32 protein-coding genes and 1 pseudogene are annotated in these 42,326 nt (G+C 35.9%); 21 read left to right on the top strand and 12 right to left on the bottom strand.

Annotated elements, in window-relative coordinates; genetic code table 11:
* Positions 1–546 precede the first annotated feature (546 nt).
* Positions 547–3,306 (top strand): peptidoglycan-binding protein, encoded by a 2,760-nt coding sequence (locus tag ACJMML_RS08440; RefSeq protein WP_405306884.1) that lies wholly within the window; start codon positions 547–549, stop codon positions 3,304–3,306.
* Between the two features lie 127 nt (positions 3,307–3,433).
* On the opposite strand, the gene ACJMML_RS08435 is transcribed toward ACJMML_RS08440, so the two are convergent.
* Positions 3,434–3,670 carry a hypothetical protein gene (locus ACJMML_RS08435; RefSeq protein WP_405306883.1) on the bottom strand — a complete coding sequence of 79 codons (237 nt, stop codon included), beginning with the start codon at positions 3,668–3,670 and terminating at the stop codon, positions 3,434–3,436.
* Positions 3,671–3,859: 189 nt separating this feature from the next.
* Between ACJMML_RS08435 and ACJMML_RS08430 the strand changes: the two genes are divergently transcribed.
* Both ACJMML_RS08430 and ACJMML_RS08425 read left to right on the top strand, forming a co-directional pair.
* Entirely contained in the window at positions 3,860–6,910 is a 3,051-nt protein-coding gene (locus ACJMML_RS08430; RefSeq protein WP_405306882.1) for a peptidoglycan-binding protein, read from the top strand.
* A 317-nt stretch (positions 6,911–7,227) separates the two neighbouring features.
* Positions 7,228–7,869, top strand: coding sequence for a DUF447 domain-containing protein (locus ACJMML_RS08425; protein WP_405306881.1), 642 nt, complete (start codon positions 7,228–7,230; stop codon positions 7,867–7,869).
* 73 nt (positions 7,870–7,942) lie between these two features.
* Here ACJMML_RS08425 and ACJMML_RS08420 read toward each other — a convergent pair whose 3' ends face one another.
* Entirely contained in the window at positions 7,943–8,080 is a 138-nt protein-coding gene (locus ACJMML_RS08420) for a hypothetical protein (RefSeq protein ID WP_405306880.1), read from the bottom strand.
* A gap of 134 nt (positions 8,081–8,214) precedes the next feature.
* Between ACJMML_RS08420 and ACJMML_RS08415 the strand changes: the two genes are divergently transcribed.
* Positions 8,215–8,439 (top strand): hypothetical protein, encoded by a 225-nt coding sequence (locus ACJMML_RS08415; RefSeq protein ID WP_405306879.1) that lies wholly within the window; start codon positions 8,215–8,217, stop codon positions 8,437–8,439.
* Positions 8,440–8,467: 28 nt separating this feature from the next.
* On the opposite strand, the gene ACJMML_RS08410 is transcribed toward ACJMML_RS08415, so the two are convergent.
* The gene (locus tag ACJMML_RS08410; protein ID WP_405306878.1) at positions 8,468–9,367 is read right to left on the bottom strand and encodes an ROK family protein; all 900 of its coding nucleotides are present in this window, start codon (positions 9,365–9,367) and stop codon (positions 8,468–8,470) included.
* 307 nt (positions 9,368–9,674) lie between these two features.
* Here ACJMML_RS08410 and ACJMML_RS08405 point away from each other — a divergent pair, with 307 nt between their 5' ends.
* Positions 9,675–13,535 (top strand): right-handed parallel beta-helix repeat-containing protein, encoded by a 3,861-nt coding sequence (locus tag ACJMML_RS08405; protein WP_405306877.1) that lies wholly within the window; start codon positions 9,675–9,677, stop codon positions 13,533–13,535.
* A 237-nt stretch (positions 13,536–13,772) separates the two neighbouring features.
* Here ACJMML_RS08405 and ACJMML_RS08400 read toward each other — a convergent pair whose 3' ends face one another.
* The 4 genes and pseudogenes from ACJMML_RS08400 to ACJMML_RS08385 form a co-directional block, all read right to left on the bottom strand.
* Complete coding sequence (locus tag ACJMML_RS08400) at positions 13,773–14,576, bottom strand: alpha/beta fold hydrolase (protein WP_405306876.1); 804 nt, start codon at positions 14,574–14,576, stop codon at positions 13,773–13,775.
* 104 nt (positions 14,577–14,680) lie between these two features.
* A complete protein-coding gene (locus ACJMML_RS08395) occupies positions 14,681–15,427 on the bottom strand; it encodes a hypothetical protein (protein ID WP_405306875.1) in 747 nt (248 codons plus the stop codon).
* Between the two features lie 181 nt (positions 15,428–15,608).
* Positions 15,609–15,735, bottom strand: a pseudogene (locus ACJMML_RS08390) (dTDP-4-dehydrorhamnose 3,5-epimerase family protein); the annotation flags it as partial.
* A 63-nt stretch (positions 15,736–15,798) separates the two neighbouring features.
* Positions 15,799–17,229, bottom strand: coding sequence for a flippase (locus ACJMML_RS08385; protein WP_405306874.1), 1,431 nt, complete (start codon positions 17,227–17,229; stop codon positions 15,799–15,801).
* 267 nt (positions 17,230–17,496) lie between these two features.
* Between ACJMML_RS08385 and ACJMML_RS08380 the strand changes: the two genes are divergently transcribed.
* A complete protein-coding gene (locus tag ACJMML_RS08380; RefSeq protein ID WP_405306873.1) occupies positions 17,497–18,564 on the top strand; it encodes a glycosyltransferase family 2 protein in 1,068 nt (355 codons plus the stop codon).
* A gap of 53 nt (positions 18,565–18,617) precedes the next feature.
* Here the strand turns inward: ACJMML_RS08380 and ACJMML_RS08375 are convergent, their stop codons facing one another.
* Together ACJMML_RS08375 and ACJMML_RS08370 are read right to left on the bottom strand one after the other, a co-directional pair.
* Positions 18,618–19,520, bottom strand: coding sequence for an FkbM family methyltransferase (locus ACJMML_RS08375; protein WP_405306872.1), 903 nt, complete (start codon positions 19,518–19,520; stop codon positions 18,618–18,620).
* 39 nt (positions 19,521–19,559) lie between these two features.
* Positions 19,560–20,576, bottom strand: coding sequence for a glycosyltransferase family 2 protein (locus ACJMML_RS08370; RefSeq protein WP_405306871.1), 1,017 nt, complete (start codon positions 20,574–20,576; stop codon positions 19,560–19,562).
* A gap of 173 nt (positions 20,577–20,749) precedes the next feature.
* On the opposite strand from ACJMML_RS08370, the gene ACJMML_RS08365 reads away from it, so the two are divergent.
* Positions 20,750–21,460, top strand: a complete 711-nt coding sequence (locus ACJMML_RS08365; protein WP_405306870.1) for an IspD/TarI family cytidylyltransferase — start codon at positions 20,750–20,752, stop codon at positions 21,458–21,460.
* A gap of 27 nt (positions 21,461–21,487) precedes the next feature.
* The gene (locus ACJMML_RS08360; RefSeq protein ID WP_405306869.1) at positions 21,488–22,789 is read left to right on the top strand and encodes a class II D-tagatose-bisphosphate aldolase non-catalytic subunit; all 1,302 of its coding nucleotides are present in this window, start codon (positions 21,488–21,490) and stop codon (positions 22,787–22,789) included.
* Between the two features lie 4 nt (positions 22,790–22,793).
* Here ACJMML_RS08360 and ACJMML_RS08355 read toward each other — a convergent pair whose 3' ends face one another.
* Both ACJMML_RS08355 and ACJMML_RS08350 read right to left on the bottom strand, forming a co-directional pair.
* The gene (locus tag ACJMML_RS08355; protein WP_405306868.1) at positions 22,794–23,837 is read right to left on the bottom strand and encodes an NAD-dependent epimerase/dehydratase family protein; all 1,044 of its coding nucleotides are present in this window, start codon (positions 23,835–23,837) and stop codon (positions 22,794–22,796) included.
* Positions 23,838–23,849: 12 nt separating this feature from the next.
* Entirely contained in the window at positions 23,850–24,683 is an 834-nt protein-coding gene (locus tag ACJMML_RS08350; protein ID WP_405306867.1) for a phosphorylcholine transferase LicD, read from the bottom strand.
* A gap of 123 nt (positions 24,684–24,806) precedes the next feature.
* Between ACJMML_RS08350 and aepX the strand changes: the two genes are divergently transcribed.
* The 13 genes from aepX to ACJMML_RS08285 all read left to right on the top strand — a co-directional run bounded on the left by aepX (position 24,807) and on the right by ACJMML_RS08285 (position 42,133).
* Positions 24,807–26,114, top strand: a complete 1,308-nt coding sequence (aepX, locus tag ACJMML_RS08345) for a phosphoenolpyruvate mutase (protein ID WP_405306866.1) — start codon at positions 24,807–24,809, stop codon at positions 26,112–26,114.
* 5 nt (positions 26,115–26,119) lie between these two features.
* Positions 26,120–26,845 carry a metallophosphoesterase family protein gene (locus tag ACJMML_RS08340; protein WP_405306865.1) on the top strand — a complete coding sequence of 242 codons (726 nt, stop codon included), beginning with the start codon at positions 26,120–26,122 and terminating at the stop codon, positions 26,843–26,845.
* Entirely contained in the window at positions 26,846–27,853 is a 1,008-nt protein-coding gene (locus tag ACJMML_RS08335) for an NAD-dependent epimerase/dehydratase family protein (protein ID WP_405306864.1), read from the top strand.
* Position 27,854: 1 nt separating this feature from the next.
* A complete protein-coding gene (locus ACJMML_RS08330) occupies positions 27,855–28,628 on the top strand; it encodes a DUF6564 domain-containing protein (protein ID WP_405306863.1) in 774 nt (257 codons plus the stop codon).
* Entirely contained in the window at positions 28,625–29,806 is a 1,182-nt protein-coding gene (locus ACJMML_RS08325) for a saccharopine dehydrogenase NADP-binding domain-containing protein (RefSeq protein ID WP_405306862.1), read from the top strand. The genes ACJMML_RS08330 and ACJMML_RS08325 overlap by 4 nt, the downstream gene beginning before the upstream one ends.
* Before the next feature lies 1 nt (position 29,807).
* Positions 29,808–30,926, top strand: a complete 1,119-nt coding sequence (gene aepY / locus ACJMML_RS08320) for a phosphonopyruvate decarboxylase (protein ID WP_405306861.1) — start codon at positions 29,808–29,810, stop codon at positions 30,924–30,926.
* Positions 30,927–30,934: 8 nt separating this feature from the next.
* Positions 30,935–31,783: a phosphorylcholine transferase LicD gene (locus ACJMML_RS08315; RefSeq protein ID WP_405306860.1), complete on the top strand. Its 849-nt coding sequence runs from the start codon at positions 30,935–30,937 to the stop codon at positions 31,781–31,783.
* Positions 31,784–31,811: 28 nt separating this feature from the next.
* Positions 31,812–32,768 (top strand): class I SAM-dependent methyltransferase, encoded by a 957-nt coding sequence (locus tag ACJMML_RS08310; protein WP_405306859.1) that lies wholly within the window; start codon positions 31,812–31,814, stop codon positions 32,766–32,768.
* Between the two features lie 261 nt (positions 32,769–33,029).
* Positions 33,030–35,186, top strand: coding sequence for a DNA topoisomerase I (gene topA, locus ACJMML_RS08305; protein ID WP_405306858.1), 2,157 nt, complete (start codon positions 33,030–33,032; stop codon positions 35,184–35,186).
* 156 nt (positions 35,187–35,342) lie between these two features.
* A complete protein-coding gene (locus ACJMML_RS08300; RefSeq protein WP_405306857.1) occupies positions 35,343–38,030 on the top strand; it encodes an STT3 domain-containing protein in 2,688 nt (895 codons plus the stop codon).
* A 91-nt stretch (positions 38,031–38,121) separates the two neighbouring features.
* The gene (locus tag ACJMML_RS08295; RefSeq protein ID WP_405306856.1) at positions 38,122–38,880 is read left to right on the top strand and encodes a Cna B-type domain-containing protein; all 759 of its coding nucleotides are present in this window, start codon (positions 38,122–38,124) and stop codon (positions 38,878–38,880) included.
* A 109-nt stretch (positions 38,881–38,989) separates the two neighbouring features.
* Positions 38,990–39,994 (top strand): hypothetical protein, encoded by a 1,005-nt coding sequence (locus ACJMML_RS08290; RefSeq protein WP_405306855.1) that lies wholly within the window; start codon positions 38,990–38,992, stop codon positions 39,992–39,994.
* A 345-nt stretch (positions 39,995–40,339) separates the two neighbouring features.
* On the top strand, positions 40,340–42,133 hold the full coding sequence (locus ACJMML_RS08285) for a hypothetical protein (RefSeq protein WP_405306854.1): 1,794 nt from the start codon (positions 40,340–40,342) through the stop codon (positions 42,131–42,133).
* Positions 42,134–42,177: 44 nt separating this feature from the next.
* Here ACJMML_RS08285 and ACJMML_RS08280 read toward each other — a convergent pair.
* The coding region (locus ACJMML_RS08280; RefSeq protein WP_405306885.1) for a 4Fe-4S binding protein at positions 42,178–42,326 on the bottom strand (149 nt) is incomplete at its 5' end.

The following is a 42,326-nucleotide window of genomic DNA, read 5'->3' as shown; positions in this document are numbered from 1 at the left end:
ATTAATTAAAAAAGACAGTACACCCAATAGTGCAATTCATCCACAACTTGCAGAAGTTGTGGTATTCTTGCATTTTAAAGATAAAGGGAGAAATGATAAAAGCATGATATTCATGCTTCTATCGAAAATGGTGTTTTTTCTCACCACCACAAAATAAATTATTGAGTTAAATGAATTCAAACTCTATCTAATACTTTAAATTCGCCCATATATAAAGTTTTTCGAGTGCAAGTGCTTGCTTACATCTTATAATTCAATAAAAACAATTGCAAAACATTTTTTGATTTGTTTATGCCGTCGGGAAAATTCATATCCTGAAAACGAATATGTTAATGCTTGAATCGGTTATCAGTCCTTTTTTTTAAAAGTGCGGGACATTTTTCATCCATTACTGTCCATTAATGGATAGGTTTATAAATACTAGTTTATAGACTCCATATTGAGGATTGAATATTTTAAACCTGAAAATAGCATTAAAAATTCTTTGTTTAGAATAAAACAAAATTCTTGAAAAATATTTATCATGATTAAAGGGGGAACGGAGCCATGAAATACAAGAAAAGCATAATCATGCTGGTGCTGGTCATCTTCATATTCGGTGCGGCCAGCGTATGCGCAAGTGATGTGAACGATATGGTGGCCAGTGAGAATACTGGGCAAATGGAATTGTCATCAAACAAGGAAATGGCGGAGGATAATCTGCAAATAGGTGAAGATAACTCTGAGTTGACATTAGATGCTGATGATGAAGGTGTGAGCACGCAAAGTAATATGGATATATTAAATGTTGATTCAGCAGCCAAATATTCAAATCTATCTTCTGAAATCAGCAAATCCGGAAACATTAAATTAAAATATAAGAATTATGTTTATGATGGCGGTGCTGCTATTGAAATCAAAGAGGCCGATAAGGTCATTGATGGTAACGGTGCAGTAATTGACATGGCAGGATCAAATATTCGGGCATTTTCGGTAAAGGCCTCTGGGGTAACAATTAAAAATCTAACCATCAAAAACGTTAAAAATACTGATTTGGGTGGTGCTATTTACTGGATGAGTACTGGAGGCACTGTTTCAGACTGCACTTTCATAAACAACACTGCTCTTAATGGTGGTGCTATTTACTGGAATTTTGCGACAGGCACCGTTTCCGACTGCACTTTCATAGGCAACACTGCTGTTCTTAGTGGCGGAGCTATTTGGTGGAACGGTTGGGGAGGCAGTGTTTCAGGGTGCACTTTCATAGGTAACACTGCTAATAATGGTGAAGGTGGCGCCATTTACTGGAATGAAAACGGAGGCAGCGTTTCCGACTGCGCCTTCATAAACAACAAAGGGAGAAATGTCCAGGCCATTTATTCCGGTAATGCATTGTCTGTTGATTACTGCTGGTTTGGAAATAACGCAACAAACTACGATGGTCAGCTGCCAATAAATCAATTCTGCAATTATAGCTTGTTTTTAAATGCTACCGCTAATCCGGATTCACTATCCGTTTCAGACACATCCAGCATCATATTCAAATTATATCTGTATAATTCATCATCAGGAAACATTACAGAATACGATAATGCCCCATTCAAAAATCTTAATTTCACAATCACAGCAACCAATGGTTTTGCTGATAAGAATAGTGTTAAATTAGGGGAGAATGTCACATTCACTGCTACCGATATAGGAATATGTACCCTAACAGCATCAATAGAAAATGCCCAATGCACAATCGAACTGGACAACAGGGCTGATTCAATGTTATCTGTGCCGTCACAAGAGGCTTATTTCACACAGAATGCAACAATTGCCTTGAATTACAATTCAACTGCGACAGGAAAGGTCAACATTACCTTAAAAGGCAAGAACGGCAACAACTATACGTTCACAGATCTTGACCTGAACGCTACACTTTCACTTGGAGCAATCAATGTCGATGAGTATGATGTCAATGTCACCTATTCCGGTGATGATAATTTTGTCAACGCCACTGCTGAGGGAACATTGAAGGTGATTAAGGCCAACTCAACATTAACTGTCAATGACATAACATTTGACTATAACGGCACAGGATTCACAGAGATTTCATTCACCGGTGCCGTTGGTGTGGATGCCAGTGTAATTGGCCATGATGAAGCTGTTGTAACTGTAACTGACAGTTCAATAACAGTGTCAGGTTTGGATGCGGGCAATTACACATTGACAGTGACCACAATACCTGACGCTAACCATAATCCGGTAACTAAAACGGTCAACGTCACCGTTAATAAAATCGATTCCACATTAGCTGTTGACAATATCACATTTGATTATAATGGTTCAGGTTCCGGCAATGTGTCTTTCACCGGTGCCATCGGGGTCAATGCTTCAGTGTTTAACCAATCTGAAGCTGCCGTTAATGTCACAGGCAATACAATAACCGTATACGGTTTGGATGCGGGCAATTACACATTGGCAGTGACCACAATGCCTGATGCTAACCATAATCCTGTAACTGTAAATGCCACAATAACTGTCAACAGGCTTAAAACAGATTTGACTGCAAGTGAAATCACAACAACCTACAACATCAACAAGGATCTGGTAATCACATTAAAGGATGCTAACGGCAATACTTTAGCAGGCTTCAACGTGACTGTTGACTTGAACGGTGTCAAAACATACACCACCGACAGTAAAGGTCAGGTCAAGGTGTCCACCAAAGGATTGGCTCCAAATACCTACACTGTCAAGATAAGCTTCAATGGTGATGCCAACCACGTTAATTCAGCCGCTGATGTCAAAGTCACAGTCAACAAGGCAACCCCTAAACTGACTGCCAAGGCAAAGACCTTCAAGTCTTCCGTCAAAACCAAGAAATACACTATTACTTTAAAGGACAATACCGGAAAGGCAATCAAGAAGGCCAAAGTCACCCTGAAAGTCAAAGGAAAAACATACAAGGCAACAACCAATTCCAAAGGTAAGGCAACCTTCAAAATAACAAAACTTACCAAGAAGGGAAATTACAAGGCAACAATAACCTTCAAGGGAGACAAGTACTATAAGAAAGCAACTAAAAAATCCAAAATCAAGGTTATCGTAACCTTCAAGACAGTCTCCAAGGGAAGCAAGGACAAAGCAACCGTCAAGGAGATCCAGCAGGCCTTAAAGGACAATGGATACTACCTCACATACAAGGGACACTACCTTAAAATCGACGGAATATATAAGGGCTGCACTGAAAGGTCAGTCAAGCAGTTCCAAAAGGCCAAACACCTGAAAGTGACCGGTAAGGTTGACGAGAAGACAGCCAAAAAACTTGGTATAATCTAAAATCAAAATCAAGTAGGTGCGCAATGCATCTACACATTTTCTTATTTTTTAACCCCTAAAATGCTTTTATTCCGCTTCAATAATTCACTGCTTTTTCCATTTCAAAGGCAATCTGACGGATGACATTTCAATTATTTTCAACCATGATATAATAATCGCCGCAGTCATTCGGCTCCATGCACACATTGGAATGGTGTTGGGAGAGATTTGGGATAAAGTTGGGTGAGGTTCGCCAGAATGTTGGAGGGATATTGGGAGATTGTTGGGATGCTTTTGGAAGGGATTCGGTATGGTGTCGGAAGAGCATTTGAATAACTTTGGAATGATGTTGGAAAGGGAACTGGAAGGCAGTCTTGTTCTGCATTGTTTCCGAATGATTCAAATTCCCTATGGGTGGGGGGCGTTTTTTTTCCCTCTCCATGGATATCTATTTATATTCTTTTTGATAGAACTTTAATCATCTGTTGAATGTTTTGGGCAATGCAATAATTTTAAGGATTGTTTGTTTAGAATGAAACATTTATGGCTAAATATTTTTCAGAGGTTTAGGAAGATGAGATACAAGAGATACATGATTATATTGGTGCTTGCCGTTTTCGCATTAAGCGTTGCCGGCGTGTGCGCCATTGATGCGGATGATGCGACAACTGCCTTGGAATCATCCGCCGATGACAGCGTAATTGAGGTTGATGACAGTCAGGCAATAGGAGAAAATGAAAATGAGGAAATAGTAAGTGAAGGAAATGCGGGAACATTCTCCGATTTAAGACAGAAGATTCAAGAAGCCGGAAATAATAATGTTATAACATTGGACAGGGACTATGAAGACGATGGAACAGGACGTATCGATTTTAATAATTTCAATTTTACTATTGATGGTCAAGGACATAAAATCGACGCCAAAAAACAGACAGGAATCTTCCACATCCGGGCAAATGATGTAACAATAAAGAACATAACATTCATAAACAGCAGGGATATTGCGTCCCAGGGTGGTGCTATCATCTGGAATGGTAATTATGGTAATGTTTCTGGTTGTTCGTTTGTAAACAACACTGCTGGTTCTGGTGGCGCTATCAGCTTCTTTAGTGAATCTTCTAGTGTTTCTGGTTGTTCATTTGTAGGTAACTTTGCTGCTAATGAGGGTGGTGCTATCTGCTTGGGTATTTATAATAGTGTTTCTGGTTGTTCTTTTGTAGGCAACACTGCTAATTATGGTTATGGTGGTGCTATCTTTATGGAAACTTCATTTGATAGTGTTTCTGGTTGTTCTTTTGTAGGCAACACTGCTCGTTATGGGGGTGGTGCTATCTACTATAGGGGTGCTAAGTGTAGTGTTTCTGGTTGTTTGTTTTTAAACAACACCGCTATTGAGGAGGGCTGTGATGCTGTTGATGGAACCAAATATTTGCCGGGTGAGTATTGCTGGTTTGGTAATGATGCAGGCAACTACAAGGATTCCTTACCAACAGGAGGATCATTTTCCTGTGATTTAAGACTATTTTTAAACGCTACTATGAATCCGAACACTCTTCCGGACTTGACCACTTCAGAAGTCGTCTTCAAGCTGTATCTTTACAATTCCAGTTCAGATAAAGTGTCTGAGTATGATAATGCTCCTTTCGATTACCTTAATTTCACAATAACTGCAACCAACGGTTTTGCCGATAAGAATAGCTCCAAACTGGGGGAAAAAGTCACATACACTGCAACCGATATGGGAACAGGTACCGTAACAGCATCAATAGGTGATGCAAGGTACACAATCGAACTAGAAAATACCATTTTAAACCCTATGTTGTCTGTACAGTCCAAAGAGGCTTATTTCACTCCGAATACAACAATTGCATTGAATTACAATTCAGGTGCAACAGGAAAGGTCAACATTACCCTTAAGGGCAGGAACGGCAACAACTATACGTTCACAGACCTTGACTTGAACGCTACAGTTTCTCTTGGAGCAATCAATGCCGATGAATACGATGTCACAGTCAAGTATTCAGGAGATGACAATTTTGCCAATGCCTCTGCTGTGGGAACATTGAAGGTGGTTAAGGCCAACTCAACATTGACCGTCAATGACATAACATTTGACTATAACGGCACAGGAGTCAGTGAAATATCATCCACCGGTGCCTATGATGTTGTTGCTAATGTTGTTGATCATCCTGAGGCAATTGTGAAAGTTGAGGGCAATACAATAACCGTTTCCAATTTGGCTGCAGGAAACTACACCCTAAATGTCACAACAATAACTACTGAGAATTACAATCCCGTAACTAAAACCGCAAACATTACAGTAAACAAGTTATCCACTGAAATCATTCTATTCAATGAAACACTTGATTTGAAAGTAAAAGATATGGGTTACAGTTTAGCGAATCTGACTCCGGCCGGTGCAGGCAATCTGACATATGTCTCCAGTAATGAAAGTGTTGTCGTGGTAGTTGATGGTGCCTACCTCGCTTGTGGTAAAGGCACTGCCATTATAACTGTTTCATTTGCAGGCAATGAAAATTACACCGCCGCTGAAAAAACAATAACCGTTACTGTCACATTAAATGATGCAAGCGTAAGCGTTGAAAATGCGACCTTGGACTTGAAGGTGGGTGACAGGTTTGACCTTAATGCCACATCCGTTCCTGATTACCTGACTATTGAATATGTATCCAGCAATTCCTCTGTTGTCAGCGTCACTGATTACGGCATTGTTACTGCAGTGGGAGAAGGCACAGCCGTCATCACACTGACTGTCGGAGACAATGAAACCTATGCTTTCAACTCTACCAATGTCACAGTAACAGTAAGCAGAATAGCTAGTGAAATTGCCTCTTCAGCAATCACAACAGTTTACAATGTCAATAAGGACCTAACAGTAACTCTTAAAGATGAAAAAGGAAATCCAATTAGTGACGCTAGCATAACTGTTGACTTGAACGGTGCCAAAACCTACATCACTGATGAGAAAGGTCAGGTCAAGGTGTCCACCAAAGGATTGGCTCCTAAAGCATACACTGTTAAAATAACATTCAATGGTGATGATAAATATCTTAATTCAACCAAAGATGTTAAAGTCACAGTCAAGAAGGCCACTCCTAAACTGACTGCCAAAAAGAAAACATTCAAAACCAGTGTTAAAACCAAAAAATACTCTGTTATCTTGAAGGACAATACTGGAAAGGCAATCAAGAAGGCCAAGGTCACATTGAAGGTCAAAGGAAAAACATACAAGGCAACCACAAACAGTAAAGGAAAGGCAACCTTCAAAATCAAAAACCTAAAGAAAAAAGGCAAATACACTGCGGTCATAAAATTCAAGGGAGACAAGTTCTACAAGAAAGTCTCCAAAAAGGCTAAAATAAAAGTCATCATAACTTTCAAAACCGTTTCCAAAGGCAGCAAGGACAAATCCACAGTCAAGCAAATCCAACAGGCCTTAAAAGACAACGGATACTACCTTTCATACAAAGGCCACTACCTTATGGTTGACGGAAAATTCGAAAGCTGCACAGAAAGATCAGTAAAAGAGTTCCAAAAAGACAGGGGTTTGAAAGTGACAGGAAAAGTCGATGAAAAGACCGCCAAGAAACTTGGAATAATTTAAATCAATGCAGGTGCATCCGCATCTGCAACTCTCTTTTTTTTAAAGCGCCGAATCTACATGTTCCTGCAATTCCATGATATAAGGTTCACTTGATTTAAACGGACTTTACTTCTAACTTGCTATTGCTCGAGTCTTTTAAGCATTTGGGGGCAATTTTTGTCCGCTTTTTGATGTTTTGTTTGCAAACAGAATTAACATGTGTGCATATTATGCGTTACATGGCTGCGAGGATATCTGGATATCGGCTGAGTGTATACCTTATTAACTTTTAACAATAAATATCAATATTGAAAATGTAAATTAGTACGGATGATAAAATGGCTATCGATTTGACAGATATTGGAATTGAAGAAGGACAGAAATATGAAGGGATTTACACTACCATGAGCAAGGACGGCGTAAAAAATGCGGCTCCAATAGGAATTGTGTGCAAAGGCAAAGATAAACTCGGATGCAGGTTATTTGTCGGCACCCAAACTCTGAAAAACATTATGGAAACACGCAGATATGTTGTAAACATTACTTTTGACCCTATAAATTTTGTCAATTCAACCATCGGAAACCTGGATATTGAAGAGTTTACGGATGATGAGGACATTGCAATACTGAAAAATGCAGAGGCATATGTCATTTGTAATGTCACAGACATTAGAAAAATGGATCCGATCAAAGACCATGTAACATCAAATGGGGAGGCTTATATCATAAGCAGTGATGTTGCAGAAATCGTCAAGAACAATCCATGTGCAAAGGCTTTAAACCGGGGAGTATTTGCGCTTCTGGAATGCCTTACTAACTATACCCGGCTTGACCTTGTAAGCGAGGAACAGCAGGATTATTTCATCGGAAGGTTTAATGAAAACAACCGTATGATTAAAAGGGTTTCAGGGCCTGATACGATAAAGGCCATGGAGATTCTTAAAAACAGCATGATCGAAAAGGGTTTTGATGTTGAATAGGCCAAGAATTTAACTTTAATTTTATTTGAGCGCATTGGCTGGTGATGAAAACAAAAATCATTTCAAAAAGGGCTTAATTAGATGATTCGCTCCAGTCATCACACTCATCATCCATTTTAACCAATTTTTCATGGAATCTGCAGTAATATTGGGTGCAAAGACCAATATCAAATTCCACATGTTTGCAGTTGTAGCATTCTTTTTCATCCATGATTTTTCCCCAATTTCATCCTTTTAAAATAGGCAGGATATCGTCTATGTATTTTTTAGTCATGTTATATTTTAATATCTCTTATCAAATTCTTCGCTCCTGTCTGTTTCGGTGTCTATCTGATACATGACAACATGTCGGTTGACTGGTACTTCCTGAGCGGTAAATTCGAATTTCTGGCACATATGGATCCGGTTTCCATGGTCATCGGCGTTATTCTTTGTGGCGCGGGAATTTTTGTTGCATGTTCCTTAATAGACTGGATACGGGAACTGCTGTTCAGAAAATTGAAAGTCAAATCCCGACTTGCTCGTCTGGAAGAGAAAATCTCTTTGAAATTTGATAACTATTTGAATTGAATAGTTATCTTTTTTTTCATTGATTTTCTTATAAAATCTTTTCCATAGTCAAAAAATTGTATATTGCTCCGACACAGCCGGACGCATTTTTAAAGCGGCACCTTTCAACTTCCGGTTCGTTTATCGTCTCTGAGGATTTCGCTTCAAAGAATTCATGCACGCTATCTTTTATTTCAGCTATCAAGACGTCCTGTGCGGAAATTCCTCCGCCGATGCAGAACTTTTCAACATCAAGCACAGCCTGTATGGTCACGATTCCTGCCGCAATTGTTCTTGAATAATTTCTGATTAGTTCCCTTGCCGTTTCATCCCCTTTTCTGTACCTTTCAAAGAGCTCATAGCTGTCAATGTCGCCAATGCCTTTCCTGTCATCATATGCACCGGTTAGATTTTTGTGGCCTGCAATCTTGCCGAACCTTGTTTTGGTATCGAGATTTCTGAAATCTGTGAGAAGGCTTGAAATCTCTCCCGCAGATTCATTGCTTCCCCGGTAAAGCTTTCCGTTGAGAATTATTCCTCCGGCTATTTCAGTTCCAAGCCCGATAAACATGCCGTTTTCTATGCCGGACAGGTTTCCTTTCCAGTATTCGGCCAGTGCTGCACATTTCCCGTCATTTTCAATCCACACCGGCACGCCGTATTTCTCTTCCAGCATGGATTTTAAGGGCATGTCGCAAATCCAGGGAAATGTTGCTATTATATTGACTATTCCCTTTTCAACATTTATTTTTCCGGGAAATGACATTGCAATGCCTGAAATCTGGTTCAGGTGTGGAGAGATTATTTCATCCAGCGATTCGAATAATTTTCCGGGCTCCCTTCTGGTTTTGATTTCATTAATTTCGGTTATTTCCGCATTTCTGTCGGTCACGGTGTATTTAATTGATGTTCCGCCTACATCTATTGCCAGGTATTTTTCATTGTGCATAAATCAGGATCACTCCTTCAGGAATTATCTTTTTGAAGTATGTTGAATAATAGTATGTTTTTGAAACATAAAAATTATCGCAGTTTTTTTTAATATCCGGTTAGACTTGGCCGCCAGAAAAGCTGTTAATAAGCCCAAGCAAGTTGTGTTTAAAAAAATCTTTCGCATACAGAATAGTTATATATTTATATATTTGTGGATAGACTTTTAGTCATGTCTTATATTTTTAACAAAAGTGAAGTATTTTTGATATTGTTCGAATAATATAAAACATATTTTAACATACACTTTCAGGGGTTCAGGTAAAATGAAATACAAGAAAATAATGTTTATGCTGGTGCTGGCCGTTTTCATATTCGGTGCCGCCGGCGTCTGTGCCAGTGACGTGAACGATACGGTGATTGCCGGTGAAGATAATTCAACAATTGAATTGTCACAGGCATATTCTGACGAAATGATGTCTTCTGAAGAAGATGAACTAATAGAACAAACAGAAAATGATGAACTCATAAATGAAGGAAATAGCGGAACATTTGCTGAGCTGCAAGCCAGTATTAATGCAACAACACAGGGTTCAACATTAACATTAAATAAGAATTACGAATGCGAGAACGGTTTTGACAGTGAAGGGATACTTATTGACAAATCCATAACAATTGATGGACAAGGGTATAAAATCGACGCACAAGAAAAATCAAGAATATTCAGAATAACAGCAGACAATGTAATACTGAAAAACATAATTTTCACAAATGGTAAAACAACAGGAAAAGGGGGAGCAATTCACTTCTCAAGTAATGGTGCTGTGATAAATTGTGATTTTGCTAACAACACCGCAGTTGATGGGGGTGCTGTTTATTTTGCTGATGGAACCGCTGGTGAGACTATAAACTGTAATTTCACAGATAACATTGCAACATCTAGTGGTGGAGCAGTGGTATTTTTGGGTAATGGTGCCGTGACAGACTGTAACTTTATTAATAACGCCGGACAGTCAGGCAGTGGTGGTGCTATTTACTTTATTAATGGTACTGTGTCAGATTGTAATTTTGCCGATAACGCCGCAGTTTATGGTGGTGCCGTTTACTTTAGAATTAATGGTACTGTTACAGATTGCTGTTTCGCTGTTAACTCCGCAACTTATGGTGGTGCGGTTTATTTTGATGGAGGATCTTATGGCGAGACTGTAAATTGTATTTATGCAGACAACTCTGCTAGTCACTGTGGAGCTATTTATAGCATGGAAGCATTGAATGTTGTTGCTGATGCATGTATTTTCAAATCTAGTTCCGATACAACTGATACTGCACGCATTATTCCACCTATACTGACTGTTGATAATTTCACAACACTTTATGATTTCGGTGAGAAAGTGGTATTTGACTTGAAAACAAGCAGTGGAATACTTATAAATGGAAATATCTCAATAAGCATATATAATAATGGTGAATGGATTGGAAACTTCAGCTGCCTAAGCAATGACGGCTGGACAGTGGACTTGCCTGTTGGGGAATATTATGCAATTTACAATACTGAATATTATGGATTCTCACCAGTCAACAGGACAATAACAGTGGAGTCCTACAAAACATTTTGTGATTTGAATGATGCAATCAATGGCAATGACAATCCTGTAATTAATTTATTCGATGATTTTTATTTTGATCCTGCTTATGATTCTTGTTTTGTAGATGGTGTCGTGATTGGCCGGCCGGTTACAATTAACGGTAATGGAATTACAATTGACGCCAGAGGAAATGGAAAAATATTTCATAGCTCTGCAGAAATAACAATTAAAAATCTAACGATTAAAAATGGTAATTATGACGGTAATGGGGCTGCAATTTCCTTTAGTCAAGTGAGTACTTTGACAGATTGTAATTTTACTAATATCCATGCAAATGGAAATCATTTTGGAGGAGCTATTGCCTTCAATGGATATGGTATTGTGAAAAATTGTAATTTCGTTCAATGCTCTGCAAATAAGGGCGGTGTTATCTACATGAGTTCAGGTAGTGTTGAAAATTGTAGTTTTGTGCATAACTCTGCAGGGTATGGTGGGGTTATCTACATGAGTTCAGGTAGTGTTGAAAATTGTAGTTTTGAAGATAACTCTGCGGATTATGGTGGTGCGGTTTACTTTATTGATTCAGGTGTTGTGTCAGATTCTAATTTTGATGATAACACTGCAAAGCATGGTGGTGCAGTTTACTTTAACAATTTTGGTTCTGTGTTAAATTGTAATTTTACTGATAACGAAGTAAATTCCAAATTTGGTCATGGAGGTGCGGTTTGTTTTACTGGTGCCGGTTCGGTGTCAAATTGTAATTTTACTAATAATAACGGCCCAGCAAGTGGTAGTGATGGTGGTGCGGTTTACTTTAGGAGTACTGGTTCTGTGTCAAATTGTAGTTTTGTGAGTAACTCTGTTTATCATTTTGGTGGTGCGGTTTACTTTATGGATACTGGTTCTGTGTCAAATTGTAGTTTTGTGGATAACTCTGATTCTTATTCTGGTGGTGCGGTTTACTTTAGTGGTACTGGTTCTGTGTCAAATTGTAATTTTACTAATAACTATGCACCTAAAGGAGGTGCAGTTTTCTTCTTAAATAATGGTACTGTGTCAAATTGTAATTTTACTGATAACTCTGCACCTCAGGCGGGTGCAGTTTGGTTTGAAAGTAATGGTAATGTGACATATTGTAATTTTATTAATAACTCCGCCACATATTACGGTGGTGCTATCTTGATGCCTTCTGGTAGTGTTGAAAATTGTAATTTTATTGCTAACACTGCAGAGAATGGTGGTGCAGTTTACTTTAGCGGCAATTGTAATTTGACAAATTGTAATTTTATTGCTAACACTGCAGAGAATGGTGGTGCAGTTTACTTTAGCAGTGATGGAAATATGATATATTGTAATTTCACTGAGAACCATGCTAATAATAGAGGGGGAGCAGTTCACATTAACGGTAAGGGTTTTGTGATAAATTGTAATTTTATTGCTAACACTGCTAATGATGGCGGTGCTATCAGATGTTCTGGTGAGGGTACTGTAATAAATTGTAATTTTACTGATAACTCTGCAAGTGTGGGAGGTGCAGTTTGGTTTGTAAGTAATGGTAATGTGACATATTGTAATTTTATTGATAACCATGCAGATTTGGCCGGTGCAGTTTGTTTTGAAGGTAAAGGTAATGTGACAAATTGTTATTTTATTAATAACTCTGCATCTAATGGAGGAGCCATTTTAAGTATGCCGTGGCGGACTGTTACTGTTGATACTTGTATTTTCAAAACAGATTCGGATACAACTTTCAATACCTATGATATTCCACCTATACTGACTGTTGATAATTTCACAACAGATTATAATTCCGGTGAGAAATTGGTATTTGATTTGAAAACAAACAGCGGCATACCTGTCAACAATGCAAATATCTCAATGAGCCTATACTTTAAAAACAATGATAGTTTGGTTGGTAATTATAGTTTTTTAAGTGGGGATAAATGGACTGTGGATTTGCCTGTCGGTTATTATTATGCTATTTTCAACACTGAATACGCTGAATTCCAACCGATTAACATAACAGTCCATATCAATCCTCTCGAGGCGGAATTGACTGCAAATGCAATCACTTCAATCTATAACGTTAACAAAGCTTTGGTCATTACATTAAAAGATATGCAAGGCAATCCTTGTGCAGGTGCTAGCGTAACTGTCGATTTGAACGGTGTCAAAACATACACTACAGACAGCAATGGCCAGATCAAGGTTTCCACAAAAGGATTGGCTCCTAAGTCATACACTGCCAAAGTGACATTCAATGGTGATGCTATTTATGCTAAATCAGTCAAGGATGTCAGGGTCACAATCAAGAAGGCAACCCCTAAATTGACTGCCAAAAAGAAAACCTTTAAAAAATCAGTCAAAAGCAAAAAATACAGTGTAACCCTAAAGACCAATGCAAACAAGGCAATGAAAAAGGTCAAGGTCACTTTAAAGGTCAACAAGAAAACCTACACTGCAAAAACCAATGCCAAAGGTAAGGCAACCTTCAAAATCAAAAAATTAACTAAAAAGGGAACCTACAAGGCAACAGTAACATACAAGGGCAATGCCTACTATAACAAAGTGACTAAAAAAGTTAAAATCAAAATCAGGTAGATGCGATGCGCATCTACACATATTATTTTTTTCTGTATGTTCTCGCATAAATTCCCTGAAATGATCTGCACATTCCATAATATTTAATCATAGCTTGATTTAAACGGACTTTTTTTATCACTCGCCAATTTGCTTGGGTCTTTTTTTAAGCATTGTCATGGTGATTTTTCTTCGCCCTTTCGATATCATGTTAACAAACACAATTAACTTGTGTGCAGATTGTGTATTGTTTTCCGGCTAACCTTTCAGGAAGTCTGCAGTGATTCTTTGGAATTCCTCGGGCTGTTCCAGAATGACCAGGTGGCCGGAATTCTCGATGAATTCGAACTCGGCATTTTCAATGCCTTCGGCAACTTCGCGTCCCAGTTCAGCTGGATTGATGCCGTCGTATTCGCACCCGATGACCAGTGTAGGACAGGTGACCTTGTCGTAATCCTTTGAATTGTCAAATCCGGCAAGTGAAGCGTCCTCTGCAGCCTTTTCCTCTGCATTCAGCTCAAGGCTTGCATCGCCTTTTATAAGCTCTTCAGGGTTCAGTTCCCCGCTCACTATCCTTTCAAATGTCTCGGGGGCAACGGTGGCCTTCATTATCACACCCATCATTTCCTCCTGTGACACCTGGGTGATGTCGAGGCCGGCCTCCTTCAGGAGCCTTGCAACGGAGGAGGTCTTTCCGTTCGGCTTGGTGCACACAAGGACAAGGCGGTCGATGTCATCGCATTTGAGCTCGGCTGAGCGAAGGGCGATGTATGATCCCATGGAATATCCGAGGACATGGGCCTTTTCAAGCTCAAGCTCGTCGATGATTCCGTGGATGTCCCTTGCATGGTCGTCGATTGTGTAGCTTTCAGGGCGTGTGGACTCTCCGTGGCCTCTTGTGTCTACTGTTATCACGCGGTAATCATCCCTGAACATGTCCCTTATAGGATACATGCTTGTCTTGTTTGCGGTAAGACCGTGGATTAGAATCAGTGCTTCTTCTCCCTTTTCGGTGTCGTCTATGCAGATTTCGATGTCGTTGATGTTAAGGAATTTCTTCATGTTCAATCTCCGGTTCTTTAATGCAAATCATTCATTCTTAATAAACATATGCAATTACTTTATCATAATTTGGTGTTTTCTTTACTGGTTACTGCTGTGATGCATTAATAACTCCAGTCATCTACTTCAACAGTCTTATAAACAGGTTTTTTATATTTGCAGTACAATCTAACTTTTATTTTATACTTAGCTATTTTGCCTCCGGCTTGAGCGCTATATTTTTTCTTTGATATTCGTTTCACTTTTTTAAGCTTCCACTTATACGCATCATTGTTATACCACCAAGCCCTAACTAACTTAGTTACAGAGGACCTGCAACATTCATCACCGCCCTCATGAGACATTCTCCATTTTAACGCTTTTTTAATGCCTTTAATAGATTTGCCATCAAGTATTGCTTTGTAAGTTTTAGTATATTTGACTGTTTTATAATGATCTATAACTCTTTTGGTAACGGTGGATTTAATAACAGGCACATTTTTTGTAATTTCTTTAGTTATAGGTTTTTGCACTTCCATGCTTTTTAAATAAATATTGGCACTATTGCTTATGATTGAACTGCCTGAAACGTTATCTAATCCATCATCTACTTCATAATAACTGTCATTGTCTGCCATCATCTTTTTAACAACTGATTTTCCATTGTCATTATAATAGTCTGTTCCTTCACTTGAAACGGAATCCTGTGAATCAACTTCACATAAATCTTGCTCGCTGTCAACTTCAACCATATTATAATCACCAGTAGTGTTTACAATATCATCAGATTGAATGTTTTCTGCGGATACAAATCCACAAAATAGGATAGCAAGCAACATGCCCACACCAATCAATAAGAATTTATTGTTCATTTTATTTTCTCCCTGTATTTTTTCATGATTATAATCATTAGTTATAATCCTTGATATTAATATATGCGTATCCTGGAAGTTATATGTTGCTATTATTAGATTATAAAAAGAAGTATGATTTGTAAATGTTTTGAATATCTGTTTCGCAACATACAATGTCTGTGATTTTTTTGGAAAACTTTATGATGTCATTTTCATCCTCGCCATGATAGGATTCTGTCTCATCAGACAGCACCAGAAATCCGTGTGCGAATTCCGGAGGAATGTATAACTGTTTTTTTGTCTTCAGATAATATTTCACCGTTCCATGCACTGATGCTATATCTAATGTTTGGCTTGGAAAGATTAATTTCTTTTTAAATCTTTAAAAATTAGTTTTTGCCTAAAATCTCTTTAATGACATACTTGTCGTCATCGTCAAATACTCTTAAAAGATAAATGACTGTAAAGTAAATAATAATTCCAACTGGGAGTGCTACCCACATGTTTAGGTGTAGGAAGTAGAGCGCAATTCCTAGGATTACTGATCCGGTTATGATTTTGATCAAATCAGAGTATAATTTCCTGTTAGGTCTGTGGCCAAGCTTGTAGATTACATAGGATTGTATTACTACAATTAAAACGTCACTTAAAACGGTAGTGATTGCAGCACCGTTGTATGATAAAAATGGAATCATATAGAAGTTTAAACCAATGTTGAAAACTGCAGCTATTGCATATATTTTTGTAACGGTAACTTCCTTGTGGGATGCATTTAAAAGACTATTGGCGGCACCGCTAATGAACAATAAACATACAGTCCATATTAAGATTGATAAAACTGATGCCGCTTCATCATATGCATGGCCGTAAATTAGCTGGATAATGTCTAGTGAGTAGAGTACGGTTGCAACAGCTACTGGAATGATTATCATCATCAGGTATTTGATTGATTTTTCAAAGCTTATTAAAAGTAAAGATTCATCATTTTTATAAAATCTACTCATGACAGGAAAGATTACTGCGGTGTAAACTGTATAAAATAGGGTCAAAACCAGCATCAATTTTGTTGCGGCATTGTAAATTCCTGATGCGTAGTTTCCAACAATATTTGTAAGCATTACAATATCTATTGAATAGTATATGGTGTACAATAGTCCGGTTATTGCAAATGGAATGGAAACTAATGTGATTTTTTTACAAAATTCATTATCCAATTCGAATTTTGGTTTAAAGACATTTTTTGTTAGAACATAGTATTCATAGATTAATGCAATTAGATTCGCTAAAATGTATGAAATGGCTATTCCATAAATTCCCAAATCGGTGAAAATTGTTATTAAAATAAAAATTAATAAAATTACATGTAATATTGTGTTTCCGATTCCTTGATATTTTCCTTCTTCAAAAGCTTGAAAAGATCCGTTGAATAAGTTGATATAGGATTTGATGATTATCTCAATTGTGAAAAGTAATGTAACGGTTATCACGATTTCATCTGCTTTCATAACTAGCAATATTATTAGGGATATGAGCATGCATCCGATAGAAAAAATGATTTTCAAGGGAATCGCATTTCCCAAATATTTTGGAGCGGAGTCATAATCTGTTGAAATATGTCTGACGATGTGGGTGCTGATTCCCAAATCCACAGTGATTGCTAAGATTGCTGTAAATGATGTGGCAAATCCAAAAATACCATAGTCGGTTACCCCCAGGTATCTTGCCATTAAAATGGTCCATATAAAACCACAAATGCTTGCAACAATCTGTGAAATTAATAGCCAGCTCATATTTTTGAATATTGTTTGAATTTGACTCATGAAATCATCTAAAATAACTCTTTTCATTAATTTTTATATATCTTATATTTTTTTGTTTTAGTCATATAAATAATTTAATTGTTAATTTATGGCTATTATTTAATGTTTTATATTTTATTTGAATTAATTTAATTTAATAATTCAGGATTAGGATATTAAATGCGTTTATATTTGTAAATGTTATTTTTAACAATAAAATTATATATCATGTTAAATATACGATTAGTAGTATTCAATTAAATTTCATATTTTCGGATTATTGATAAAATGAGTTATAAAATTAGTGTAGTAATTCCGGTTTATAATGCTGAAAAAACTTTAGAAAAAGCTATCAATTCTTTACTTACTCAAAATTGGAATGGAAATTTCGAAGAGGATATTGAAATAATATTGGTGGATGATAATTCTTCTGATAATAGTTTAAACGTTATTGAGGAGTTTTCTGATAAATATTCTAATATTCATTATTTTTCATTTGATGATAATTCCGGTTTTGGAGGAAGGGGAAGAAATAAAGGCATTTCAATGTCCCAAGGCGATTATATTGTGTTAATGGATAATGACGATATTTATCTGCAGGATGCATTGCAGCTTTTTTATGACACTATCACTCAGACCGGTTCCGAAATTGTCCTTGCCAATTACCAGACAGATTTCCTGCCTGAAAGATTATACTGCCCAAAAGAATATAATAAGAACTGGACAATAAATCCCACAAAAGATCAAAAGGTCTTCGATAAGGTATCTACCGCATGTTCTATGGCTCCATGGGCTAAAATTTATAGTAAAAGGTTCCTACAAGAGAATAATATTAAATTTAGGGAAGATTCACAATTTGATGATGCTGATTTTTTCATGAAATGTATGGTATCAAGCAAACAAATCACAATCCTTCCGAATGATTATGTTTACCTTTATTATACTTATGAGGATTCTCAAGTGAGAATTCACGATAAGGAACATTTTGATACAAGGATTAAGACAATGAGGAATATTGATGAAATAGTTAAAAGTAAGGGTCTTACTTGCGAAATATTCACTAAAAATAATCTGATGGAGCTATTTTTAATGATAGCTAATTCCAAAGAATCAAAAGAAGACACTTTCCTGATGTTTGAGGAATTGCGCGAATATCAAAGTGATTTTGATGATATTCATTATCACAGGCCTGAATTGAATTTTTTAAATATATTTGTAATGTCTAAACATTATGGTATTGCATATTACATTTCTAAGTTTTATGCATTTTTATATGGAAATTCTTTTATTAGACAAATATATCGTTCTAAAAATAATGCTGCTAAAAGCTTTGATAAGAGATATTATGGCGATTAAAATTAATTTTTAATCGTGTTCATATTTGACTCATATTTTTAAAATAAAATTATTTATTTAAATGCATGGATAATTCCAATATCATCAAAATCTTGTTTACTGGCAGCAACAGGATAAGTATTTATTTTAAATCCTTCTTTTTTTAATTTTTCAATCAATGGCTTATAATCTTTCCCCGCAATTTTAGAGTGATGTTCGAAAATAATTTCATTAAACATAGTTAAATCTTCATTAAGGATTATTTCAAACTCACAACCTTCACAATCCATCTTTAACACATCTGCTGGGAAAGCATAATCGTTTAAAATATCTTGAACTGTTATAACATCAATCTCATAATGATCTGTAGAGTTAATATAAGCGTCTGTTGAAACAGTTTCAATGTTTAATTTTCCTTTTTTACCGCCCACTGCTTTATTAATAAATTTGATTTTATCTTTTAAATCTGGATTTAAAGAGATATTCTCAAGTCCTAATTCATATAAATGTTTTACAGGTTCAAATGCAATAACATTAGCACCATTTTTTGCGAAATGCAGTGCAGTATCTCCAACATTTGCGCCGATGTCGATTATATCTCTATTATTTAAAGTTAACATGTCCCATTCATCATCACTAAAAAATTCTTCTATACATATTTCATAATTTACGGGATGTTTTTCTTTAAAATCCGTATTATGGACATTAATATAATTTATATCATTTATAATGACAATTTTTTCATTAGTGTCTAATTCTTTAATATATTCTAATAATTGGGCATGTTTTTCCGATTTTGCGATTGTTAATAGGTACATTAATCTATTTAATGAAGCAATCTCTCTTAATTTAACCATTTCATTTGATTTTTTAAGTTTAATTTCACATTCTTTTTTAAAACCAAATTTAAATATTAAAGCAGAAATTGGATTCTTTAAATATTTAAAATAATCTTTAACATATTTTATTTTTTTCATTTTTAATTTCCTATTTTTTTTATGAATACAATCTTTTATTTAATTAACATTACGATATAATTTTCTAAGGATGCTTGAATCATACACCTTTTCAACAAGCTTCAGATAATAATAGCAAAGACTGAATTTCTTTTTTAGCAATAGTTTATTTGCCATGTCCTGAATGCTTGTGTCTAATGTTCCGTCAAAAGAAATTTCTTTTTCAAAATCATATAAATGTTTTAAATAAGTAATAACTTCGCTTTTGTCTTTTAACAAATGCAGGGAATATAATTTATATAGTAAGATTCCGATTTCTTTTTTATATAATCTGGAGAAATCAATATTCTTATTGTCAGATATTTTTGAATAAATCATCTGATCCACGCCGATTATCGTAGTCAAATCTTTCAAATCCCATGTTCTAGAAATTGAATCTTCCTGGACATGGCGTATATATCCGTTATAATCCGGAACATCAATTAATGAATTGCATTGCTGTAAATATAAGATTGTGAAGTATAAGTCTTCAGCATATTTTCCTTCAGGGAATAATATGTCATTTTCTATTAGAATTGAGCGTTTGTATATCTTGTTCCAAATGAACCTGTCTTCGAAGTAGATTATGTCTTCTTTGTTGATATTAATTCTTTTTTTCCCATCGGGACTAGTTGGAGTGTATTCTGAAGTAATATTGTCCAAATTGAATTTTCCGCATGAAATCAAATCGGCATTTGTGTTTTTAAGTTCATTATAGAAAAATTCACAAACATTTAAATCATATTCATCGTCATTATCCATAAACATGATGTAATCTGCAGTGGCAATCTCTATTCCCTTGTTTCGGCCACGAACTGGAAATCCACTATTCTTTGTTGAATAGATGGGGACAATATTGTCATATTGTTTAGCGTAATATTCTATCATTGTTTTTGTTGAATCAGTTGAGGCATCATCATAGAGTATCAATTCGATATTTTCAAACCCAAAGGTCTGATTAATTACGGAGTCTATACATCTTTTTAGGGTTGATTCAGCATTATAACATGGAATAATTACGCTAATTTTATAATTCATATAATCTAATTATATTAAATTTGATATATAAAATTGTAGTAAAATATATTCCATAAGATTTTAAAATCATTGATATAAAAAATTTTATAATATTGATATCATATACTATTTAATAATTATTAAAGTAACTTAAAAAATTGAATTATATTATATTCTTTCTAAAAAGTGATAAAATGAAATATTTATTGTTAATGATGGGTGGAAGTGGAACACGTTTAGGTGCTGATAGGCCTAAACAGTATATCGAAATTGATGAAATACCTATTTTCTTTTATATATTGCGTTCATACAATAAACTAGAGTGTATTGATGAAATTGTAATCGTATCAAATGAAATGTGGATTGATTATGTTCAAAAATGGATTGATAGTTTGGAGATTATAAAACCGATTTCTATTGTGGCCGGTGGGGAAACACGTTCCCATTCTGTTTATAATGGGTTGAAATCCATTTCTGATAAAGCTCAAGATGATGATATTGTGCTTTTGCATGATGCAACACATCCTTATGTGGATGAGCAGGGCACAATTGAGGTCATTAATGCCATTAAGGAATATGGTGGAGCAACTTTAGGAGCATTCCAATATGATACAGTATATAAAATGAATGATGAGGGATTCATCACCGATGTCATTCCTAGACAGGAATTAGTTGCAGGAGCTTCGCCGGAGGGATTTAAATTTGGTGAGATATTCCCAATATATGACCAATCAACTGATGAGGAACTTGAACGCATGACATCCGGAGGGGCTTTAGCTCTGGAAAATGGAATTAAAATGAAAACAATTGAAGCCAATGTTATTAATTTAAAAATAACATATCCTCATGATTTGCAAATATTTAAAAAGACAATTCATAGTTATTTCTTTGAATCACAAAAATAATTTAATTCATTGATTTATGGTGTATTTATGGAACATCCTATAAAAATAATCATTTCAAAAAGACAAATGGGAATTAACTCAGGCATACCATCATTCTGTACTGCAAACAGGATAGTTCTTGAAACCATTCTTGAGCATGCTAAAAACTATAATGATTATGTGCTGATTGAAGCCACTGCTAACCAAGTAAATCAGTTTGGAGGATATACAAATATGACTCCTTATGATTTTGTCGGCTATCTTGAGGGAATTGCTGAAGAAGTGGGATTTCCTAAAGATAAAATCATATTGGGTGCGGACCATTTTGGACCGCTTGCATGGGCTGATAAATCAGAAGAAGAGGCAATGGATAATGCAAAGGAATTAGTTCGACAAGCGGTATTGGCAGGATATACAAAAATTCATTTGGATACAAGCATGCGATTGGGAAGCGATGATGTAAATAAGAAGTTATCTGATGAGATTATTGCTAAAAGGGGTGTTGAATTATATAAAGTCTGTGAAGAAGCATTCAACGAGAGAATCGAGAAATTCCCTAACTCTATTCATCCTGTTTATGTAATTGGCAGTGAAGTGCCAATACCTGGAGGGGAGTTTGATGAAGTGGATACTTTACAAATCACTTCTCCTAATGATTTTAAAAACACCATTGAATCATATGAAAAAGAATTTAAAAAGGAAGGATTTGATGATGCATGGGATAACATTATTGCAGTTGTAGTTCAACCCGGTGTTGAATTCAGCAATGTCGATGTTCATCTTTACGATAAATCTAAAGCTAAATTACTATCTGATGTCTTGAATGACTATCCGAATTTGGTATTCGAAGGTCATTCTACAGATTACCAGCCTCGAAATAAATTGAAAGAGATGGTTAATGATGGTGTAGCTATTCTTAAAGTCGGTCCCGCTTGCACTTTTGCATTAAGAGAGGGTTTATTTGCACTCAGCATGATTGAAAAAGAATTCCTTGATGAATCTCAAGACAGCATTGATTTTATTGAAGTTCTAGATAAGATAATGGTTGATAATCCTAAAGATTGGGAGAAATATTATTTAGGCAGCGAACATGAAAAGCAACTTTCAAGAAAATACAGTTTTTCTGATAGATCCAGATATTATATGTCTAGAGAGGATATTGAATTGATTATTGAAGATTTATTTTTACAAATTGATTCATTCAATGTACCATTAGGTTTGATTAAACAATTCTTCCCTAATGCGTTTAATAAAATACTGACTGAGAATTATCCTTCAGATTCAAAAAGTCTTGTCAAATCCAATATTATTGATGTAATTGATGATTATTTTTATGCAACAAAAAATTAAAAGCTTACATTTTTAGGAATTCTAATGTCCTTTTAAATCCATCAAAAACGGAATATTTTGCATTCCAACCTAACTCATTTCTAATTTTTTCAGATGATAAAAGACCAAATTTAAAAGGAGCATATCCGGCATCCTTATCTTCATCTTTAATATCAAAGACTAATTTCAATTCCTTCTCTGGCAAGATTTTAACCATTGTTTCGGCGAGTTCTCTTATTGAAACTTCATTTCTTTCATCAGATACATTATAAACCATATCTTCACTTTTCAATATTATCTTAAACATCGCACTGACGGCATCGCTGACATATGTATAAGTTCTAATGGATGATCCGTCACTTTTCAGCACAATATCCTCTTCGTTCAGCAAATTTTTTAAAAAATCTGCTTGAACTCTACCGTCGTCAACGCTCATTCCTGGCCCATAGGTATGTGCTAGCCTAACAATTTTAGTATCTAATCCGTATTCAGTTTTAAATCCAACACACATATTTTCAGCAGCTTTTTTACCTTCTGCATATGCATTTCGTGGAATTAATTGGTCAATGAATCCGAAACTGTCCTCTTTAAAGTATTCCTCATTTTCTATAGGTGCTCCATAGATTTCCCTTGAGGAGATAAATAAGTATTTTTTAGAATTATGCTCTTTTGCAAACATTAAAGTGTTTGCTGTTCCTATTGTGTTAGCAAAATTAGTTTCAACAGGTTTTTCTTTCATTATTTTGGGGCTGGCTGGGCTGGCTGCATGTATTATGTAGTCAACATCACCGTCGTATTCTATTTTTTCAGTAACATCTTGAACAATAGGTTGAACATAACTTTTTGAAAGAATTTCTTCATTTATTTTGTTCAAATTTCTCACTAATGGAATTATTTTAATATTGGCATCATAATTTTCATTTAATTTCATTAATGTGTAAACAAAATAGCTTCCAATCATGCCGGTGGCACCGGTAATCATTACTGATGAGTTGAATAATTCTGTCAGCCCTTCGTTTTCATTAATAATCTGTTGTGCATCTTCATCAATTATTCTATTAATTATCATAATATCACGCAATTAATACTCTCCAAAATCAATGTTTTCAGGGGCAGGCCTAAATCTTTTATCTTCAGGAGGCAATTTCATGTAATCCCCATATATTATAGTCAATATTGCATCAGGATTGTTTGGCACGTTAACTTCAATATCTTCAAATTTTGCTTTTTTTGGAGGAAGCCAATCGTTTCTTTTATAAATAGGGAGCAATACTAAAGCTGGGAAATCACATAATTCATCAGAATCGTAATTTTCATATTTCCTGTATGTTTTAATGCATCTCTTTTTAATTGTCATCGGAGATATTGGCAAAATCTTTAAAAGGTAATATGCCACTTGCTGAATGTACTGTTTCAATTTGGATTCATTTTCAAATTTTACCAATGAATATTGCACTATCTGATTAAGTGCAAAACATCTCCATTTGTAAATGAATCTTTTAATCTTGTTTTCGGGGAGGTTGTCTAAAATAAAAATATCTATAAAAATATTTGGATCATAGTCAACTTGTTTCGCCCACCACTCTTCGAGGAGAGTGTTTTTAAGGTTAAATCTGTTCCAGGTATAATGATAGGTCTCTTCATTTAAAACATTGCACAAGGAGTATTTGTCATTAGGGTTTTCACTCATAATCCTGTTTAATTTTTCAAAATCTTTTCTAAACATCATCAGATCAATGTCATCATCCCAGGGGATAAATCCTCCATGTCTAATGGTTCCAAGTAAACTTCCGCCATTCATGAAGTAAAGAATGTCATTATCTTCACAAATCTTAATGAAGTCCTTCAACATCATCAATTGAACTTTCTGCAAATGTTTTAATGTTTCATCATCATATCTCTTTGATTTAAACATGTTTTTTACCATTAATATTTTTCAATTTTTGTTTAATTATTTGTGTTGGAAATTTTTAAATATTTCTTTTTTTAAATATAATATATTAATAATATAAATTTTTACAAAATTAAGGTAATTGCTATGAAATCTGATAACCCTATTGTTTACACTTGTTTTTGCACTGATGTAATCCATGACGGTCATTTAAATCTAATCAACGAAGCTAAAAAATATGGTGACCTTGTAATAGGTGTTCTTTGTGATTCTGAAATGGTTAAATATAATAGATTCCCATTAAAATCCACTGAAGAACGTGTTGAATTAGTTAAATCCCTCCCTGATGTTAAGAATGTCATAATTCAAGATAATGTAATGTATGATACGGTAGTAAATGAACTTCGTCCTGATTACATTATTCATGGAGATAACTGGTCTGAAGACTCCATGAAGGTCATAAAGAAAAATATCTTGGATGTATTGGACAAATATGGGGGAGAATTGATTGAAGTTCCATATACCTTCAATCCAAATGTCCAAAAAATTGACAGACAAATGAGGGAAAAGTTAGCAATGCCTGAACTTAGAAGAGCAAGACTTAAAAAACTTCTAAATATGGTTCCAATAGTTAAGACAATTGAAGTTCACAGTGGATTAACTGGATTAATTGCAGAAAAGACAGTAATTGCCGAAGACAATCACATAGATCAATTTGAAGCAATGTGGATTTCAAGCTTATGCGACAGTACGGAAAAGGGAAAACCGGACATAGAACTTGTTGACATGACTTCCAGATTCAGAACAATCAACGATATCATGGAAGTTACCACCAAACCAATCATTTTCGATGGGGACACTGGAGGTATTGCTGAGCATTTCGTTTACACTGTGAGGTCTTTAGAAAGAATGGGTGTTTCAGCGGTCATCATTGAAGACAAAATAGGCTTGAAGAAAAATTCACTGTTCGGAACTGAAGTCGAGCAGACCCAAGATGATATTGAACATTTCTGTGAAAAGATTAAAGCAGGTAAAAATGCCCAATTATCTGATGAATTCATGATTATTGCCAGAATCGAAAGCCTAATCCTTGAGCGAGGAATGGATGATGCACTTAAAAGAGCATTTGCATTTAGGGATGCTGGAGCTGATGGAATAATGATTCATAGTAGAAAAAAGGAACCTGATGAAATATTAGAGTTCTGTGATAAATTCAGAGCCAAAGACAAAGAAACTCCAATAGTTGTTGTTCCTTCATCATACAACACCATAACTGAAGATGAATTAATTAAACATGGCGTCAACATTGTCATTTACGCTAATCAATTGTTAAGGGCAGCTTTTCCAGCAATGCAGAATGCGGCAAAAAGCATTTTAAAATATCACAGGGCCCATGAAATTGATGAGGATTTACTGTCCATTAAAGATATTATAACATTAATCGATGAGTTATGAATAGCATGTCAAGAATTGCAATTTTATCAGATATCCATGGGAACTTATTTGCCTTAGAAAAAGTTATTGATGATTTTAAAGATATTGAATCAATCATACTTTTGGGTGACTTGATAGATTATGGAATGCAGTCTAATGAAGTCATTGAATTCATTAAGGATAAGTTATCTTCAGAAATAATCTGCAATATTTGGGGGAATCATGAAAAAGCAATTTTGACCGAAGATTTCAATCACTTTTCAAGCCAGAGAGGAGTGGATTCAGCCAAATTTACACTTTCACAATTAACCGCAGAATCAAAAGATTACTTGAATAATGAATTGACTCATGAAGGTAAACTTGAATTTGAAATAAGCCAAAAGAAAGTACTGGCAATACATGGGTCTTTAAATGATTATTACTGGAAATCTATTTTCCCTGATAATCTAAATGGTGAATATTCAAATTATGATATTGTCCTATCTGGACATTCTCATTATCCGCATGTATTTCAAAAGTTTTATGAAGCTGATAATCCGGAATTAAGAAATAAGAAATCTGTTTTATTTATTAATCCCGGTTCTGTCGGCCAGCCTAGGAATCACAATCCAAATGCCCAATACGCAGTGTTGGACACGGAAAATATGGAAATAGAATTGAGATCAGTCGAATATCCAAAGGATAAGGCAATGAGTTTATATGATGATAGCGTTGATGATTTTTACAGGAAAAGACTAGAAAGGGGAATTTAAATGAAAATTTTATATGTTATTAGTGGTGTAACAGGAATGACAGGCAACGAGTTGGTACGGCAGCTCCTAAACCAAAACCAGGATCAAGTGGAAATAATTGGATTTGATAACTTTTATGCTTCTTCAATTGACACAGTAAAGGACTGTTTGGATGATGATGGATTTTCATTCTTGGAATATGATTTGAATGACAAAGAGCAGATGGATGAAATAGAATATTTGGTGAATATGTCCAAATCAGAATTTGATGAGGTAATATACATCAATTGTGCAGCTGTTGTACACACAGAACACTTCTATAATGTTTATGAAACATACCAGACTAACGTTGTTGGTATGAATGATTTTCTTTCACAGGCAATCCGTGTTGGTGCTGACAAATACATCAACTGCTCCACATCAGAAGTATACTCGATGAACTCATGGAACGAGGATGGTGGAGTTAGGGAATCTGATTACATTACTATGGCAGATGCGGAACACAGTCAGAGGACAAGTTATGCAACAGGTAAGCTTTTAACAGAATTCTTCATGAAGGATGCAGTGGATACTGGCAAAATCAAAGGTTGTTCAATCCGTTTTGCAAACGTATACAGCAGGGATGAAAAATACCCGAAACACATTATTCCTCATATAATTGACAGTTTTAAAAATACTGGTGAAGTGGTGTTGTTAGAAAATTCAAAAAAGAACTGCAGAACATTTTTAAATAATTATGACAGTTGCAGTGCTGTACTGGCACTTGCAAAAACTGATTCCGCGCTTGACGGTTCAATTTATAATGTTGCAACCGATGAAGAAATATCAATCATTGATTTGACAAAACTGATTGCGAATAAAATGGGAATCGAAAACCCAACAATCAAATTTGAAGGTTTTAGAGAATCTGATCCAGAAAGAAGATTATTGTCTACTGAAAAAATTAGAACCAGAACAGATTGGAAACCTATTATCGATTTGGATAAGGGTTTGGATGAATGTGTCGAAAACTACACCAAAGGTGAATAATTTGAAAATTGCAATCATAACGGTCGCTGGTGTTTCCAGCAGATTCAACAAAGGCATTCCCGAGAGGGACCAAGTTTTAAAATGCATATACTGGCAGGATAATCCTCAAAATACATTGATTTATCAATTGATTAGTAAAGTGTCATTATACGATAAAATCATTGTGGTGGGAGGGTTCAAATTCAATGATTTGACCACCTATATTTCTGAAAACATTCCACAAGGGTTGAAAGAGAAAATTTCCTTGCATTATAATAACCATTATGATGATTTAAGCTCTGGATATAGCTTATATCTTGGTATAAAAGAGGCATTAAATAGTTATAATATTATTGACGAAATTTTATTTGTTGAAGGAGACTTGGATATTGATGATGAATCATTTTTCAAAGTTGTAAATTCACAAAAGAATGTTCTGACATACAACAGGCAACCAATATATTCAAATAAGGCGGTTGTTGTATATCAAAATGAAAATGACGATTATAAATACTTATTCAATAGTAATCATGGATTATTAAATTTCACAGAACCCTTTAAGGCAGTCTTTAACTCAGGCCAGACATGGAAATTCCAAGACATTGGATTACTTAAAGTTGCAAATGAAAACTTTAAAGAAAACCTAATTGAAGACACTAATTTAGCGATAATTCAAAAATACTTTGATTTAGTTGATAATGACAAAATAGAAGTCATAGAATTGGCTCATTGGGTAAACTGCAATACTCGTGATGATTACAAAATTATAAAAGATTATTGGGAGCAAGTAAAATGAAAACATTAGATGAAAGATTAAAAATAGTTGAAGAACATGTTAAAAATGATGAAATTACAATAATGATTATTGGATTAGGAAGTGTTGGAACCTATTTATTGGATTTTTTAGTCAGTAAAAACGATCCTGCAATTAGATTGGTTGTTGTTGGAAGAAACGCCGAAAAAATGCAATCCGATGTCAATATCGTAAGGGTTGCCGGTCTCATTCGTGAAGTCAACAAATCACAAATTGAAATCGAAGCGGGAGTTGACTTGAATGACATTGCATCAATTGAAAAGGCAATTGCAAAATACAATCCCGATTTCATCGTAAACTCAAGTAGGGCATATGCAGGAATCAAATACGGAAGTATTTCTTGGCATAACGTAAGGGCATATGGTATCTGGACTCCATTGTCAATCAAATTCACCAAAAACATAATGCAAGCCTGTGATGATGCAGATACTGATGCAATTGTTATTAATACATCTTACTCTGATGCGGTTATTCCATGGCTTAAAAGTGCAGGAAAAGCATATCCTGACTTTGGAAGCGGAAATCTAAACCATTTGATTCCAAGAATGAAATTTGCAGTGGCAAACATTTTGGGTGTTGATGATTTCTGGAACGTTGATTTTAATTTCGCAGCTGCGCATTTTCATGATGTTGTAATAAGCAAGGAAGGCCAAACAGAAGGTGTAGACCTACCTTTAAAAATCTACTATAAAGGTGAAGAAAAAGACATTCCTCATGATGATATTTTCAAACAATGTTCAATCAGCATGCCGGTTGATCAGAAAAGAAACATGATGAATGCATCAAGCAATTACCGCATAATTTCAGCGGTTATCGATGCGATACGAACCGGCGAAGACCAGAAGGTATTTGCACCGGGTGTATTCGGCCATATTGGAGGATATCCAGTAATTATTGGTTATAAGGATGGAAATATTTCCGCATGGATTGACGAGTCAGTATTTACATTCGATGAAATGGATAAGGCCAACCGTGAATCTCTGGCACTGGATGGTGTCGAAGACATCAGGAATGGTTCACTGTACTACACTGATGATTTAATCAGAAAAGTCAAGGATGCATTTGGCGAAGATCTTCCAAAAGAAGTAAAATATGAAAATATCGAAGAAACTGCAAACTTCCTGATTGAAAAGATTATAACTCCACAATTAAACGGATAGAATGAAAGTTGAAGATTTTGTTAGTGTTTTGGGTTGTGATTTTTACACAGGTGTTCCTGATTCACAGCTTAAGGCATTATGTAATTATTTAATGAATGTTTATGGAATTGATGAAAAACACCATGTCATTGCTGCAAATGAAGGAAACTGCACTGCACTTGCAGCAGGCTATCATTTGGCAACTGGCAAAGTTCCCTTGATTTATATGCAAAACAGTGGTGAAGGAAACATCATCAATCCTGTGGCATCACTTCTAAATGATAAGGTATATGCAATTCCTGCCATTTTTGTAATTGGATGGAGAGGCCAACCGGGCATTCATGATGAGCCTCAACATATTTATCAGGGTCAAATAACCTGTGATTTGCTTGATTTGATGGATATTCAAAATTTCACAATTGATAAAGACACTACTGTTGATGAGATTAAAGAAGTAATGCGGAGATATGATTCTTTGTTAAAATCAGGTAAACAAGTTGCATTTGTCATTAAAAAAGGTGCTTTGACCTATGGTGAAAAAATTGAATATAAGAATGACAATGAAATGATTAGGGAAGAAATCATAAGCCATATTGTTAAGATGACTGGTGAAAATCCAATCGTTTCAACAACAGGTAAGGCAAGCAGGGAATTATTTGAAATAAGAGAAAGAAACAATCAATCTCATAAATATGACTTTTTGACAGTTGGTTCAATGGGACACACTTCTTCAATTGCTCTTGGAGTTGCAATCAACAAGCCTAATAAGAAAATTTGGTGTATTGATGGTGATGGTTCTGCTTTGATGCATTTGGGAGCAATAGCAGTCGTTGGAAATGTCAATCCATCTAATTTAGTGCATATTGTAATAAACAATGAAGCTCATGAAACTGTTGGAGGCATGCCGACTGTTGCAAATACTATTAACTTAATTGAAATAGCAAAAGCCTGCGGATATGGATATGTTTCATCTGTGGACAATTTTGAGGATTTAGACATTGAACTTGAAAAAGCTAAAGATAACAATCAACTTTCATTTATAGAAATCAAATCTTCAATTGGTGCAAGGGAAGATCTTGGAAGGCCTACAACAACAGCAATTGAAAATAAGGAAAATTTTATGGAATTTTTAAATAAGTAGGTGTTAAATTGAACTACACAGAATATGATAATAAAATCTTAAAACATTTGCAAAGCTTAGAATTAATGATTTTAAAAGATTTTATTAAAATTTGTGAGGAAAATAGTTTAACTTATTATATGTATGCAGGTTCTCTTCTTGGCACAATTAGACATAACGGTTTTATTCCATGGGATGATGATTTGGATGTTATAATGTTTAGAGATGATTTTGATAAATTCAAAAAGATTTTCATCGAATCAAACAATGATAAACTAGAATTATTATGTAATGAAACAGATAAGGATTATTTTCACTTACTTGCTAAATTAATGCTTAAACATACTCGATTTGAAGAGCATTGGGTTAGTCAAGTTGATTTTCATATTGGAATAAATATAGATATTTTTGTTTTAGATGATTTAGCAGATACTGACTTTAAAAGAAATTTTCAGCTTAAAAAATCATTTTTTTATAATAAATTATTGATAATGTCCAAAATAAAATTAGATGATTTGTCATTACCTGCTAAAATAATAACTCATGCAGGTTATTATATTCTTAAATTATTAAGAATCAAACCTTCTTTTTTAAATGAAAGATGTTTAAATTTCTTGAAGAAATATAAAAATCCAAATGCCGAATATGTTTTTGACATTTCAGCTACTGCAGAAGAGTATCCCCAGATATTTAGAAAAGATGATTTTAAATCAATAATGAAAATGAAATTTGAAGATATTGAGGTAAATGTTCCTTCAAATTATGATAACATTTTAACAAGTCTTTATGGTGATTATATGAAATTACCTCCTGAAGAGGATAGGTATAATCATATTACTGAAAATTTAGATTTTGGAATATATGATATTAATGAATAAATAAATTTTATTAAAAGGTGATCTATTGATGAATGGCAATGCAACTTGTCCAATTTGTGGAAATGATGAGAATAATGAAACATTTATTGTAAAAGAATTAATGATAGGATTAAGAGAAGATTTTGAGTATATAGAATGTTCTAATTGTGGGTGTTTATTTTTAAAAGATATTCCGGAAAATATGTCAAAATATTACGATAGTGATTATGGTCCTCATCAAAATAACAGTAATTTTAAAAACAATATGATAAATAAAATTGTAGGATTGTATTTGTCAAATAATGCATTAGTTTCAAAAATTGCCCCAAAAGATAGGATTCCTCCTGTTGCGGATTTAATAAATAATTTAGTTTCGTCAGGAGAAGTGAATAAGAACTCTGCAGTATTGGATGTTGGTTGTGGTCAGGGAAACTTTTTAAATTATCTTAAATTAGGCGGTTTCAAGGATCTGACAGGTATTGATTTATTCATGAATGAAGAAAATATGATTTATGATTTTAAGTTTATTCAATCATCCCTAGAGGATTTTAAAACCACTAGAAAATTTGATTTAATACTTTCAAATCACTCTTTTGAACACATGGACAATCAATTAATCAATTTAAAATGTTTTGAGAATTTAGTTAGCGATGATGGCTTAATTCTATTGCGTATTCCAGTTAAATCCGAATTTGTTTGGGAAACCTTTGGAGTTAATTGGTATCAAATCGATGCTCCTCGACACTTGTTTTTACATACAATTAAAAGTCTTGAAATTTTATGCAGTAAGACAAATTTAATAATTGAGGATATAATCTTTGATTCTTCGTATCTATTATTCACTAATAGTCTAAAATATTCCAAAGATATTGCCATGAGGGATGAAAATTGGAATTCTTTAAGTTTTAATGAGGAAGAGATAAAAGAATATAAAAAACAAGTTAAACAATTAAATGAAGATAAAAATGCTGACCAAGCCACATTTATTTTGAGATTGAAAAAATAATTTGCAATTCTATTAATCAATCAAATATTTTAGAAAATATGATTGAAACTTCATTATATCTTTATTTGATAAAAAATATTTTTTTCATCCGATTTTAAACTAAAAAGCGTTATTGGATATATTTATTGTATAAATCATGATATTTTGAGTTTTTTTTTATATTGGTGAATTTTTATATTCATTTTGATAGTAATCTTTTTATATTAAAAATTTTATTAAAATATATTTAATCAAAAAAAATTTAGATAGGGTACGAGTAGAATGCATGAAGTAATAATTTGCGAAAAACCAAGTTCAGCCGAAAAGATAGCAAAAGCGCTTTCACCAAGTGCAAAAAAGAAAGTATACAATAAGAAAGTCAAGTATTGGGAACTTAAAAGGGACGAAAAGGACATCACAGTCGTTTCAGGTGTTGGACACCTCTACTCACTGATTCCGAAAAAGCAGAAGTACCGAGTCTCCTTTGATCTGCACTGGGTGCCTGCCCATGAGGCAAGCAAGGCAAGCGGATTTACCAAAAACTACTTGAATGCCATCAAAAAATTCGGAAAGAACGCCGATTCATACATACATGCATGCGATTACGACGTTGAAGGAACCCTTATCGGATACAATGCTCTCAAATATGCATGTGGCGAAGACTCTTTAAATAAGGCTTCCAGGATGAAATTCTCCACCCTGACCAAAAAGGACATTCTGGACGCATATGAAAACAGAATAAACATTGACATGCACCAGGTGGACAACGGTATCGCAAGACACATCCTTGACTATTACTTTGGAATGAACATCTCAATAGCCCTATCCGATTCCGTAAAGAAAACCAAGCACAGATTTTTAAAGCTATCAGTTGGTCGTGTGCAGACTCCTACATTATCAATTCTTGTCGACAGGGAAAAGGAAATCAGGGAATTCGTTCCTGAGCCTTACTGGAACATTAAAGCTATTTTAGATTTCGAAGACATTGAAATCAAGCACGTTGACGGCAACATCTTTGACAAGGCAAGGGCTGAAGAAATCTTTGCCAAATGCGACGGCAAGGATGCAACAGTCGACAAGATCACATTCACAAAATCAAAAACAAAGCCTCCTGTACCGTTCAACTTAAGCGGTCTTCAGGCTGAAGCATACAATGTATTCGGATTTTCACCTAAAAGGACTCAGGTTGCAGCACAGAATCTCTACAGTGCGGGTTACACTTCCTATCCTCGTACATCCTCACAGGTATTGCCGGAAAGTTTAGGCTTCAAGGACATCTTCAAGCAATTGGCAAAAAGCCATGAGTTCAAACCGCATATTGACAAGCTGCCATCAAAATTAGTGCCTCACAACGGTAAGAAAACCGATGCGGCTCACCCACCGATTCACCCGACAGGTATCCTGCCTGCCAAATTAAGCAAGGACGAGCAGAAAATCTACAATCTGATTGTCTACAGGTTCATTGCGGTGTTCTTCGAGTCAGCGGAATTCGAGGCAATGAGGACAACACTTGACATTGAAGGCGAGAAGTTCAAGTTCAACAGAAGACGAGTGACTCACAAGGGATGGATGGAACACTATCCGTTCAAAAAGATTGACAATGAAAAGTTCCCTGACGTAAAAGAGGGCGACATAATGAGCGTCAAGGAACTCTTGAGTGAGGAAAAGGAAACCAAGCCGCCGGCTCGTTACAACCAGGCCTCACTGATTAAGGAATTGGAAAAGAAAAATCTGGGTACCAAGGCAACCCGTGCAGACATTGTGGATAAGCTGTATGACAGAAAGTACATATCAGGTACTAAAATTGAGGTTAACGAACTTGGAGAGAACCTCATTGACACGCTCAACACCTACTGTAAGAACCTGACCTCCGAAAAGCTCACAAGGGATCTTGAAGTGCAGCTTGAAGGAATAAACCAGGATGAGACCACAAAGGAAAGCGTAGTTTCAGAAGGTGAAAAGGATGTCAAGGAAATCCTTCAAGACATCGACAAGAACCAGCAAGGAATAGGCAACAAATTATATGAAGCCTATCAGGCATCAAACATAGTCGGAACATGTCCGACATGCGGAGGTAAGCTAGTCAAACGATATTCCGCAAAGACCAAATCATCATTTGTCGGATGCTCAAACTATCCTGACTGCACAACAATATACTCAATTCCGAAAGGAACAAACTTCCTCAAAAAGACATGCGAGAAATGCGGGCTTCCTATAATCTCATTCGGAAAGCCAAGGCAAAGGGCATGCCTTGATGCGAACTGCGGAAAGGAAAATACAAAACCTCACAAACCGACTGAAGTCGGGGAGTGTCCTGAGTGTGGAAAGCAACTGCTTAAGCGTTCAGGCCGCTATGGTGAGTTCATCGGCTGCAGCGGATTTCCAAAGTGCAGGTTCACTTGTTCAGTCGAAGAGCTTGAAAGTAAATTAAAAAAATAATTTTTTTATTATTTTTTTCTTCTTTTAATAATACTCCATAATCTTTTAATAATAGTAAAATCAGATATATATACCAATAAAAATATTTTTCACATTGTAAAATTATTTTTATTTATTTCTTATAATTTTAACTAAAAAATTAGACAGAGGATTTTAATGAATAGAGAAACATTATTTACAATAGGCAAAGGGATTATCATCATTTTAATCATTATGGCTATTGTATTTGCATTAAAAGCTCCTGCAGCTGATTTGAATAATCTAGGTGACGAAGGTAAGGCATTATATACCGACGCATCTGGTCTTCCTTACTTCAGTGAAATGGATTCATACTATAACTACAGGTTGACCAACGATTATGTGGATCACGGCTATGTGGGAGACAAAATGGTAAACGGCAGTGAATGGGATATGCACAGGAATGCCCCGGACGGCTTTTTAATTAATTACGAACTGGGTATCGTATATCTGACATCATGGATGCATGACATGGCGAACAATTTCCTTGGATGGCACATGTCAGTCAAGGAAGTGGCATTCTGGACAGGTGCAATCATATCCACATTATGTGTAGTTCCGGCGTTTATCTTTTCAAGAAGACTGACTAACGATTATGGGGCAATAGTTGCAACACTGATTATTGCACTTGCTCCGAACTACTTTGCGCACACATTCCCTGGATTTTTCGATACAGATATGTTCTACTATATTGCGCCGCTTTTCTTCATATTCTTCTTTGTTGAATCGATTAGAAGCGACAACTGGATATGGAAAATCCTATTTGCAATACTTTCAATCATTTCAATCGGATTTTTCTCCAGCCAATGGACCGGTTGGATCTTTTACGTTGCGCTGATGGGAATATTTGCGGTTGCATATCTAATTGCAACATTCATATTCAATGTCGATGCAGACAGAGACCAATACCCTAATATTGTCCAGTGGATTATACACAACAATGAAGTCCTTTCAATTGTGGCAATCGGTGTGATTGCATTTGCAGGACTTGCTGTATTCCAAGGTGTTGACGGTGTTTTAGGAATCTTTTCAAGAGTATTCGGACTGCTCAACCTGCAATCCGCATCCGTTGTTGTAGGAGGATTCCCGAACGTACTTATTTCCGTTGCAGAGATGCAGATGCCAAGCATGCTTGGTGCAGGAATGACCTCAATGTTTTTAGCAAACACCAATGGATTCATCAACGGTATCGGCGGTATTGCAATATTCTTTGCAGCATTGATCGTATTGTACATCCTTGTTACAAGGGCATGGAAATTCAGAAACGTCAAACAGAAACCTGTTAGCCAAGGCAAAGCCAAAAAAGGTAAAAGGGTTTCCGCTGCTGAAAAGCTTGACAACAGCCGCAAGTTCAAATTGTCTTTAGCTGACCTTAAATTCGGCGGCGACAATGAGGTTCTTGCAAGCAAAAGACTTACAGTATTATATGCAACCTTATTCGTTGTATGGGTAGTAGTAACCGCTCTTGCTGTATCCAGAGGTTCAAGGTTCATTACCACAATCGTACTTCCTTTCGGATTATTGTCCGGTATCTTTGTCGGATATGCATGCGACTACATCAAGAACAGACTCGACAACGACAAATGGCTTGTTGTTGCAATCGTATTCTGCGCATTCCTTGCAGCTGTTCCTTTAGCTACAATAAACAATATCTACGGAATAGTTCTCTTTGTAGTAATCGCAGGAATCGGTGCAGCAAGCGTATACCTTCTCAAGGACAATTCAGCAGACAAAAAACATGTTCCAATCAAGAAATACATTCTAATCATAGCACTGGTCATTGCACTGGTAACCCCGAGCATCTGCGGTGCCTTCCAGACCAGTACAGGTGTGGTTCCGGGTACTCAGGACTACATGTGGAACGCAATGGAATGGGTCAACGAAACCCAATCAAACGATACAGTAATCACATCCTGGTGGGACTTCGGTTACCTCTTCGAAGTTGCAGCCGACAGGCAGGTAACATTCGACGGAGGTTCTCAGTCAGGGGACCGTGCCTTCTGGCTGGGTAAAGCGATGACAACGGACAATCTGGAACTGTCTGCAGGAATATTCAGAATGCTTGATACAACAGGTAACCGTGCTGTCGAATACCTCATAAACATCACTGACTCTCCGGGCAAATCAGTCGACATACTGCTAGATATCCTGCCTAGGACATCCAGTGACGCGCAGAACGTGCTCAAGACAAAATATGATCTGACAGACAGCCAGGCAAAAGAGCTTATAGAATACACTCACCCTGAAAACCCACGGCCGGTAATATTCGTCGCATCAAGCGATATGCTTCCAAAGGCCGGTTGGTGGTCATACTTCGGTAACTGGAACTTTGAAAATCAGTCATCCGAAAACTACAACTACGTGATGCCTTATGATACAGTGAAAGTCGAACCTGGAAAAACAGGCAAGCTCGCACTGCAGGAACAAGGCGGTATGACAGTCAACGCCATAATCGAAAGGGGTTCAGGCAACAACACAACAACAGCTCAAGTTGAATCAGTATACACTCAAAGTGGCGAACCGCTCAAGATAAACGACACTCCGTACAACCCATACAAGGCTTCAAGGTTACTTGTAATCGAAGACGGCGTTCTCATGAAAAACGAATCCATCAAGGATGCCAAAGACGGCAACTTCACCCTTATGCTGATGGGCCAGGACAATGTGTACACTCCGATTCTCATACAGAGCGAACTTGAAAACTCAATGTTCACCAGATTATACCTCTTAGGAGGGGCAAATCAGAACATATTCGAGCCTGTACACTCAGAAAACGGTGTGATGCTGTTTAACGTAAATTTCAACAATACAAAAGCAGGTAGCTGATGCTGCCTTCTTAACTTCTTTTTTTTTAACTAAATTTTAAATAACATTAATGCAATAAATATCACATAACTATTTAAAGTGAGGTGTGATATTGAACAGAAAATTAACATTAATTTTAGCGCTAGTGATTCTGGCATTGATATCAGTTTCAATAGCTACCGCTGTAGACGACACTCAAGACGATGTAGCGGCAAATGACGATTCAGACGACGCAATATCCCAAGATGCTGACATTGATGAGGTGTCAAAGGACAATGATGATGAAAAGATAACTGCTGATGACAAGCCTGTCGTGGGGGCTATTGAGTTTCCCGTTAAAATAGTGTGGGAAGACAACGACAATAAAGAGGGCAAAAGGCCTTCATCCGTCATTGTTATTGTAAATGCAGGTGAAAATACCAGGGAACTTGAACTGACTGACATCAACGACTGGAGAGGCGAAGCCACAGACATTCCGGATGGGGATGAGGGTTCAATTAGTGTCCAGGATGTCCATGTTGACGGATACACCACCAAAATAGTCGGAAATCCAAAGGACGGATACGAAATCACATGCACATATATTGGCGATTCCCAGGACAACTCAACAGATACAAGTGATGACGACCAGAAGGATCCGACTGACGACAATTCCGATGAAACTGATGATGTAGATGAAACTCAAACTACAAAGGAAACCAAGATAGTCAAAAAGACAACCACCACTACAACCAAGGAAGTTCCTGTCAAAAAAGAGGCCAAAAAGGAACCTAAAAAAACTGACAAACACAATACCGGTAACCCAGTATTGTTAGGCGTGCTTGCAGTTTCACTTGTAGGACTAGCATATACATTACGCAGAAAAGAATAGATGATATTCTTTTCTTTTTACTTTTTTTTTACTTAAAAATTCTTCATTCGCCAAATCCCTTTCTTAATATTTTTATTCCCAAGAAGCCGATTATAGCAGCAACACAGTAATGACTCTTGTTTATAATTCCACTGCCACTGGAACCGTCAATATAACATTGAAATGTAAAAACAGGAATTATACATTTGAAAAAGAATTGAACGCAACAATCTCCCTGGGGAATATTGATGCTGATGAATACGAGGTAAATGTCATATATTCAGGTGATAACGTTTTCTGGAATGCAACAGCAACTGGAAAATTGACAATAAACAAGGCCAATTCAACATTGACAATCAATGATAATGTTACCTTTGATTATAACACTAATGGATCCACCACTGTATCCTTTACCAATGCAAGTGGTGTTAATGCTAGTGTAGTTGGTCAGCCGAATGCAATTGTTGTTGTAAATGATACAACAATCACTGTTTCAGGTTTAAATGCAGGCAATTACATTTTAACAGTTACAACAATAACTGATGCAAACCACAATAACATAACAAAGAATGCTACAATAACTGTCAACAAAGCTAAAACACAATTAACTGCAAATGCAATTACAACAACATACAATATCAACAAGGATTTGGTTATCACATTGAAAGACAGTACTGGCAAAGCTTTAAGCGGTTTTAAAGTAACTGTCAATTTGAATGGTGCCAAAACATACACTACCGACAGCAACGGTCAGGTCAAGGTATCAACCAAAGGACTTGCACCTAAAGCATACACCGCTAAAATAACATTCAATGGTGATGATAATTATCTTAATTCAAACAAGGATGTTAAAGTCACTGTCAAGAAGGCCACTCCTAAACTGACTGCCAAAAAGAAAACCTTTAAAACCAGTGTCAAAACCAAAAAATACACTATTGCATTAAAGGACAATACCGGTAAGGCGATCAAGAAGGCCAAAGTCACTCTGAAAGTGAAAGGCAAGACCTACAAGGCAACCACTAACTCCAAAGGCAAGGCAACTTTCAAAATCAAAAAGTTAAATAAAAAAGGAACCTTCAAGGGAAACAAGTACTATAATAAGGTTACAAAAAAGGTTAAAATCAAAATCAAATAAGGGGAATCATTCTCCTTAACTCTTCTTTTTTTATAATTTTCATTGTTGAATGCCTTTCCTTGCATGATCTTATTCCTGTTTTTGATTATGCGCTAATGCTTATTTTAAATCAAATGAATGCTTATTAATTCAACAAGTTAATGGCCTGAACCGTTAAATAAATCCTTTTAAAATTAATAATTCTCAGGCCTCCTGACTTGGAATAAAGTTCATTGTCTCAGGCATTATCATCATAGTTCTGAATTTGGATTATATTACTGGATTTTTCATGAGTATGTTTAAATGTTTATGTAAACAATATGATAATTGACAAATGAATTTTACAAATTTCATGGAGGGAGAAAAATGATGCGGAAAAAATGCTTAATATTTTCAGTGCTGGTCTTGTTCATTCTCTGCATCGGCTTTGCATCCGCTAGCGATTCTGATTTGGAATTGTCCCAGGTATCCGATGCTGAAAGTGATATTGTCCAGTCTGAAGATGACGTGCCTCTGGAGTCCACAGTTGCTCCTGAAGGCAAGTCATTCAATGATATACAAAAGGCAGTGGACAGCGCAAAAGACAATGATGTAATTGAATTGAACGGCACATACACAAGTTTAGGGAAAGATATTGCAGTTAAGAAATCATTAACCTTCAATGGGGTTGGTGATGCCACATTGGATGCGAAAAAACTCTCAGGGATTTTTCACATCACAAAAAAGGTCACTGTAACATTTAACAATATAAGATTCATCAATGCGAAATACGGTGCGATATTTGCCGATTCTGACGGATTTGTTGATGATGTCAATGTTAACATTAACATCAATGGATGCAGTTTCGAAAACAATCGCAATGATTATGAAGGCGGAGCGATAAACGCATTCACCGCAGGGCTATGTAAAGTCACTGATTCCAATTTCACAGGCAACTATGTAGAGGAGCCGGACTGTGACATCTATCCAAACTCCTACGGTGGTGCAATAAGCGCCTACAATCTTGAGCTAAAGAATTGTAATTTTATTAAAAACCATGCGCAGCGCGATGGTGGAGCAATCACTTTCCTTTACACTGCAAGAATCACTGATTGTCTTTTCAATGGAAATTATGCCAATTTGGGTGGTGCTATTAAGGGCAACAAGCTTTACCTGACAAACACCACTTTCGAATCAAATTACCTCAAGAGCTTCCCAGGACTCAGCGATTACTGTGGAGGAGCTGTGAATGCAGAATATGTCAATGCAGTCGACTGCACATTCAAGGGAAACTCAGCCACATACAGTGGAGGAAAAGGTGGAGCAATCTACGGATATGAAATTGATGTTAAGGATTCAAAATTTGAAAACAACATTGCAAACTATGCAGGAGCAATATACTGTGACAATGCAGTGGGCGAGGACGATTACGAACAGGGATTGCTTAAGATAAGCAACTGCAGCTTCATTTCTAACAATGAGGCAGCAGTCAGATCTCCAAAAACAATAGTCAACAATACAAAGACATTCAATGATAAAACATTGGACAATGACATGAATGCAATATCTCCATTCAAGGTGACTGCAGGCAATCTCGTCACAGTCTACTATTCCGGAAAGACCATAAAAATCAAAGTTCTCACAAATCCTTCAGGCAAACCTGCCCAAAAGCTTCAGCTATTGGTCGTTGCAAAGTCATCCAAAAAAGGATATTCCATACCTCTTATAACAAACTCCAATGGGATAGCAACCCTTAAAGCATCCAAGTTGGATGCAGGAAACTATAAGATAAGCGTCTATGAGGCATTCGGAATTTGGGGAGCCGATCCTGGTGATGAAAGGTACGTGAAAGTTCCTGGAGTCCTAAAGACAACAACCCTTAAGGTCACAAAGGCAAAGGCAATAGTCAAGGCTCCTAAAGTCAAGTTCAAGCACAAAAAATCCAAATACTTCAAGGTAACCCTCAAGCACAAGACAACCAAAAAGGCAATGGGTGGCATCAAGCTCAAGCTGAAGGTCTACACAGGCAAAAAGTTCAAGACATACACTGTCAAGACCAACAAGAATGGTGTTGCCAAATTCAATACAAAAAAACTCAAATACGGCAAACACAGGGTAAAGATAATGTCAGGCAATAAAAACGTTATCCTTTCCAAAAAAAGCATTATAAGAATCAGATGATTCTTCTTTTTTTACTTTTTTTAAATTAGGCCTGGCTGTCCAAATCATAATTTCAGGGCATCATTCGGACAACTGTGAACACAATCAAGGCACAATATACATTCAGTACCGTTTTCTCTTTTTCTGGAATTGTTTAACATTTCAACGTCCATTGGACATGCTTTTACACATTTGCCGCAATTGATGCATTTAT

Origin of the sequence: Methanobrevibacter sp., from assembly GCF_045130115.1 — an archaeon.
In the GTDB taxonomy this organism is placed as follows: domain Archaea; phylum Methanobacteriota; class Methanobacteria; order Methanobacteriales; family Methanobacteriaceae; genus Methanocatella.
This window is presented reverse-complemented; position numbering and strand designations above follow the sequence as displayed.

Bases quoted from the DNA above. Each gene is read 5' to 3' on its own strand.
- ACJMML_RS08360 (WP_405306869.1), top strand. From the start codon at position 21,488: ATGGAACATCCTATAAAAATAATCATTTCAAAAAGACAAATGGGAATT.
- aepX (WP_405306866.1), top strand. From the start codon at position 24,807: ATGAAATCTGATAACCCTATTGTTTACACTTGTTTTTGCACTGATGTA.
- ACJMML_RS08415 (WP_405306879.1), top strand. From the start codon at position 8,215: ATGTCGGTTGACTGGTACTTCCTGAGCGGTAAATTCGAATTTCTGGCA.
- aepY (WP_405306861.1), top strand. From the start codon at position 29,808: ATGAAAGTTGAAGATTTTGTTAGTGTTTTGGGTTGTGATTTTTACACA.
- ACJMML_RS08325 (WP_405306862.1), top strand. From the start codon at position 28,625: ATGAAAACATTAGATGAAAGATTAAAAATAGTTGAAGAACATGTTAAA.
- ACJMML_RS08375 (WP_405306872.1), bottom strand. From the start codon at position 19,520: ATGAAAAAAATAAAATATGTTAAAGATTATTTTAAATATTTAAAGAAT.
- ACJMML_RS08310 (WP_405306859.1), top strand. From the start codon at position 31,812: ATGAATGGCAATGCAACTTGTCCAATTTGTGGAAATGATGAGAATAAT.
- ACJMML_RS08370 (WP_405306871.1), bottom strand. From the start codon at position 20,576: ATGAATTATAAAATTAGCGTAATTATTCCATGTTATAATGCTGAATCA.
- ACJMML_RS08355 (WP_405306868.1), bottom strand. From the start codon at position 23,837: ATGATAATTAATAGAATAATTGATGAAGATGCACAACAGATTATTAAT.
- ACJMML_RS08365 (WP_405306870.1), top strand. From the start codon at position 20,750: ATGAAATATTTATTGTTAATGATGGGTGGAAGTGGAACACGTTTAGGT.
- ACJMML_RS08405 (WP_405306877.1), top strand. From the start codon at position 9,675: ATGAAATACAAGAAAATAATGTTTATGCTGGTGCTGGCCGTTTTCATA.
- ACJMML_RS08395 (WP_405306875.1), bottom strand. From the start codon at position 15,427: ATGAACAATAAATTCTTATTGATTGGTGTGGGCATGTTGCTTGCTATC.
- ACJMML_RS08385 (WP_405306874.1), bottom strand. From the start codon at position 17,229: ATGAGTCAAATTCAAACAATATTCAAAAATATGAGCTGGCTATTAATT.
- ACJMML_RS08335 (WP_405306864.1), top strand. From the start codon at position 26,846: ATGAAAATTTTATATGTTATTAGTGGTGTAACAGGAATGACAGGCAAC.
- ACJMML_RS08400 (WP_405306876.1), bottom strand. From the start codon at position 14,576: ATGAAGAAATTCCTTAACATCAACGACATCGAAATCTGCATAGACGAC.
- ACJMML_RS08410 (WP_405306878.1), bottom strand. From the start codon at position 9,367: ATGCACAATGAAAAATACCTGGCAATAGATGTAGGCGGAACATCAATT.
- ACJMML_RS08440 (WP_405306884.1), top strand. From the start codon at position 547: ATGAAATACAAGAAAAGCATAATCATGCTGGTGCTGGTCATCTTCATA.
- topA (WP_405306858.1), top strand. From the start codon at position 33,030: ATGCATGAAGTAATAATTTGCGAAAAACCAAGTTCAGCCGAAAAGATA.
- ACJMML_RS08435 (WP_405306883.1), bottom strand. From the start codon at position 3,670: ATGCAGAACAAGACTGCCTTCCAGTTCCCTTTCCAACATCATTCCAAA.
- ACJMML_RS08380 (WP_405306873.1), top strand. From the start codon at position 17,497: ATGAGTTATAAAATTAGTGTAGTAATTCCGGTTTATAATGCTGAAAAA.
- ACJMML_RS08350 (WP_405306867.1), bottom strand. From the start codon at position 24,683: ATGTTTAAATCAAAGAGATATGATGATGAAACATTAAAACATTTGCAG.
- ACJMML_RS08430 (WP_405306882.1), top strand. From the start codon at position 3,860: ATGAGATACAAGAGATACATGATTATATTGGTGCTTGCCGTTTTCGCA.
- ACJMML_RS08420 (WP_405306880.1), bottom strand. From the start codon at position 8,080: ATGGATGAAAAAGAATGCTACAACTGCAAACATGTGGAATTTGATATT.
- ACJMML_RS08300 (WP_405306857.1), top strand. From the start codon at position 35,343: ATGAATAGAGAAACATTATTTACAATAGGCAAAGGGATTATCATCATT.
- ACJMML_RS08340 (WP_405306865.1), top strand. From the start codon at position 26,120: ATGTCAAGAATTGCAATTTTATCAGATATCCATGGGAACTTATTTGCC.
- ACJMML_RS08290 (WP_405306855.1), top strand. From the start codon at position 38,990: ATGACTCTTGTTTATAATTCCACTGCCACTGGAACCGTCAATATAACA.
- ACJMML_RS08425 (WP_405306881.1), top strand. From the start codon at position 7,228: ATGGCTATCGATTTGACAGATATTGGAATTGAAGAAGGACAGAAATAT.
- ACJMML_RS08285 (WP_405306854.1), top strand. From the start codon at position 40,340: ATGATGCGGAAAAAATGCTTAATATTTTCAGTGCTGGTCTTGTTCATT.